Annotated in this window: 56 protein-coding genes and 1 pseudogene (1 of these 57 only partly in view); 51 read left to right on the forward strand and 6 right to left on the reverse strand. The window is 38.1% G+C overall.

Going from position 1 to position 57671, the window contains the following annotated elements; all coding sequences use genetic code 11:
* The first annotated feature begins 247 nt into the window (after positions 1 to 247).
* The 47 genes from EW028_RS10110 (at position 248) to EW028_RS10340 (ending at position 44900) form a co-directional block, all read left to right on the forward strand.
* Positions 248 to 1102, forward strand: coding sequence for a class II fructose-bisphosphate aldolase (locus tag EW028_RS10110; protein WP_004269446.1), 855 nt, complete (start codon positions 248 to 250; stop codon positions 1100 to 1102).
* Between the two features lie 149 nt (positions 1103 to 1251).
* Positions 1252 to 1902 (forward strand): fructose-6-phosphate aldolase, encoded by a 651-nt coding sequence (fsa, locus tag EW028_RS10115; RefSeq protein WP_004269447.1) that lies wholly within the window; start codon positions 1252 to 1254, stop codon positions 1900 to 1902.
* 62 nt (positions 1903 to 1964) lie between these two features.
* Complete coding sequence (locus EW028_RS10120; RefSeq protein ID WP_131520783.1) at positions 1965 to 3251, forward strand: UDP-N-acetylglucosamine 1-carboxyvinyltransferase; 1287 nt, start codon at positions 1965 to 1967, stop codon at positions 3249 to 3251.
* A gap of 94 nt (positions 3252 to 3345) precedes the next feature.
* Positions 3346 to 4302 (forward strand): class II fructose-bisphosphatase, encoded by a 957-nt coding sequence (gene glpX / locus EW028_RS10125; RefSeq protein WP_004269449.1) that lies wholly within the window; start codon positions 3346 to 3348, stop codon positions 4300 to 4302.
* 223 nt (positions 4303 to 4525) lie between these two features.
* Positions 4526 to 5809 carry a transcription termination factor Rho gene (rho, locus tag EW028_RS10130; RefSeq protein WP_016992739.1) on the forward strand — a complete coding sequence of 428 codons (1284 nt, stop codon included), beginning with the start codon at positions 4526 to 4528 and terminating at the stop codon, positions 5807 to 5809.
* A gap of 131 nt (positions 5810 to 5940) precedes the next feature.
* Positions 5941 to 7839 (forward strand): AraC family transcriptional regulator, encoded by a 1899-nt coding sequence (locus EW028_RS10135; protein ID WP_131520784.1) that lies wholly within the window; start codon positions 5941 to 5943, stop codon positions 7837 to 7839.
* Positions 7840 to 7915: 76 nt separating this feature from the next.
* On the forward strand, positions 7916 to 9640 hold the full coding sequence (locus EW028_RS10140) for an ABC transporter ATP-binding protein (protein ID WP_131520785.1): 1725 nt from the start codon (positions 7916 to 7918) through the stop codon (positions 9638 to 9640).
* A 37-nt stretch (positions 9641 to 9677) separates the two neighbouring features.
* Entirely contained in the window at positions 9678 to 10472 is a 795-nt protein-coding gene (locus tag EW028_RS10145; RefSeq protein WP_048395606.1) for an ABC transporter ATP-binding protein, read from the forward strand.
* Positions 10473 to 10504: 32 nt separating this feature from the next.
* On the forward strand, positions 10505 to 11557 hold the full coding sequence (locus EW028_RS10150; RefSeq protein WP_131520786.1) for a FecCD family ABC transporter permease: 1053 nt from the start codon (positions 10505 to 10507) through the stop codon (positions 11555 to 11557).
* On the forward strand, positions 11554 to 12588 hold the full coding sequence (locus tag EW028_RS10155) for a FecCD family ABC transporter permease (protein ID WP_009371943.1): 1035 nt from the start codon (positions 11554 to 11556) through the stop codon (positions 12586 to 12588). The genes EW028_RS10150 and EW028_RS10155 overlap by 4 nt, the downstream gene beginning before the upstream one ends.
* Positions 12589 to 12711: 123 nt before the next feature.
* Positions 12712 to 13761: an NAD(P)/FAD-dependent oxidoreductase gene (locus EW028_RS10160; protein WP_131520787.1), complete on the forward strand. Its 1050-nt coding sequence runs from the start codon at positions 12712 to 12714 to the stop codon at positions 13759 to 13761.
* A gap of 203 nt (positions 13762 to 13964) precedes the next feature.
* Positions 13965 to 14168, forward strand: a complete 204-nt coding sequence (rpmE, locus tag EW028_RS10165; RefSeq protein ID WP_004269457.1) for a 50S ribosomal protein L31 — start codon at positions 13965 to 13967, stop codon at positions 14166 to 14168.
* A gap of 116 nt (positions 14169 to 14284) precedes the next feature.
* Entirely contained in the window at positions 14285 to 14857 is a 573-nt protein-coding gene (locus EW028_RS10170; protein WP_048395608.1) for a thymidine kinase, read from the forward strand.
* 173 nt (positions 14858 to 15030) lie between these two features.
* A complete protein-coding gene (gene prfA, locus EW028_RS10175) occupies positions 15031 to 16107 on the forward strand; it encodes a peptide chain release factor 1 (RefSeq protein ID WP_004269459.1) in 1077 nt (358 codons plus the stop codon).
* Positions 16094 to 16954: a peptide chain release factor N(5)-glutamine methyltransferase gene (gene prmC / locus EW028_RS10180; protein ID WP_131520788.1), complete on the forward strand. Its 861-nt coding sequence runs from the start codon at positions 16094 to 16096 to the stop codon at positions 16952 to 16954. The genes prfA and prmC overlap by 14 nt, the downstream gene beginning before the upstream one ends.
* Positions 16955 to 16998: 44 nt before the next feature.
* Complete coding sequence (locus EW028_RS10185) at positions 16999 to 17586, forward strand: stage II sporulation protein R (RefSeq protein WP_131520789.1); 588 nt, start codon at positions 16999 to 17001, stop codon at positions 17584 to 17586.
* A 101-nt stretch (positions 17587 to 17687) separates the two neighbouring features.
* Positions 17688 to 18722, forward strand: coding sequence for an L-threonylcarbamoyladenylate synthase (locus EW028_RS10190; RefSeq protein WP_131520790.1), 1035 nt, complete (start codon positions 17688 to 17690; stop codon positions 18720 to 18722).
* A 163-nt stretch (positions 18723 to 18885) separates the two neighbouring features.
* Positions 18886 to 19383, forward strand: a complete 498-nt coding sequence (locus tag EW028_RS10195; protein WP_131520791.1) for a manganese efflux pump MntP — start codon at positions 18886 to 18888, stop codon at positions 19381 to 19383.
* Positions 19384 to 19405: 22 nt separating this feature from the next.
* A complete protein-coding gene (locus tag EW028_RS10200) occupies positions 19406 to 19846 on the forward strand; it encodes a low molecular weight protein arginine phosphatase (protein ID WP_131520792.1) in 441 nt (146 codons plus the stop codon).
* Positions 19847 to 19854: 8 nt separating this feature from the next.
* Positions 19855 to 21138 carry a methyl-accepting chemotaxis protein gene (locus EW028_RS10205; RefSeq protein WP_004269465.1) on the forward strand — a complete coding sequence of 428 codons (1284 nt, stop codon included), beginning with the start codon at positions 19855 to 19857 and terminating at the stop codon, positions 21136 to 21138.
* Positions 21139 to 21466: 328 nt separating this feature from the next.
* Complete coding sequence (gene rpiB, locus EW028_RS10210) at positions 21467 to 21904, forward strand: ribose 5-phosphate isomerase B (RefSeq protein WP_004269466.1); 438 nt, start codon at positions 21467 to 21469, stop codon at positions 21902 to 21904.
* Positions 21905 to 21990: 86 nt separating this feature from the next.
* Entirely contained in the window at positions 21991 to 22533 is a 543-nt protein-coding gene (locus tag EW028_RS10215; RefSeq protein ID WP_131520793.1) for a TIGR01440 family protein, read from the forward strand.
* A 58-nt stretch (positions 22534 to 22591) separates the two neighbouring features.
* A complete protein-coding gene (gene glyA, locus EW028_RS10220; protein WP_131520794.1) occupies positions 22592 to 23833 on the forward strand; it encodes a serine hydroxymethyltransferase in 1242 nt (413 codons plus the stop codon).
* Between the two features lie 284 nt (positions 23834 to 24117).
* Positions 24118 to 26274, forward strand: coding sequence for an EAL domain-containing protein (locus tag EW028_RS10225; protein ID WP_131520795.1), 2157 nt, complete (start codon positions 24118 to 24120; stop codon positions 26272 to 26274).
* Positions 26275 to 26398: 124 nt separating this feature from the next.
* Positions 26399 to 27028, forward strand: a complete 630-nt coding sequence (gene upp, locus EW028_RS10230; protein WP_004269470.1) for a uracil phosphoribosyltransferase — start codon at positions 26399 to 26401, stop codon at positions 27026 to 27028.
* 157 nt (positions 27029 to 27185) lie between these two features.
* Entirely contained in the window at positions 27186 to 28307 is a 1122-nt protein-coding gene (wecB, locus tag EW028_RS10235) for a non-hydrolyzing UDP-N-acetylglucosamine 2-epimerase (protein WP_131520796.1), read from the forward strand.
* 536 nt (positions 28308 to 28843) lie between these two features.
* Complete coding sequence (locus EW028_RS10240) at positions 28844 to 29215, forward strand: ATP synthase subunit I (RefSeq protein ID WP_004269472.1); 372 nt, start codon at positions 28844 to 28846, stop codon at positions 29213 to 29215.
* A gap of 36 nt (positions 29216 to 29251) precedes the next feature.
* Positions 29252 to 29962, forward strand: coding sequence for a F0F1 ATP synthase subunit A (gene atpB, locus EW028_RS10245; protein WP_004269473.1), 711 nt, complete (start codon positions 29252 to 29254; stop codon positions 29960 to 29962).
* Positions 29963 to 30025: 63 nt separating this feature from the next.
* Positions 30026 to 30250: a F0F1 ATP synthase subunit C gene (gene atpE, locus EW028_RS10250; protein WP_004269474.1), complete on the forward strand. Its 225-nt coding sequence runs from the start codon at positions 30026 to 30028 to the stop codon at positions 30248 to 30250.
* Between the two features lie 172 nt (positions 30251 to 30422).
* Positions 30423 to 30944 (forward strand): F0F1 ATP synthase subunit B, encoded by a 522-nt coding sequence (gene atpF / locus EW028_RS10255; RefSeq protein ID WP_016992759.1) that lies wholly within the window; start codon positions 30423 to 30425, stop codon positions 30942 to 30944.
* Positions 30941 to 31477 (forward strand): F0F1 ATP synthase subunit delta, encoded by a 537-nt coding sequence (locus EW028_RS10260; protein WP_036076089.1) that lies wholly within the window; start codon positions 30941 to 30943, stop codon positions 31475 to 31477. Before atpF ends, EW028_RS10260 begins: the two co-directional genes overlap by 4 nt.
* Positions 31478 to 31505: 28 nt before the next feature.
* On the forward strand, positions 31506 to 33014 hold the full coding sequence (gene atpA / locus EW028_RS10265; protein ID WP_004269477.1) for a F0F1 ATP synthase subunit alpha: 1509 nt from the start codon (positions 31506 to 31508) through the stop codon (positions 33012 to 33014).
* 47 nt (positions 33015 to 33061) lie between these two features.
* Positions 33062 to 33919 (forward strand): ATP synthase F1 subunit gamma, encoded by an 858-nt coding sequence (gene atpG / locus EW028_RS10270; RefSeq protein ID WP_004269478.1) that lies wholly within the window; start codon positions 33062 to 33064, stop codon positions 33917 to 33919.
* Positions 33920 to 33970: 51 nt separating this feature from the next.
* On the forward strand, positions 33971 to 35386 hold the full coding sequence (atpD, locus tag EW028_RS10275) for a F0F1 ATP synthase subunit beta (protein ID WP_004269479.1): 1416 nt from the start codon (positions 33971 to 33973) through the stop codon (positions 35384 to 35386).
* Between the two features lie 24 nt (positions 35387 to 35410).
* Positions 35411 to 35818, forward strand: coding sequence for a F0F1 ATP synthase subunit epsilon (locus EW028_RS10280; RefSeq protein WP_016992762.1), 408 nt, complete (start codon positions 35411 to 35413; stop codon positions 35816 to 35818).
* Positions 35819 to 35899: 81 nt separating this feature from the next.
* Positions 35900 to 36139 carry a DUF1146 family protein gene (locus EW028_RS10285; RefSeq protein ID WP_004269481.1) on the forward strand — a complete coding sequence of 80 codons (240 nt, stop codon included), beginning with the start codon at positions 35900 to 35902 and terminating at the stop codon, positions 36137 to 36139.
* 469 nt (positions 36140 to 36608) lie between these two features.
* On the forward strand, positions 36609 to 37919 hold the full coding sequence (murA, locus tag EW028_RS10290; RefSeq protein ID WP_036076091.1) for a UDP-N-acetylglucosamine 1-carboxyvinyltransferase: 1311 nt from the start codon (positions 36609 to 36611) through the stop codon (positions 37917 to 37919).
* Positions 37920 to 38000: 81 nt separating this feature from the next.
* Positions 38001 to 38939, forward strand: coding sequence for a stage II sporulation protein D (gene spoIID, locus EW028_RS10295; protein WP_131520797.1), 939 nt, complete (start codon positions 38001 to 38003; stop codon positions 38937 to 38939).
* A gap of 37 nt (positions 38940 to 38976) precedes the next feature.
* On the forward strand, positions 38977 to 39654 hold the full coding sequence (locus EW028_RS10300; RefSeq protein ID WP_048395635.1) for a M23 family metallopeptidase: 678 nt from the start codon (positions 38977 to 38979) through the stop codon (positions 39652 to 39654).
* A 156-nt stretch (positions 39655 to 39810) separates the two neighbouring features.
* Positions 39811 to 40071, forward strand: coding sequence for a sporulation transcriptional regulator SpoIIID (locus EW028_RS10305; RefSeq protein WP_004269485.1), 261 nt, complete (start codon positions 39811 to 39813; stop codon positions 40069 to 40071).
* 210 nt (positions 40072 to 40281) lie between these two features.
* Complete coding sequence (mreB, locus tag EW028_RS10310) at positions 40282 to 41277, forward strand: rod shape-determining protein (protein WP_004269486.1); 996 nt, start codon at positions 40282 to 40284, stop codon at positions 41275 to 41277.
* A gap of 21 nt (positions 41278 to 41298) precedes the next feature.
* Complete coding sequence (locus EW028_RS10315) at positions 41299 to 42132, forward strand: flagellar hook-basal body protein (RefSeq protein ID WP_131520798.1); 834 nt, start codon at positions 41299 to 41301, stop codon at positions 42130 to 42132.
* 24 nt (positions 42133 to 42156) lie between these two features.
* Complete coding sequence (locus EW028_RS10320; protein WP_131520799.1) at positions 42157 to 42996, forward strand: flagellar hook-basal body protein; 840 nt, start codon at positions 42157 to 42159, stop codon at positions 42994 to 42996.
* 47 nt (positions 42997 to 43043) lie between these two features.
* A complete protein-coding gene (locus tag EW028_RS10325; protein WP_131520800.1) occupies positions 43044 to 43334 on the forward strand; it encodes a DNA-directed RNA polymerase subunit beta in 291 nt (96 codons plus the stop codon).
* Positions 43335 to 43390: 56 nt separating this feature from the next.
* Positions 43391 to 43834: a 3-hydroxyacyl-ACP dehydratase FabZ gene (gene fabZ / locus EW028_RS10330; protein ID WP_131520801.1), complete on the forward strand. Its 444-nt coding sequence runs from the start codon at positions 43391 to 43393 to the stop codon at positions 43832 to 43834.
* A gap of 147 nt (positions 43835 to 43981) precedes the next feature.
* The gene (locus tag EW028_RS10335) at positions 43982 to 44365 is read left to right on the forward strand and encodes a hypothetical protein (RefSeq protein ID WP_004269491.1); all 384 of its coding nucleotides are present in this window, start codon (positions 43982 to 43984) and stop codon (positions 44363 to 44365) included.
* Positions 44366 to 44474: 109 nt separating this feature from the next.
* The gene (locus EW028_RS10340; protein WP_048395642.1) at positions 44475 to 44900 is read left to right on the forward strand and encodes a hypothetical protein; all 426 of its coding nucleotides are present in this window, start codon (positions 44475 to 44477) and stop codon (positions 44898 to 44900) included.
* A gap of 277 nt (positions 44901 to 45177) precedes the next feature.
* Here the strand turns inward: EW028_RS10340 and EW028_RS10345 are convergent, their stop codons facing one another.
* The gene (locus EW028_RS10345; RefSeq protein ID WP_131520802.1) at positions 45178 to 45603 is read right to left on the reverse strand and encodes a YwpF family protein; all 426 of its coding nucleotides are present in this window, start codon (positions 45601 to 45603) and stop codon (positions 45178 to 45180) included.
* A 297-nt stretch (positions 45604 to 45900) separates the two neighbouring features.
* Here EW028_RS10345 and EW028_RS10350 point away from each other — a divergent pair, with 297 nt between their 5' ends.
* Positions 45901 to 46299, forward strand: coding sequence for a single-stranded DNA-binding protein (locus EW028_RS10350; RefSeq protein WP_131520803.1), 399 nt, complete (start codon positions 45901 to 45903; stop codon positions 46297 to 46299).
* Positions 46300 to 46543: 244 nt separating this feature from the next.
* On the opposite strand, the gene EW028_RS10355 is transcribed toward EW028_RS10350, so the two are convergent.
* Positions 46544 to 49306, reverse strand: a complete 2763-nt coding sequence (locus EW028_RS10355) for a DEAD/DEAH box helicase (protein WP_131520804.1) — start codon at positions 49304 to 49306, stop codon at positions 46544 to 46546.
* Positions 49303 to 50877, reverse strand: coding sequence for a hypothetical protein (locus EW028_RS10360; RefSeq protein ID WP_131520805.1), 1575 nt, complete (start codon positions 50875 to 50877; stop codon positions 49303 to 49305). The genes EW028_RS10355 and EW028_RS10360 overlap by 4 nt, the downstream gene beginning before the upstream one ends.
* Before the next feature lie 204 nt (positions 50878 to 51081).
* On the opposite strand from EW028_RS10360, the gene EW028_RS10365 reads away from it, so the two are divergent.
* The 3 genes and pseudogenes from EW028_RS10365 to EW028_RS10375 all read left to right on the forward strand — a co-directional run bounded on the left by EW028_RS10365 (position 51082) and on the right by EW028_RS10375 (position 53798).
* Positions 51082 to 51558: an IDEAL domain-containing protein gene (locus tag EW028_RS10365; RefSeq protein ID WP_004269498.1), complete on the forward strand. Its 477-nt coding sequence runs from the start codon at positions 51082 to 51084 to the stop codon at positions 51556 to 51558.
* Positions 51559 to 52061: 503 nt separating this feature from the next.
* The gene (locus tag EW028_RS10370) at positions 52062 to 52721 is read left to right on the forward strand and encodes a ribbon-helix-helix domain-containing protein (protein WP_131520806.1); all 660 of its coding nucleotides are present in this window, start codon (positions 52062 to 52064) and stop codon (positions 52719 to 52721) included.
* Between the two features lie 256 nt (positions 52722 to 52977).
* Positions 52978 to 53798, forward strand: a pseudogene (locus tag EW028_RS10375) (flagellin N-terminal helical domain-containing protein).
* Between the two features lie 40 nt (positions 53799 to 53838).
* Here the strand turns inward: EW028_RS10375 and csaB are convergent.
* The 3 genes in view from csaB to EW028_RS10390 are tightly spaced (at most 20 nt apart) and all read right to left on the reverse strand, a layout consistent with a single transcriptional unit that may run on beyond the window.
* Positions 53839 to 54918 carry a polysaccharide pyruvyl transferase CsaB gene (csaB, locus tag EW028_RS10380; RefSeq protein ID WP_131520807.1) on the reverse strand — a complete coding sequence of 360 codons (1080 nt, stop codon included), beginning with the start codon at positions 54916 to 54918 and terminating at the stop codon, positions 53839 to 53841.
* Positions 54918 to 56831 (reverse strand): DUF5693 family protein, encoded by a 1914-nt coding sequence (locus EW028_RS10385; RefSeq protein ID WP_131520808.1) that lies wholly within the window; start codon positions 56829 to 56831, stop codon positions 54918 to 54920. Before EW028_RS10385 ends, csaB begins: the two co-directional genes overlap by 1 nt.
* A gap of 20 nt (positions 56832 to 56851) precedes the next feature.
* Positions 56852 to 57671, reverse strand: the 3' portion of a protein-coding gene (locus EW028_RS10390) for a putative polysaccharide biosynthesis protein (RefSeq protein ID WP_131520809.1). It continues 737 nt past the right edge of the window; only the last 820 of its 1557 coding nucleotides appear in the window; the start codon falls outside the window, past its right edge — the gene reads right to left on this strand; it ends in the stop codon at positions 56852 to 56854.

Here is a 57671-nt window from a genome sequence, read left to right on the forward strand (position 1 = left end):
TCCACTTCACTTCGTCAGCCCCTGCCGCTACGTTCCACTCCGCTTTCGGGTAGAAAATAATAGCCCCTGCTTTTCAGGGGAGAGGACTTCGTTGCGTTCCACTTCACTTCGTCAGCCCCTGCCGCTACGTTCCACTCCGCTTTCGGGTAGAAAATAATAGCCCCTGCTTTTCAGGGGCTATTATTTTTGCTATGATTGAGGAGCATGTTTATGTAGAAAGAATAGTCCTATGAGGAGGATTTTTAGTATGGCATTAGTATCTATGAAAGAGATGTTAATTAAAGCAAAAGCAGAAGGTTATGCTGTTGGTCAATTCAACATTAATAACCTTGAATGGACTCAAGCAATTTTACAAGCAGCTGAAGAAGAAAAGTCTCCAGTGATTCTTGGTGTTTCTGAAGGTGCAGGTAAATATATGGGCGGATTTATTTCTGTTGTTCATATGGTAAAAGGTTTAATGGAATCTTACGGTACGACAGTTCCTGTAGCAATTCACCTTGACCATGGTTCTAGCTTTGCAAAATGTAAAGAAGCAATTGATGCAGGCTTTACTTCCGTGATGATTGATGCATCACATCACCCATTTGAGGAAAATGTGAAAATTACTTCAGAAGTAGTAGAATACGCACATGCTAAAGGCGTTTCTGTGGAAGCAGAATTAGGAACTGTTGGTGGAGATGAAGATGGCGTAATCGGTGGTATTATTTACGCTGATCCAGAAGAGTGTCGCAAAATGGTTGAACTAACTGACATTGACTGCTTAGCGCCAGCACTTGGCTCTGTACACGGTCCTTACAAAGGAGAGCCAAACTTAGGCTTTAAAGAAATGGAGGAAATCTCTAAATTGGCAGACCTTCCACTTGTTTTACATGGTGGTACTGGTATCCCAACAAAAGATATCCAACGTTCTATTTCATTAGGTACGGCTAAAATCAACGTCAATACTGAAAATCAAATTGAAGCAACAAAAGTAATTCGTGAAATTCTGGACAACGATAAAGTTGTTTACGACCCACGTAAATTCCTTGGTCCAGCACGTGAAGCCATCAAAGCTACGGTTATTGGTAAAATTCGTGAATTTGGAAGTGCACAAAAAGCATAATTTTTGCATTTAATATGTTACAAAAGCATAGATAAATACACATAATAAGAGAAGTGTTGATGCTTTCAATCGACCTTCTCTTGTTTTTGACATAAAGAAATTTTGGAAAATATTTAATAATATAAGAAAAATGATCAGGAGGAAATAATATGAAATTTTTCATTGATACAGCAAACTTTGAAGAGATTAAAGAGGCACATGCATGGGGTATTTTATCAGGAGTGACAACAAACCCATCGTTAGTGGCTAAAGAAGAGAATGTTTCTTTCCATGATCGTCTTCGCGAAATCGCTGAGCTTGTTGATGGCTCTGTAAGTGGGGAAGTTATTGCACTTGATGCAGAAGGTATGATTAAAGAAGGTTTGGAATTAGCTGCGATTGCACCAAACATCACCGTAAAGCTTCCTATGACACCAGCTGGATTAGAGGCATGTCGTTTCTTTGCAAACAAAGGTATTAAAACAAACGTGACATTAATTTTTAGTGCTAACCAAGCATTAATGGCTGCGCGTGCAGGTGCTACATACGTATCACCATTTATCGGCCGTTTAGATGACATTGGTCAAAATGGTGTTGAGTTAATTGAAACAATTGCAGATATTTTTACAATCCATAATATCGATACTCAAATTATTGCTGCCTCTGTCCGTCACCCGCAACACGTTACAGCAGCAGCTTTAGCAGGTGCACATATCTCAACTACTCCGTTTAAAGTATTAAAGCAGCTTTTCCACCATCCATTAACTGAAAAAGGAATTGAAGGATTTTTAGCGGATTGGAATAAGAGAAAAGGCGAATAATAAGATTATAAAGTGTGCAAATTGCAAAAATACTACTTTCCAATCATGAGGGAGAACGCAAAATGGATGTTTATAAAATTACTGGCGAAAATCGTCTACAAGGTACAATTAAAGTTAGTGGTGCAAAAAATAGTGCAGTCGCCTTAATTCCTGCATCAATTTTGGCGAACTCTCCAGTGACTATTGGAGGGATACCCGAAATTTCAGATGCTTGGACGTTAAAGGCTCTACTAGAGGAAATTGGTGGGGAAGTTTCATTTGAGAATGGGAAAATGACAATCGATCCAACAGAGATGATTGCATTGCCCTTACCAAACGGCAACGTTAAAAAGTTACGCGCTTCCTATTATTTAATGGGTGCTATGCTTGGACGTTTCAAAAAAGCAGTTATTGGTTTACCTGGAGGCTGTTTTTTAGGACCTCGACCTATTGATCAACATATAAAGGGCTTTGAGGCTTTAGGAGCCAAAATTACTAATGAACATGGAGCCATTTATTTACGTGCAGATGAGTTGATTGGGGCAAAAATTTATTTAGATGTGGCAAGTGTTGGGGCTACTATTAATATCATGCTTGCTGCTGTCCTTGCTAAGGGACGTACTGTCATTGAAAATGCTGCAAAAGAACCTGAGATTATTGATGTGGCGACACTTCTAACAAATATGGGTGCCAATATTAAAGGTGCAGGTACAAGTGTTATTCGTATCGAAGGAGTAGAAGAGCTACATGGTACTGAACATACGATTATACCTGATCGCATTGAGGCTTCCACATTTTTGATTATGGCTGCAGCAGTCGGTGATGGTATAACAATTGATAACGTTATTCCACTGCATTTAGAAGCAGTTATTGCCAAGCTTCGTGAAATGGGTGTGAAAATTGAGATTGGTGAAGAAAGTATTTATGTACCAAAAACAGACCTCTCAACATTACAGGCAGTGGATGTCAAAACATTGGTATACCCTGGATTCCCAACGGATATTCAACAACCACTTGCTGTGTTAATGTCACAAGCATTCGGTTCCTCAAAAGTAACAGATACTATTTACACAGCTCGTTTCAAGCATATTGATGAGCTTCGTCGTATGAATGCAGATGCTCGTGTAGAAGGAAACACAGCAATAATTAAAGGGCCGAGTAGATTACATGGCTCAACTGTAACAGCTACAGATCTTCGTGCTGGAGCAGCTTTAGTGTTAGCTGGACTCTTAGCAGAAGGAGAAACTGAGATTCAGGATATCTATCATATCGAACGTGGCTATAGCTCACTTATTGAGAAATTACGTGATTTAGGCGCTGATATTCGACGTGAAACAATTGTGGCACGTGTAGCTGAGACAAAGGAATAATGAGAGCTAAAAGTTTTCAACCAATTATGTTACAATAGAGGTAATTTGAATGTTTTGGCACGAAAAGGTGCCGATAACGGGAGGCAAAGCAACAATGGAACGTAGTTTATCGATGGAAGTAGTACGAGTAACAGAAGCAGCAGCAATCGCATCCGGGAAATGGATGGGGCGCGGTTTGAAAATTGAGGCAGATGATGCAGCAACAACAGCGATGCGCAAAATGTTCGATACAATTCCAATGCATGCTACAGTAGTAATTGGTGAAGGCGAAATGGATGAAGCACCAATGCTTTATATTGGTGAAGAACTTGGTTTACGAAATGGTGGTCCTAAAGTAGATATTGCAGTGGATCCTTTAGAAGGTACAAATATTGTAGCCAAAGGTACAAATGGTGCTATGACAGTTCTTGCTATTGCAGATAAAGGGAATCTGTTAAATGCACCAGATATGTACATGGAGAAAATTGCTGTAGGACCGGAAGCGGCGGGCAAAGTGGATATCAATGCTTCCGTCACTTATAACTTATTACAAGTAGCAAAAGCTAAAAATAAAGATATTTCTGATGTTGTAGCTACTCTTTTAGATCGACCACGTCACCAAGCGATTGTTGATGAAATTCGTGAGGCTGGTGCACGTATTAAGTTTATCCAAGATGGCGATGTTGGTGCAGCAATCAATACGGCCTTTGATGAAACAGGCATTGATATTATGTTTGGAACAGGCGGTGCACCTGAGGGTGTTATTGCAGCAGTAGCTTTAAAATGCCTTGGTGGTGACTTCCAAGCAAAACTAGTACCAGAAGATGAAGAGCAATTAGAACGCTGCACAAAAATGGGTGTGGATGTTGAAAAAGTTCTTTATTTAGATGACCTAGTAAAAGGTGACGATGCTATTTTTGCAGCGACAGCTGTAACAGATTGTGAGCTTTTAAAGGGTGTTCAATATAAAGGTGCTTATGCCTTAACTCATTCAGTAGTTATGCGTGCTAAATCTGGTACGGTTCGCTTTGTTGAAGGCCGTCACGCTCTTGAGAAAAAACCTAGATATTAATGTTATTTTCTTCTAAAATATACCTAGTACATCTATTGTGCTAGGTACCTTCTTCTTTAAATAACCATCCCATATTTTTAAGGCAATGTTTAGTTATATGGTGGAAGTATTTCAATAGATATTATTAAAGGCAACCATATAAGCGTTAGCAGAGCCAAGCGTAAACTTCAATGATAACCCCTTTAAATTGAATTATATTTTGAAAAAGACTGGAGTTGTGCATATGTCTGCATTGACAATCGCTCAATTAGAAAACATGACGTTAAAAGAGCTTTACGCCCTTGCACGCCAATATAAAATTTCTTATTATAGCAAGCTAACGAAAAAAGAATTGATATTTGCTATTTTGAAAACGCGTTCAGAGCAAGAGGGCTATTTCTTTATGGAAGGCGTACTAGAAATTGTTTCGCAAGAGGGCTTCGGCTTCCTTCGACCAATCAACTACTCACCAAGTAAAGAAGATATTTATATTTCTGCATCCCAAATCCGTCGCTTTGATTTGCGTAACGGGGACAAGGTGTCAGGAAAGGTGCGTCCACCGAAGGAAAATGAGCGCTATTATGGCCTATTACAAGTAGATGCTGTCAATGGCGAAGATCCTGAAGTAGCGAAAGAACGAGTTCATTTCCCAGCACTAACACCTTTATATCCAAATAGACAAATTAAACTAGAAACAACACAACGCAATTTATCTACACGTATAATGGATTTAGTGGCACCAGTAGGCTTTGGACAACGTGGATTAATTGTAGCTCCGCCAAAGGCAGGGAAAACGTCTTTATTAAAAGAGATTGCGAACGCTATTACAACCAATCATCCGCAAGCGGAGTTAATTGTCCTACTGATTGATGAACGACCTGAGGAAGTGACAGATATTGAACGTTCTGTCAATGCAGATGTTGTCAGCTCCACATTTGATGAAGTACCTGAAAACCACGTAAAAGTGGCTGAAATAGTATTAGAACGCGCACGACGTTTAGTTGAACATAAGCGTGATGTAATTATTTTAATGGACTCTATTACACGTTTAGCTCGTGCTTATAACTTAGTAATTCCACCAAGTGGACGTACACTATCAGGTGGTATTGATCCTGCTGCATTCCATAGACCGAAACGTTTCTTTGGTTCGGCTCGTAATATTGAAGAAGGCGGTAGTTTAACAATTTTAGCGACGGCTTTAGTAGATACAGGTTCTCGTATGGATGAAGTTATCTATGAAGAATTTAAGGGAACAGGGAATCTAGAGCTTCATCTTGATCGTCAGTTAGCAGAACGCCGTATATTCCCTGCGCTTGACATTCGACGTTCGGGTACACGTAAAGAAGAGCTTCTTTTGGAGCCAGAACAACTTGAAAAGCTATGGGCAATTCGTAAAACGTTTTCTGATGCACCGGATTTTGCAGAGCGCTTCCTGAAAAAAATACGTACAACAAAATCAAATGAAGAATTTTTTGAAAAGCTAAACGAAGATATGAAAAAAGCAACAAAGGGTAAGGGGCTTTTATAAAGGGCATCACCATTGACAAACAAATTGTCAGTGGTGATTTTTTTTGTATATGTTTATTTTATAAATGTGTATTGAAATTGATAATCATTATCAATATAATGGTAAGTAAATATGTTCTGAAGGAGACGAAGATGAATTATGATGCCTATATGCTTCTTTGGCAAAATGCATTTATCCAGTTGAAGCAAATCGATTACATAAATAAATCAGACATTCATGTGTCAAAGGTTTTAACATATAGCTCGTTACTTATTGTCACAGCAGGCGGTGCACAGATTGTCATTGACGATCAATCTTATCATGTGCAGCGCTTCAGTATTTTTCATATAGGTAAATCTCAATGTCTTCACATTAGGGCACAGCAGAGTGTAAGCTATTTTCTTATTAGCTATAAGGGAGATGTCATATACAAAGACGCCTTTATGCAGCATTTGCACATGCACTATCAACCATTCCAAACACATTTCTCTTGTGTACCCGCAAATCCGATAGTCATTCACAACATCCTTCAAGATATGTTTGGCAAATGGCAATCTGGCTCTATACAAGAGCATTTATCTGTAAGGGCATCCTTCTATGAGCTTATCTATCATGTCTTTCGAGAATTAGCAGAAGGACAAGGGAAACCACATGAAATGGATAAGGCAGAAGCCGCACGATTATTTATAAAGCAACACATTCATCAACCATTATCTATCCAGACATTAGCAGATATGCTTCAGATTAGTACACGACATTTATTACGCATCTTTAAAGCTCGCTATGAAATAGGTCCACAAATATATTTACAACAATTGAGAATAGAGCAGGCTAAGCAGTATTTATTAACCAATCAATATGGCATAAAAGAAATTGCCATATCTCTTGGATTTGAAGATGAATATTATTTTAGTCGTGCTTTTAAAAAAGCAACAAAACTGGCTCCAAGTAGCTTTAGGCTGAAATATGCATCTAATATGTCCGAAATTGCCATTACAAATGAGAATCATTTTCAATACAATAATAATCAGCTCGCGCAAGCAAAACGATTTGAGAATGGAGAAAATGAAATCATGATGAAGAAGAGGATTCACCATATAAAGCTACCTTTTTTATTAAGCCTGTTCGTTTTACTGGCAGCGTGTAATGAAGAGACAAGCCAATCTAAGGTTGATGAACCAACTTCGCCCGAGAAGGCAGAGACTAGAACCGTAACAGATGATAGTGGACGCGAAGTAGAAATTCCAATGCAGGCAGAGAGAGTCGTAACTGATTGGTATCTGGGGCAAATTTTAGCGTTAGATGTTGTACCAGTTGGAGGCGTAACGGCTAACCTTGATTATGCTGCTTTCTTAAAGCAACACTATAAGGATGGTGAAATTACGAATATTGGTACAGATGGTAAGGTGTCATTAGAAAAAGTTTTAGAGTTAAAGCCAGACTTGATTATTACTTGGAATATTGAGGATGTAGCGAAATATGAAAAAATTGCCCCGACAATTGTCTTCGCTGAAGATGCACATCAATCAGCGATTGAGGAGATTAAGGCAATGGGGAATTACTTAGGAAGACAAGAAGAGGCTAAGGCCTTTACAAAAGAATTTGAAGATCGGATCGCAAAAGCTAAAGAAAAAATCATGGATGTGATTCCAGAGGGAGCCACATTTACTATTTATGAAATGTTTGAAAAAAATGCAACGATTGTAGGGCAATCAAGTGTATCGGGCGGTAGAGCGCTCTATCAAATTTTGGGCATGAAACCTCAAGAAAAGGTGCAGGAGATTTTTGATACAAAGGAAGCAAGTAATGGACGCTATGAGATTTCCTATGAGGTAGTAGGTAACTATGTAGGTGACTATAACTTCATGATTAATTTCTTTAACAAAGATGGCCAGTTGCCAGCAACATGGACAAACTTAGATGTCGTTAAAAGTAATCAAGTATTAGTGCTTCCATCTGAATATTATTTTGCTTCTGATCCGCTCTCTGGCTTACACCAAGCTGAAGAACTAGCTGACAAAATAGTTGAATTTACAAAGGCTCATCAATAACTGAGATAACAGGAGAGCTATTGTAGATAGCTCATTTATAGATACGTAAAACGAGTTCACGATAGGAGGCTACACCATGTTATTACGGCGATTTTTTTCATATTATAAGCCCTATAAAGGCTTATTTATTTTAGATTTTAGCTGTGCCATATTAGTGGCACTAATAGAGCTTGCGTTTCCGATTGTTTTAAATAAAGTAATTGATGATATTCTGCCAGATGGGGAATTGAAATGGATTATTATGGCGAGTTTATTGCTGTTTGGATTATACATTTTTAACTCCATTCTTCATTTTATCGTTTCATATTGGGGACATATGCTGGGCATTAATATTGAGACGGATATGAGAAAAGAATCCTTCAGCCATGTACAAAAGCTATCCTTTAGATATTTTGATAACAACAAAACAGGGCATCTTGTTTCTCGTTTAACAAATGATTTGATGGATATTGGTGAACTTGCTCACCATGGTCCAGAGGATATCTTTATTGCAGCGATGACGATTATTGGATCATTTGGTGTTATGTACTATATTGATCCAACCTTTACGATTCTTATTTTCTTGCTTGTACCGATTATCTTATTCTTAACTATTATTTTCGGGAAATTAATGTCCAAGGCATTCCGTCAAATGTTTGGAGATATTGCAGATTTCAATGCACGTGTTGAAAACAATGTAAGTGGTATTCGTGTTGTGCAAGCTTTTACAAATGAAGATCATGAGATTAAACGCTTTAAAGTAAATAATGAAAGATTCCGTATGACAAAGCTGTTTTCCTATAAAGTGATGGCTTGGAATGAAGCTATTTCAGGCATACTCACGAAGGTATTATCACTCTTTACTTTATTTGTTGGGGCTTATTTTGTATTAAATGGGCATTTAACAAATGGCGATTTTATCGCATTTATTTTACTTTCAGGTATTCTCTTAGGCCCAATTAACAAAATCAATATGTTTATAGAAAGCTATCCAAAGGGCATGGCAGGATTTAGGCGCTATATTGAATTCCTCGAAACGGAGCCCGAAATTGCGGACCGTTCAGAAGCGAAAACAATCGATGAAATTGATGGTGAAATTACTTTTTCTAATGTATCGTTTGGCTACGCTGCCAATAATCGTGCCTTACATCAAATTAATTTAAAGGTACGTCCTGGTGAAACGGTTGCCTTAGTAGGCCCTTCTGGTGCAGGGAAATCTACGATCTGTAGCCTATTGCCCCGTTTTTATGAGGTGAATGAGGGTTCCATTAAGATTGATGGTGTTGATATACGAGACTTTAAACTGCAATCTTTACGTTCGCATATCGGGATTGTCCAGCAAGATGTCTTTTTATTCGATGGTACCATTCGTGAAAACATAGCCTATGGTGATTTAAATGCCAGTGAAGAAGATATTTGGTATGCCGCACAACGAGCACAACTGACGGATGTAATCAATGCTTTACCAGAGGGCATGGATACACGCATTGGTGAACGTGGTGTCAAATTATCAGGTGGACAAAAACAAAGATTATCAATTGCACGTATTTTCTTGAAAAATCCAAAAATCTTAATACTAGATGAAGCAACATCTGCATTGGATACAGAAACAGAACAAGCTATCCAGCAAGCCTTAAACGAGCTTTCTATCGGTCGTACTACATTAGTAATTGCCCACCGTTTAGCAACGATTAAGGATGCAGACAGAATTGTTGTGGTATCGAAAAAGGGCATTATTGAAGAAGGCACACATGAGCAATTAATGGAACGCCAAAATGCTTACTATGGCTTGTATACAGCCCAATTTGGTTTACAAATTTAAAAGTAATAGCATTCTCAAAAGTGAAAGGAAGTTAAAGATGTCAGTACTTGAAATAGATCATGTTGCGATTGGTTATTCTTCAGCGCTCATCGTCAATGATTTAAGTGTGGAGATTCCAAAAGGGGAGATCTCCACGATTATCGGTCCAAATGGTTGTGGCAAGTCTACTTTATTAAAGGCTGTAGCACGTGTATTACGCACACAAAATGGAGCTGTCTATTTAGATGGCAAAGCTATACATCAATTGAAAACAAAAGAAGTGGCCAAAAGAATGGCTATTTTACCTCAAACAGCAACAGCACCAGGAGGATTAACGGTTTTTGAACTGGTATCCTATGGTCGTTTTCCTCATCAAGTAGGGTTTGGTACATTGCAAAAGGAAGACTATGAATATATCCATTGGGCTATTGATGTTACGGGGCTAAGAGAATTTAGTGATCGACCAATCGAAGCATTATCAGGTGGGCAGCGTCAGAGAGTATGGATTGCTATGGCATTGGCGCAAGGCACGGATATTTTAGTACTGGATGAACCAACAACTTATTTAGATTTAGCACATCAGCTCGATATTTTATTGTTGCTACAAAAACTAAATAAGGAAGAAGGACGAACAATTATCATGGTTTTACATGATTTAAATCATGCATCACGGTTCTCTCATTTTATGATGGCCATGAGAGACGGCAATTTAATGGTGAATGGCAGTCCAAAAGAAGTGATGACAAAAGAAAATTTACAAAGGGTATTTAATATTGATGCAGAAATGGCTGTATGTCCCTATAGTGAAAATCCAATCTGCCTATCTTATCAGTTGTACGATATGAAAAAATAAAAGCTAGTTGGAAGTTATGAGGAGGAAATAAAATGACTACGTCGACAGGAGTAGGAGAGCTCCACGATTTAGAAGAGCTACAGAAGCGATCTCATCCGATCCGTGGAGTAGTGGCTTTAATCGTAGGAGTAATTGGATTAATAGTTGCCATTGGCTTATCAATTTCTTTTGGTGCAGCAGATATTTCATTGGGTACTGTTTGGACAGCTGTTACCCATTTTTCACCAGAATTAACAACACATCAAATTATCCATGATATTCGCTTACCACGGATACTTGGAGCAGCATTAGTCGGTGCAAGCTTTGCGGTAGCGGGTGCGATTATGCAGGGGATGACACGTAACCCTTTAGCAGACTCAGGGTTATTAGGCTTGAACTCAGGAGCTGCCTTTATGTTAGCCGTATGTTTTGCCTTCTTCCCTGGGTTGCCTTATATGTATTTAATTTTATGGTCCTTTGTAGGTGCAGGTCTTGGTGTGGCCATCGTTTATGGTATTGGCTCGCTTTCTAAAGGTGGCTTAACACCTATGCGACTAGTTTTAGCAGGAGCTGCTGTTAGTGCGTTACTTGGGGCGCTCGGAGAAGGAATTGCTCTTTATTTTCGTATCGGACAAGACCTCGCATTTTGGTATGCGGGAGGGGTTTCAGGCACAAAATGGAGCCATCTACAAATCTTATCTCCATGGATACTTGTTGCGATGATAGGAGCTCTTATCCTATCGCGTTCCATCACCGTACTAAGCTTAGGTGAAGAAATTGCAGTTGGGCTAGGGCAACGTACTGCTGTGGTAAAAGTATGGGGAATGATCATTGTTTTAGTTCTAGCGGGTGCAGCAGTTTCTGTTGTCGGTGCGGTTGGTTTTGTAGGGTTAATTATCCCTCATTTAACCAGATACATAGTTGGTCATGATTATCGCTGGATCATCGCTTGTTCCTTGGTATATGGAGCATTGCTTGTTGTGTTAGCTGATTTAGTAGCACGTGTTATTAATCCACCTTATGAAACACCCATTGGTGCGCTCATAGCCTTTATTGGAGTACCATTCTTCCTTTATTTAGCGCGAAAAGGAGGGAAAGAACTATGAGTAACAGCTATTTAACACCAAGTCAGCTAAAGGCGAAAAGGAAACATTTTTCCATTCTTGCTACGCTCATTGTGTTAATCGTTATTACCTTTGTCATAAGTATGAATACAGGTGTCATTAAACTGACACCAATGGAGGTTCTTCGGACTCTTTTTGGTCAAGGTGATGCACAACAGCAGCTTATCTTATATGAATTCAGACTTCCAAGAATTGTGATTGCTGTATTAGTAGGTATGGGGTTAGCTATATCAGGCGCTATTTTACAGGGCATTTCTAAAAATGCCTTAGCAGACCCAGGAATCTTAGGGATTAATGCGGGAGCAGGACTAGCGGTTATGCTCTATGTGTCATTTTTTCCAACTACGAAAGCAGCACCTGTTTATTTACTGCCTATACTGGCTTTTGTAGGAGCAGGTTTGACAGCTGTACTGATTTATTCACTTTCTTATCGACGCCATGAGGGGATTACACCAATGCGTTTAATCTTAACTGGGGTAGCTGTGGCAGCAGGGATTAGCTCGGCTATGATTGTGCTAACACTACGTCTATCGCCAGAGAATTATCAATTTGTAGCAACATGGCTAGCAGGTAGCATTTGGGGCTCAAATTGGAGATTTGTTCTGTCGTTATTACCATGGTTAGTTATCTTATTGCCATTCGTCTATTCAAAATCACGTGTATTAAACATATTGAATTTAGGTGAATTAACAGCAGTAGGACTAGGTGCCTCGATAGAAAAAGAGCGACGCTGGTTGTTGGCTGCTGCTGTTGGATTGGCTGGAGCTAGTGTTTCAGTAAGTGGTGGAATTGGTTTCGTTGGCCTTGTTGCGCCACACTTAGCTCGACAGCTTGTTGGGGCTAAACACCAGTTTTTATTGCCAACCGCAGCATTATTAGGAGGTTTTTTAGTGTTAATGGCTGATACAATCGGTCGTTCCATTTTAGAACCTTCAGAAATTCCAGCAGGGATTGTGGTAGCAGTTTTAGGAGCACCTTATTTCTTGTATTTACTAGCACGATTAAAAGAGTAAATGGCACTTTTTCCTTTGTGTGTGAATAGTATTGCCATGAGAGGAAAGAATAGACGGTTATTAGATTAATTCTTGTCAAACAATTTACGTTTGAATAGATTAGAAGGGGATGGAGAAGAGGAAATGTCAGAGGAACTATATGATGTAACAATTGTTGGTGGTGGTCCAGCAGGGCTTTATACTGCCTTTTATAGTGGAATGCGAGATTTAAAAACGAAAATTATCGAGTATAGCTCACAGCTAGGTGGTCGTATGCTAATATATCCTGAAAAAATGATATGGGATGTAGGTGGAGTAACACCTATTTTAGGTGGTCAGCTTATTAAACAACTTGTGGAGCAAGCTGAAACCTTTGATCCAACGATTGTCTTAAATCAAAAAGTGGAAAAATTAGATAAGCAACAGGATGGAACATTTATTTTAACATCCTCTACAGGAGAAAAACATTATTCCAAAACGGTTATTTTAGCAGTAGGCTATGGCGTCCTTTCTATGCAAAAGCTTGAAATTGAAGGAGCGGATCGCTACGAAGTAACGAATTTACATTATACAGTTCAGGAATTAGAAATCTTCCGAGACAAGCATGTGTTGATTTCAGGTGGTGGTAATTCTGCGGTTGATTGGGCAAACGAGCTAGAGGCAATTGCCGCAAGTGTCACGATTGTTCATCGTCGAGATGATTTTGGTGGACATGAAAAAAATGTCTTACGTATGAAAGAATCCTCAGTTCATGTAAAAACACCCTATGAAGTCGTTCAATTGCATGGGGACGGAGATTTAATTCAATATGTATCTATTGTCAATAAAGATACCGATGAAATGGAACGAGTGAAGGTAGATGCTGTCATTGTAAATCATGGTTTAAAATGTGATTACGGTGCGCTTGAAGAATGGGGATTAAACATTCAGAATGGCGTAGCGATTGTTAATGAGAATCGGGAAACGAACGTAGCAGGTATCTATGGAGCTGGTGATTTTATTGATCATCCTAGTAAAGTTAGATTAATAGCTGGTGCATTTACCGATGGAATACTAGCATTAAATAGTGCAAAACTATACTTGGAGCCAGATGCACCGAAAGTAGCCTATGTATCTTCACATAATATTCGCTTTAAAGAGCGAAATGAGAAAATTGGGTTAGTAGACAATGATTATCGTGAAGTTCGCGGTTAGGTATTAGGGATGGTTTACTTTTAATATTTTTTACTTGAAAATGATAAAATATCTATGCTATACTTCAAAAGTATGCAACGTGTACATATGTAGCTGACGTTCCACTTCGACACAAATTTTGTAGTCGACATATTCGGGCTATGTAAGGTACAGTTCGATAATACTCTGTTCCAGATGGTTCAGGGCGAGAGGAGAAAACGAATATGAAACAAGGAATTCATCCAGACTACAAAGAAGCAACAGTAACTTGCTCTTGTGGGAACACTTTCAAAACTGGTTCAGTAAAAGAAAACATCGTTGTCGAGTTCTGCAACGAATGTCACCCATTCTACACTGGCCGTCAAAAATTCGCGTCTGCTGATGGTCGCGTGGATCGTTTCAACAAAAAATACGGTCTTAAAAACTAATGTTAGTTTAATACCTGCCAAGCATGCGCTTGGCAGGTATTTTTTTCAGTAAATAATACACGTTGATGCAAGTCTTTTCAAAATCCAGATTGACACAAAGAAAGGGAGAAGACAAAATGGCACAGCTATATTTTAAACATGGTGCAATGAATAGTGGGAAGTCAATAGAAATTCTAAAAGTTGCCCATAATTATGAAGAACAACAAAAACCTGTAATGATGTTTACTTCAGGTCTAGATACGCGTGATGAGGTGGGCTTTGTTTCCAGTCGAGTAGGTTTACGACAACAAGCCATTCCTGTTTATGAAGATACAAATATTTTTGAAATAGTAAAAACTAATGCTGTCAAACCTTATTGTGTGCTTGTGGATGAAGTTCAATTTTTAAAAAAAGCACATGTTTTACAGCTAGCTAACATTGTGGATAAATTGGACATTCCCGTAATGGGCTTTGGTTTAAAAAATGATTTTCAAAATGAGCTATTTGAAGGTAGCCAGTACATGCTTACATATGCAGATAAAATTGAGGAAATGAAAACAATTTGCTGGTTCTGTCATAAAAAAGCAACCATGAACTTGCGCGTAGATGAAAGTGGAAAGCCAGTTTACACAGGAGATCAAATTCAAATCGGTGGCAATGATTCGTATTATCCTGTTTGCCGAAAATGTCATGCAAATCCACCGCTATAAAGCTAAGTAGCTTTGTTACAGCGCTAAGAAAAAGTAGCATACATGTGAAAATTTCCTTATACTAAGTAGTGGAATAAGAAATGAAAAAACCATTACGCCTTAGCGTAATTTTGATGAAAGCGGCTTCTCTGTAAAAAAGGAGCAATTTAAAAAACTAAATAGAGGTGAAATCCATGTTTGATCGATTACAGGCAGTGGAAGATCGTTATGAAAGGCTTACTGAGCTTTTGAGCGATCCGGATATTGTTAATGATAGTAAGAAATTACGCGAATATTCTAAGGAACAATCAGATATCCAAGAGACAGTAGATACTTATCGTGAATATAAAAGCGTGAAAGAACAGCTAGTAGATACACGAGAAATGTTAGATAGCGAAAAAGACCCTGATATGCACGAAATGGTAAAGGAAGAATTTAACCTTTTAAAAGCACAGCAGGAAGAGCTAGAAGAGCGATTACGTATTTTATTAATTCCAAAAGATCCGAATGATAATAAAAACGTTATTATGGAAATCCGTGGGGCAGCTGGTGGTGACGAGGCTAATATTTTTGCAGGTGACTTGTTCCGTATGTATTCTCGCTATGCAGAAACGCAAGGCTGGAAAATTGATATTATGGAAGCTACACCAAACCCAATGGGCGGCTATAAAGAGGTAATCTTTATGATTAATGGACAAGGAGCCTATTCAAAATTCAAATTTGAAAATGGCGCACACCGTGTACAACGTGTCCCTGCTACAGAATCACAAGGTCGAATTCATACATCAACAGCAACAGTTGCTTGCTTACCTGAGGTTGAGGAAGTAGATGTTGAAATCCATGAAAAAGATATCCGTGTAGATACATTTGCATCATCTGGTGCAGGTGGTCAATCTGTAAATACAACGATGTCTGCTGTTCGTATGACCCATTTACCGACAGGTGTTGTGGTTTCGATGCAGGATGAACGTTCACAAATTAAAAACCGTGAAAAAGCAATGAAAATTCTTCGTGCTCGTGTTGCAGATATGTATATGCAGGAAGCACAAAAGGAGATTGATGCTACGCGTAAATCAGCTGTTGGATCTGGTGATCGCTCTGAGCGAATTCGTACTTACAATTATCCACAAAACCGCGTAACCGACCACCGTATCGGTTTAACGATTCAAAAGCTAGATCAAATCGTTGAAGGCAGACTAGACGAGATTATCGATGCTCTTATTTTAGAAGAACAAGCATCGAAGTTAGAGCGTTTAAATGATGACTTATAAAAATGTGATGGAGGCCCTTGAGTGGGCTTCTTCTTTTTTAGTGGATAATGGTTGTGAACAAACAGCAGCGCGGATTGTTATGCAACATGTGCTTGGTACTAGTTATGGAGAAGTTATGTTGCATTTGCAAGATGAATTAACAGCAGCGCAGCAAATGAAATTTAATGAGCTCATAGAAGAACATGCCAATGGTCGACCTGTCCAATATTGTGTTGGGTATGAGGAGTTTTATGGTCGTTCATTCTTAGTCGATGAATCTGTCTTAATTCCACGACCTGAAACAGAGGAATTGGTGCTTGGAACAATTAATCGACTACCTAAAATATTTACAAAGCAAACATTGAAGCTGGCTGATATCGGTACAGGTAGTGGAGCCATTGCTATTTCAATGAAGCTGGAATGTCCAGCATTAACGGTCATAGCTACCGATTTATCAGAAGCTGCACTAGCAACTGCTCAAAAAAATGCAAAGCAATTAGAGGCAGATATTGATTTTAGATTGGGAGATTTAGCTGCTCCACTTGCAGGAGAAAAATTTGATATTGTTTTATCGAACCCGCCGTATATTGCATTTGATGAGGCACAAGCAATGTCAAGCGTTGTGCTAGAGCATGAGCCGCATAGTGCCCTCTTTGCCGAGGAGGATGGTCTTATTTTATATAGAAAATTAGCCGAACAATTACCAGCTTATATGAATAGGCCAGCGTTGATTGGATTAGAAATCGGTTATACACAGGGAGAGAAAGTAGCTAAATTCTTCCAAGATAGTTTTCCACAGGCAACAGTTTCAGTAGAAAAAGATATTAATGGTAAACCTCGAATGATTTTTTGTGAGCTACATGTATAAAGTTTCTTGATCTTGCCAACAATGTTGAGCAAGGAGGGATTTTTATGTTAAACGAATACAAGATTATTAGATTACCTAAACAAAATATCTTTCTAGCTTTTGCTAGACTAGTATTAATTGCGATTGTTTTACAGTTATGTGTTTTATATATTCCAACATTAGTAGGTTTGGCGAAGGAATCTTCCACTGATGTGCAAGAAAAAGATTTTCGTATACGTGTTATTGCAAACAGTAATACAGCACAAGATCAGCTAGAGAAACAGCAGCTTGTTCAAGATTTGAAGCCATACTTTTTACAAGTTGGTACCGCTGGATTTGCTGGGAATGAGCAAATTCTTTTGTTAAAACAACAAATTGAAGCTGAACTGAGCGAAAATTATCCACAATTGGATACACAGGTTGTTGTTGGGGATAATTTATTCCCACCAAAAAGACAAGATGCTGTACTTTATCCACAAAATGTCTATCAATCAATTGTTGTAAAAATTGGTGATGCACGCGGAGATAACTGGTGGTGCAGTATCTTCCCATCGATCTGTGAACCTGATAAAGAAGAGGTAAAAGAAGAAGTAGAAGAAAAAGAACAAGTTACATTCTTTATATGGGAATGGATTAAAGGACTTTTTGAATGAATTGTGCACAAATTCAGACAACTTATACACATTTTTTAATAAGTTATAAACAATATGTGGATAATTCAGTGAAAACGAATAATTGAAGGTAGGTATTAATCATGAAAACTGTTTGTAAGGTTGTGGACAGTAATGTGAATAGTCAGATTAATTATACACAAGCTGTGGATATCTTAAATGCAGGAGAGGTAGTGGCATTTCCCACAGAGACGGTTTATGGCTTAGGAGCGATTGCCACAAATGATCTGGCTGTTAAAAAGATATTTGAAGCAAAAGGTCGACCTTCAGATAATCCTTTAATTGTCCACGTTGGTACAAAAGAGGAAGTAGCGATCTATATCGACCATATTTCTGACATAGCTAAACAATGCATGGATTTATTTTGGCCAGGACCATTAACACTGGTGATGCCAGCGAAGCCAAATGTATTAGCTAAAAGTGTCACAGCTGGGTTATCAACAGTAGGCATTCGAATGCCTGATCATCCAGTAGCGCTTGCCTTACTACAACAGCTCCAAAAACCGCTTGCTGCACCGAGCGCTAATCGTAGTGGAAAGCCCAGTCCTACAGAAGCCGTTCATGTTTTAGATGATTTAGAAGGGTACATACCTTATATTTTAGATGGAGGTTCTACAGGCATTGGGCTTGAGTCTACTGTACTAGATGTGACACATGAACCTCCAGTAATTTTACGTCCAGGTGGCATTACGAAGGAAATGCTTGAGGCTAAGATTGGCCCCGTGATTCAACCAACTAAAATAGAACAGAAGCTAGACGCAACGCCTAAGGCACCGGGAATGAAATATACGCATTATGCACCAAATGCTCCCGTGTATTTAATAGACTGTGATGTTGAGAAAGTCAACGAAGCTGTTCTACATCTACAAAGACAAGGGCATAGTGTAGCACTACTGGCACCTGAGAACTTTGAGGGAATTAAAGTGGATTTTTACTTCTCTATTGGTGAAGCGGGAAGTAAAGAAGAAATGGGTGCGGCCTTATATAATGCACTTAGAGCATGTGATAAAACTACCGCTACCGTAATATTAGCAACAACTACTTCAATAGAAGGAGTAGGTGCAGCTATTATGAATAGACTTGAAAAAGCCTCTGGAGGTAAATGGTATTCATTATAATAGAATAATTATAGGCAAAAGACATTGAAGAACCACATGTTTTTTGTCTTTTTTTGTCTAATTATTATATGTTAAAAACGAAAAACAAATAGTAAACAGTTATGATAATAATGTATTTTCGAGCATAAAATGATAAAATATTAGGGAGTGAAGGAGTGCGTTCTTGCAGGGAATTCTTGCAGGTATATTAACGTCTGTTGATGTGATTGGTCTATATGTTTTGCTGCCAAATGTTAGATATCGATTATTTTTATCATTATGGACGGCTGCATTACATATGCTTTTTCCTTTATTAGGGTTTGAATTAGGAAGCTATTTAGTTCGATTTCTATTAGAATGGGGACAATGGATTTCAAGTATTTTATTATTTTGTATCGGTATGCATTTATTATTATTTTCTCACAGAGATGAAAAAGTAACGATTTCACCTGTACTTTTAGCAGTGACTGCAAGCCTAGACACCTTTTCAGTTAGTGTTTCTTTTGGTATGCTTAACTTAGAAAAAACGATTTTTATTATGAGTGCAGGCTTAAGTGCATTAATTTGTGCTTATGGGTCATTAGTTATAGCACGTAGGAGCCAAGTCTTTTTTGGCAATAAAATTCAAATCGTTGCCGGCATTATATTTATAATCATGAGTATTCTAGCTATTCAACAATAGATAAAATTGGAGAGTGATAAGTGTGAAAATATTATTTGTTTGTACAGGCAATACTTGTCGCAGTCCGATGGCAGAAGCTATTTTAAAACATAAACAAATAAACAATGTAGAAGTGCGTTCAGCTGGTATTTATGCGATGCCTAATGCACAAATGTCAGCACTTGCACAACAAGTGTTGAATGAAGCCCAAATGTCCCATCAACATTTTGCGACGCAATTATCCCAAGCTGAAATGGCATGGGCAGACTTAATTTTAACAATGACGACTGCTCACAAAGATACCGTCATTTCCAATTATCCAGAAGCTGAGCATAAGGTATTTACCTTGAAAGAGTATACAAATGAGGGCAGTTTAGAAAATGTAGTGGATCCTTATGGTGGTAATAGAGCAATTTATGAAGCAACATTTGCAGAATTAAAAGAACTGGTCAATCAATTAATACAAAAACTCGAAAAGAATTGAGGGGTCCTATGAAAAAACAATTTGGTTTACGCCTAAAGTTGGTGTTATTTGTTAGTGTTCTTGCACTAATCACCTACAGTGTCAGTTTTATATTCATTGAGTTTTTACAACCTACCTTCTTCCCTGACACAAATCGAAAAGTTTTTGAAGTGATTACGTATGCGTTAGGGATAACTTGGTCAGGGATATTAGCTGCCTTTTTAAGTGTAATCCTCATCAAGCCTTTACAGCAGCTTGAGCATTCAGCAACACTTGTGGCGGAAGGAAAAATAGGACAGGATGTACAAATGCCTAATACAAATGATGAGATTCGATCTGTGGCAGAGGCATTCCAACAAATGGTGTTAAATTTACGTCAAATGGTGGAAAGTATTGATCACAACTTCCAACAAACAAATCAATCGATTATCCAGCTTTCAGATGAAGCAGGAGTGGCAACTAGAAAGGCAGAAGGCATTGCGTCTACTGTAAAGCATATTTCTACAGGAGCAGAAGCATCTGCAACAGCTGTACAAGATACTGCTGAAGCGATTGAAGATGTAAGAACGCTTGCAACAGAGGTAAATAGTAGGGCAGAGGCATCAGCATCACAAACTAAAGAGATTCTACATAATTTATCGACAACAACAAAAGCCATTGAAACATTAGTGAATAGTATTCAACAAATTGCGACAGGTAATAATGAGGCATTAAAAAGCATTCATGCGCTAGAAGAGAATGCTGGACAGGTAGAACGAATAATTAGCTTAGTTGGTGACATTGCAGCACAAACCAATCTGTTGGCACTAAACGCCTCTATAGAAGCTGCTCGTGCTGGAGAACATGGAAAGGGCTTTGCAGTAGTAGCTGAAGAAGTTCGTGGTTTGGCTGATGAAAGTGCAAAAGCAGTGCAAGGAATTACTGCTTTAATTCAAACTATGCAGCAAAACGTAGAAGTAGTTGTGAAACAAATGAACGAACAAGTTGCCTTTGCAACAAAGGAGGCCGATCGAGTTTCTGAAACAACGACAGCAGTAGAAAATATGGCTTCTAATGTACATGAAATGGCAACATCAATTGTTGAGATTTCTTCTTTAATCGAACAGCAAATGCATAATATTGAAACGACAGCTCGACAGTCACAGGAAGTTGCTGCCATTGCGGAACAAACGTCAGCAGGTGCACAGGAAGTTCGTAGTGCAGCTGAAGAGCAAGCCTATGCAATTGAACAAGTCGAGCATCTAGCTCAAAGTTTGAAAAAGCAATCGGAAGCATTGCATAAAATGATCCAACAATTTGATAGACAAGCATAGTCCTGAAGGTTATACATAAATCCCATGAAAAATCGGATTTATGTATAACCTTTTTTATTAAAGGACAATTTATGTCCACTGTAAGTAAAAAGCTAAAAAAACTTCAGTAGATGGAATATTACAACAAAAGACCATTATCCGAACTTATTAACATGATATTCACATTATCCACAAAAAAATAAGTTTAAAAGTGAATAATTTTGTGTTAACATACAATTAATGTTCGTCTTTCGGGAAAAATCAACGTAAAAACATAAGAAAAATCGTGTTATTCTTCAGAAAGAAGTGGTACACTAAGGTTGACTATAATTCGAAAAGAGGGAACCCAGTGAGAATAGCAATTTCTTCTGATCACGGAGGCAATAACTTACGTCGTGAGATTATGCAGCTATTAGATGAACTTCAAATTAGCTACGAAGATTTTGGTCCACAATCTGCGGATTCAGTAGACTATCCAGACTATGCAAAACCTGTATCTGAGGGTGTTGCTAACGGAGAATTTGATAAAGGCATTTTAATTTGTGGCACAGGAATTGGTATGTCCATTGCCGCTAATAAGGTCAAGGGCATACGTTGTGCATTAGTACATGATGTATTTAGTGCCAAGGCAACGCGTTGCCATAATGATTCAAATATTTTAGCAATGGGCGAACGTGTAATTGGCCCTGGCCTTGCACGTGAAATCGTACAAGCATGGCTAGAAACCGATTTTGAAGGTGGCCGCCATGTACGCCGTATTGAAAAAATTACTGAACTAGAGCAATAATAGTTTTGTTATTCCATATATGGCATTCGTATAGGATGTCATATATGGCATGATTTTAATGGATATAGATGAAGGAGCTGAGCTTAATGGTTGTAAAACAAATACGAACACATTTGACTCAGTTACTCAGTGAATTTGAAGAGCAGGTATCATTACGACCTCATACAATTTTTGTAGTAGGGTGCTCTACATCTGAAGTGATTGGTCAGAAAATTGGCACAGCGGGAGCATTGGAGATAGCAGAAGCCATTTTTGAGCCGTTACAAGAATTTGCAGCAAAGCATCATTTGCTTTTAGCATTCCAAGGTTGTGAGCATATAAATCGCGCCATTACTATGGAAGCATCAACAGCTGAAAAATTTGGCTATGATCCAGTAGCGGTTGTCCCAGTACGTACGGCAGGCGGCTCAATGTCAGCATATGCCTATACGCAATTTGATAATCCAGTGATTGTTGAAACAATACAGGCACATGCAGGTATTGATATTGGACAAACATTAATCGGTATGCATTTGAAAGCAGTAGCTGTACCTGTTCGAACATCGGTAAAAATGGTAGGAGAAGCTGTTGTGACGATTGCAACAACACGTCCTAAGCTAATTGGCGGAGAACGTGCAGTATATAAATAATTACCACCCTATTTAGTGGTAGAGATGAATAACGATACTTTAGGAGGCTTTTTCAAACATGGCATATGAAAAATTAGCAGTACAAGACAAAGCAGTACTAGATGGAATTCTTGCAGAAAAAACACGTCAGCAAGCAAATATTGAATTGATTGCATCAGAAAACTTTGTATCCGAAGCAGTGATGGAAGCGCAAGGATCAGTACTGACAAATAAATACGCTGAAGGTTATCCTGGTAAACGCTATTATGGTGGCTGTGAGCATGTAGACGTAGTAGAGGATATTGCACGTGATCGTGTAAAAGAACTCTTCGGAGCAGAATATGCAAATGTGCAACCACACTCAGGTGCACAAGCAAACATGGCTGTTTACCATACGATTCTAGAACCAGGTGACACAGTTCTGGGTATGAACCTTTCACATGGTGGTCACTTAACACATGGTTCTCCAGTAAACTTCTCTGGTATTCTATATAATTTTGTAGAGTATGGTGTAACACAAGATACACAAGTGATTGATTATGAAGATGTACGACAAAAGGCTTTAGAGCATAAACCAAAACTGATTGTTGCTGGTGCATCTGCTTATCCACGTGAAATTGACTTCTCTAAATTCCGTGAAATTGCAGACGAAGTCGGAGCCTATTTCATGGTGGATATGGCACACATTGCTGGACTTGTAGCTGCTGGCGAACATCAATCACCAGTGCCATATGCTGATTTTGTTACATCAACTACACATAAAACATTACGTGGACCACGTGGTGGATTAATTCTTGCTTCAAAAGAATGGGAGCAAAAACTAAATAAATCTGTATTCCCAGGCATTCAAGGTGGCCCATTAATGCATGTTATCGCTGCAAAAGCTGTAGCATTTGGAGAAGCTTTACAACCAGAATTTAAAGACTATGCAAAACAAATTAAAGCCAATGCAAAGGCTTTAGCAGAAGTATTAATTGCTGAGGGAGTTGAAATTGTTTCTGGTGGTACAGATAATCATTTATTACTGCTAAATGTTAAATCTCTTGGTTTAACTGGTAAAGTAGCAGAGCACGCACTAGATGAAGTGGGTATTACAACAAATAAAAATACAATCCCTTACGATACTGAATCTCCATTTGTCACTTCTGGAATTCGTATTGGTACTCCAGCGGTCACTTCTCGTGGCTTTAAGGAGGAAGATATGAAAGAAGTAGGAGCAATTATAGCAGCTGTTCTTAAAAACTCTGAAGATGAAACAGTTAAAGCAGATGCAAAAGATCGTGTGAAGGCATTAACTGATAAGCATCCACTATATGTATAATCAATAGAATAATAGCTGTGTTTAAAGTACAAAATTTACTTTAAATACAGCTTTTTATTTTGGAAATCAAGGATTAAACTGTAAAAAACATCTTTTTTCTAACAAAGTAGAATAATCCTCTTATTTTTGAATAAATTTACATAAAAACGGTATAAAGGGATATATTATAGAAGGCAGAGGACAGATAGTGTCCTAGAAAAGAAGTTTTTTTAATAAAAGTGAAAATTTAATTAAATTTTATGTACAATGGAAATGAGATGAAGTGATAGAAAAGGAGGGGTTGGATGGTCACTAAATCGTTAAACACAGATTATGATGTATTATTAAACAGCATTCGCAAATTAGGGAATAATTCGAAAGAAAGCTACGTTATTTTTGATGCAACGAAGCATCATTACATAGTAGAGTGTAATGATTCATTTTGTATGCTTACTAATGCTGCACGTTCACAAATCTTAAATACTGAGTATTTTTCATGGCTATCAATGGACGAAAAAAAGACAACCATTGAAATGATGAAAGAAAAAATACATAACGGCATAATGGTGCAGGCGAAGCTATATCATAATGGCATCGATAAACCTCCCTTTTGGGCAGAAATACAAGCATTACCTTTTTGCAATGAGGCAAATGTAACCCAATTTGTTTTAGTATTTGTGAAGGATGTTACATATTATCATACGGAAGACTTCTTAATGCGTTTAGAAAATGATATGTACAGGGCAATTGAGAAGGAGTTTACTTTTGAGCAAAAGATGAAGCTTATTTGTCAAGGACTCGATGAATTTTTTATGCCAAATATTGCAAGTATGGTGCTCATAAAAACAGAAGTAAACCAATTACAAGTTTTCATAGGAGGTAATCAAACAGAGAGCGTACCAAGATGTTGTGCAAACAATGATTTCTTTAAGAAGGTCATGCAATCAGAAACGTCTACTTTCATAGAGAATTTAGATGAAGTGAATATTCCTAAAGAACATAAGCAATATGCTTCGCTAGCTAAAAAGTCACATGGATGGTTTATCCCTATACGTAATCAACAGCGGCAAGTAATAGGTGTTTTTTCGATATTTAGCCAAAAAACACAAAGTGACCAAATGCTTAAAAATATGTTTCGAAAAATGGGTGCTCTTGTTGCATTGGCTTATTCATATGCAAGGACGCAGAAAAAAATTTGGGATTTAGCCTATACAGACATTACAACAGGTCTGCCTAATCGTCACAGCTTTGTTAATACGATTGAAAGGGAAGTCCAGCAGGGGCAAAGCGGCTTTATTAAAATATTAAAACCTAGTGAATTTCATCAAGTAGTTGAATTGTACGGTCGTGAAATTGGTGATGAACTTTTAAGACAACTTGCCAAACGTCTTGAGCAAGACAAGTCAGAAAGTAATGAGTATGTTGCTAGATTTACTAGCTCTAGTTTGATTATGACTACAATGTCACTTCATGAAGATTTGAATGATTATGAGATGAGAATAAAAGAAACGATTCGCCAGCCTTTTATCATAGGAGGAAAGCAAATCTATATTACATTAAAAACAGGAATTGCTTCATATAATGAAGACATAAATATTAATGATGCGATTCGTTTTGCAGATAATGCGTTATCCTTTGCAATCGATAGGCCAGGCACACATACAGAAATATTTACAACAGAGAAAAACGATGTGCTGGTACAGAAGATGACGATCTTAAATCATTTGTCAGAAGCCATCAAAAATAAAGAAATAACAGTCCACTTACAGCCTAAAGTAGATTTACGCAATGGGGAAATTCAAAGTATTGAAGCACTTGCAAGGTGGATTTCTCCAAAATTGGGCTTTGTTTCACCAGCACTCTTTATTCCAGTAGCAGAGAGTGCTGGTAAGGTGCGAGAAATTGATGTGCTTATTTTAGAGACGGTACTCTCATGGCTTTCAGAACGACAACGCCTGGGAAAGAAATTAGTGAAAATTGCTGTCAATATTTCGCCTGATCATTTTTACTACATGCATTTTGTTCAAGATACACTGAAACTTGTGCGGAAGTATAATATTGACCCTAGCTATATTATCTTAGAGGTGACAGAAAATATTGGTTTAGTAGATTTTCAATCAGCCTATAAGATCATTCAAGAGCTAAAGAGCTATGGCTTTAAAACATCCGTAGATGATTTTGGAACAGGTTTTTCTTCATTAAGCTATTTGCAACAGCTACCGTTTGCTGAACTAAAGATTGATCGAAGCTTCATCAATGCTATTGAAGATCCAGCAACTCTGGCTATTGTTCGCTCTATTATTCAGTTAGCATTAAATTTAGGAATGATTTCAGTGGCAGAGGGCATAGAGACAGAGGAACAGGTTGAGATTCTACGTGCGCTAGGATGCACAGTAGGACAAGGATATTTCTATTTCAAGCCAATGCCAATTGAACAATTAGATATAATTCTTGATCAATAACTTAGTTTTGACAAAAGAATAGATGATAAAGGGAGTTGTCCTAAATTTATTTTTGAGGCAACTCCTTTTTTCTGTTATACTAGTTGAGATAAAAATGAATCCGAACGGTGAGGAGAGAATCCCTTTGAGCAAAGTCTATGTATTTGATCATCCACTAATCCAACACAAATTAACTTATATTCGCGACAAGAATACAGGAACAAAAGAATTTCGTGAGCTAGTAGACGAAGTGGCAACACTTATGGCATTTGAAATTACACGTGATATGCCAGTAGAGGAAATTGAAATTGAAACACCTGTAACAATTGCAAAAACAAAAGTACTTTCTGGTAAAAAACTTGCAATCGTACCGATTTTACGTGCAGGTATCGGTATGGTAGATGGCGTATTAAAGCTTATCCCTGCTGCAAAAGTTGGTCATATTGGTCTTTACCGTGATCCAGAAACATTAAAACCAGTTGAATATTACGCAAAACTTCCTGCAGATGTTGAAGAACGTGATTTCATCATTGTAGATCCAATGCTTGCAACTGGTGGTTCTGCAGTGGAGGCAATTCATTCACTGAAAAAACGTGGAGCTAAAAACATTAAATTCATGTGCTTAATCGCTGCACCAGAGGGTGTGAAAGCTATTCAAGAAGAACATTCGGATGTAGATATTTATATTGCTGCTCTTGATGAAAAATTAAATGACCATGGTTATATTGTACCGGGCTTAGGTGATGCTGGAGACCGTCTATTCGGTACAAAATAAAAATCCATACATGAAATTTCCTCATTTAGGAAACTAATAACTTGTGAAAGCGTCCTTCAAATTGAAGGGCGTTTCATAGTATGTGTAGGTAAGTAATCCTTCATCAACAGGAGATTGGTCTTACCCTACAATAACAAAAAGGACGGTGCAGATCGTTTTGACAAAAAAATGGAAAGTAATGACGATTTTTGGTACAAGACCAGAAGCAATTAAAATGGCTCCTCTTGTTTTGGAGTTACAAAAGTATCCTAAGCAAATAGAATCTATTGTAACTGTAACAGCACAGCATCGCCAAATGCTCGATCAAGTATTAGAAACGTTTAGTATTACACCAAACTATGACTTAAATATAATGAAGGATCGCCAAACATTAATTGATGTAACGACAAACGCATTACAGGGTTTAGATCAAGTAATGAAGGAAGCACAACCAGATATCGTTTTGGTACATGGTGATACAGCAACGACTTTCATTGCAAGTCTCGCTGCGTTCTATAACCAAATCGCTATAGGCCATGTAGAAGCTGGACTTCGAACATGGAACAAATATTCACCATATCCAGAGGAGATGAATCGCCAACTAACAGGTGTGATGGCAGATTTACATTTTGCGCCAACTGAAGTATCTAAAAAGAATCTTTTAGATGAGAATAAAAATCCAGCGACGATTTTTGTTACAGGTAATACAGCAATAGACGCATTAGCAACAACAGTCAGTGAACACTACTCACATCCTGTTTTAGATAAAATCGGGAAAGATCGCATGATTTTATTAACAGCACATCGTCGCGAAAATCTTGGTGAACCAATGCGCCATATGTTTAAAGCGATTACTAGAATACTCGCAGAACATGAGGATGTTCAAGTTGTTTATCCAGTTCATATGAACCCGGCTGTAAGAGAAATTGCTAATGAAATTTTAGGGAATAATAAACGGGTACATTTAATTGAACCGCTTGAAGTATTTGATTTCCATAACTTTGCGGCTAATTCCTATATGATCTTAACGGATTCAGGCGGTGTACAAGAAGAGGCACCTTCATTAGGAAAGCCAGTGCTTGTTCTTAGAGATACGACAGAACGTCCAGAGGGAATTGCAGCAGGAACATTAAAGTTAGCAGGAACAGAAGAGGAAACAATTTACGCCTTAGCAAAGGAATTACTAACAGATAATAATGCCTATGAAGCAATGGCTAAAGCATCAAATCCATATGGGGATGGACATGCATCTAAGCGTATTGTTGAAGCATTGCTAGGATTTTTACAAAAAACTAATTAATATACTATATTTTATATTAAAAATAAGTCTAATGTACCTGTTGAAATGGGTAAGCTAATTTACGAGCATAATCTTGTCGTAAATTAGCTTTTTTAATGCGTGAGAAGGTTGAGAAATTTTGAAACTATGAAATTTCATACACAAATTTGTCAACAATTTGACAAGAGTATAGAGGCTGTGAAGTTTTTCTCCTTTACCAATTGACTTCAAATATCACCTATTGTATGCTTACAAAGGGTAAGAATGATAAGGGTTTCTGTTCATAAATAGGACGTTGAAACACTTGTTATATCAACTTTCTACTAAATTGACAGTTCAAAATAAGACTGTCGATTTGCAACGTTTTGTGCGTTTCGGTTTTTACCGAGTCGGTAAGGGGTGTAAGTTATTTTTTGGGCATTTACACCTGTAATTGAAATGACTCTCCCATTACTATTCCGCTGTGAGTAGTGCTTTTCACTGCTCTTTTCTGATTTCACATAGTGGTCAGCAAACGTTTTCATTACTCGAAAAAATGATTCAGGAGATTACAACCAATGCTAGATTTGCATCACATTTTTGCTGTGCAGAAGAGGGCGTTATTTTTTTTGCTTGCACTCTGCGCATTAGGCTGGGGATTTACCCCCTATCAAACTGTTTTTGCGGGCATCGCAGTCGGTGCATTCTTTGGTACGTATAATTTTTGGATTTTAGTTCGACGTATGGAGAAGTTTGACAGATCCATTAGTGAAGGGAAGAAAATAGGCTCACTTGGTACAGCGCTTCGCTTTGGATCAGGTGTTGCGGCAGTCGCAATAGCCATTTCGTTGCCAAACTATTTTCACTTAATTAGCACGGTTATAGGGCTAATGATTCCGTACGTTTTTCTCTTTGTCGAGAGAATTGTGTCACATGTAAGGAACCGCTAATGTGCTTTAAATTAGAAAGAGAGGTGAAAAATAACAATGAATCATGAAGCTCCGTTACTAGAAGTCGGTTTTTTAACATTTAACTTATCAACAGTTATGATGTTACTAGTTGCAGCAATTATCGTATTTTTAATTGCCTTTATTTCAACTAGAAGCCTAAAGTTAAAACCTACTGGTATGCAAAACTTTATGGAATGGATTATGGATTTCGTTAAGAATATCATTAAAAGCAACATGGATTGGAAAACTGGTGGTCGATTCCACGTTCTAGGCATCACACTAATTATGTTTATCGCAGTATCTAACTTACTAGGTCTTCCTTTCTCAATTGTCTATGGGCATGAGCTATGGTGGAAATCACCAACAGCTGACCCTACAGTAACGATGACATTAGCAGCAATGATATTAGTCTTAACGCATTTCTATGGTGTAAAAATGAAGGGTACAGGTCATTATGTTGGTACATTCTTCAAACCAATGTCATTCATGTTCCCACTTAAAATAGTAGAAGAATTTGCAAACACATTAACATTAGGTTTACGTCTTTACGGTAACATTTATGCGGGTGAGATTTTACTTGGCTTACTTGCAGGTTTAGCATCATCAGGTGCTGTGGGATTCATCGGGGCAATCGTTCCAATGATGGCATGGCAAGGTTTCTCAATTTTCATCGGCTTTATCCAAGCCTTTATCTTCACAATGTTAACAATGGTTTACATGGCTCATAAAGTGAGCGATGACCATTAATATAAAGCATATACCCTATGCTTGAACAACAAAAACAAACAATTCCAAGGAGGAAATTTTCAAATGACAGGTTCATTAGGTTTATTAGCAGCAGCAATCGCAATCGGTTTAGGTGCACTTGGTGCAGGTATTGGTAACGGTCTTATCGTATCAAAAACAGTAGAAGGTATCGCTCGTCAACCAGAAGCTCGTGGCGTTCTTCAAACTACAATGTTCATCGGGGTTGCATTAGTTGAGGCCCTACCGATCATCGCAGTAGTAGTAGCATTCATCGTAATGAACAAATAATTCAGTTGAACACTGAATTTTACTAGTGGCGAAGCAGGATTCTCCAGATGAAACTTCGCCCTTCATTTTGGAACTGATAAAAGCTATGTGTAAATATAGCTTTTTAAAATAGGTAGTTTTTTAGTCACTAAATTATGTTGAAGTTAAAGCTCTTGAAGGGAGTGAAACAATCGTGTTTTTAGATAATCTTGTACTAGGTGCAGGCGGTGCTTCGTTAAATAGTGGAGATATCATCGCAACATTAGTTATTTTCATCGTATTAATGTTACTACTTAAGAAATTCGCTTGGGGTCCACTTATGGGCATTATGCAACAACGTGAAGAATTAGTAGCGAGTGAAATCGAAGCAGCTGAAAAAGCGCGCAAAGAATCGCACCAATTTTTAGAAGAACAAAAGAGCCTTCTTAAGGAAGCTCGTACAGAAGCACAATCGATTGTTGAGGGCGCTAAGAAGCAAGGCGAATTACAAAAAGAAGAAATTCTTACTGTAGCTCGTAATGAAGCAAATCGCTTAAAAGAATCGGCTTTACGTGAAATTGAGTCTGAAAAAGAAAAAGCTATTGCAGCTGTACGTGATGAAGTCGTTTCATTATCTGTACTTGCAGCATCTAAAGTCCTTAGCAAAGAGATTTCTGAGGCAGACAACCGTGCTCTAATTGAAGAGACGATTGCGAAGGCAGGGGAAGCTCGATGAGTAATTCAACTGTAGCAAAACGTTACGCTCAAGCGCTTTTTGAATTGGCGCAACAAAAAAATATTCTTACTGAAGTTGGAGCAGACTTAAGTGAACTAACAAAAGTAGTAAAAGAATCTCCTGATTTTTTAACGCTTTTAAATGCACCTAAGTTCTCCGTTGAACGAAAAAAACAAATGGTAGCTGATATCTTTAACGGTGCAACACCAGAAGTTTTACACACTGTTCAACTTCTAGTTGAGAAAAAACGTGTAAACGAGATGACACAAATTGCTAAGGCATATGCTGAACTTGCTGCGCAAGCACAAGGCACTGCAGATGCAACAGTATTTTCAACACGTGCACTTTCTGCAGAAGAAAGCGCTAATATTTCAGCAGCGTTCGCGAAACTTGTTGGAAAACAATCATTAAATATTACAAACGAAGTTGATCCATCTTTACTTGGTGGTATTCGTGTTCAAATCGGTAACCATATTTATGATAGCTCAGTAGCAAACAAACTAGAGCGTCTAAAACGTGAATTAATCGGTTAATAATTTAGAAATGTGAGAGGTGACATACATGGGCATCAAGGCTGAAGAAATCAGCAGTCTGATTAAACAACAGATTGAGAATTATGAATCTGAACTTAAAGTAAGCGAAGTTGGTACAGTTATCCGTATTGGTGACGGTATTGCTCTTGCTCATGGCCTCGACAACGCCATGGCTGGAGAACTACTAGAGTTCTCTAATGGTGTTATGGGTATGGCTCAAAACCTAGAAGAAGGTAACGTTGGTATCGTAATCTTAGGTCCATACACTGACATCAAAGAAGGCGATGAAGTTCGTCGTACAGGTCGTATCATGGAAGTACCAGTTGGTGAAGAACTAATTGGTCGTGTTGTAAACCCACTTGGACAACCAGTGGATGGACAAGGTCCAATCAACACTACAAAATCTCGTCCAATCGAAAGTCCAGCTTTCGGTGTAATGGCTCGTAAATCAGTACACGAACCACTACAAACTGGTATTAAAGCGATTGACGCATTAGTGCCAATCGGTCGTGGTCAACGTGAGTTAATCATCGGTGACCGTCAAACTGGTAAAACATCTGTAGCTATCGATACAATTCTTAACCAAAATGACCAAAACATGATTTGTATCTACGTAGCAATCGGTCAAAAAGAATCTACTGTACGTGGTGTTGTAGAAACTCTTCGTAAACATGGCGCTTTAGATTACACAATCGTTGTGACAGCTTCTGCTTCTCAACCAGCTCCATTATTATTCTTAGCACCATTTGCAGGTGTATCTATGGCTGAAGAATTCATGTTACAAGGTAAACACGTATTAATCGTGTATGATGATCTTTCTAAACAAGCATCAGCTTACCGTGAACTTTCACTTCTTCTTCGCCGTCCTCCAGGTCGTGAAGCATATCCTGGTGACGTTTTCTACTTACACAGCCGCTTACTTGAACGTGCTGCGAAGTTAAATGAAACATATCAAAATGGTTCAATTACAGCTCTTCCATTCGTTGAGACACAAGCTGGGGATATCTCTGCATACATCCCAACTAACGTAATCTCAATCACTGATGGACAAATCTTCTTACAATCTGACTTATTCAACTCAGGTGTACGTCCAGCGATTAACGCCGGTCTTTCTGTATCACGTGTAGGTGGATCTGCTCAAATTAAAGCGATGAAAAAAGTTGCGGGTACACTACGTCTTGACTTAGCTGCATTCCGTGAGCTTGAATCATTTGCTCAATTTGGTTCAGATTTAGATAAAGTAACACTTGCTAAACTTGAGCGTGGTAAACGTACGGTTGAAGTTCTTAAACAAGACCTTAACAAACCACTAAAAGTTGAAAAACAAGTTGCAATCCTTTACGCATTAACTAAAGGTCACTTAGATGATATTCCAGTACAAGATATCGTTCGCTTCGAATCAGAATTCTTAAGCTGGTTAGATTCAAACCACACAAACGTTTTAGATCATGTTCGTACTACTAAAGAGCTTGCTCCTGATGCGGATTATGAAGCAGCAATCAATGCATTCAAAAAAACTTTCGCTAAATCAGAATAAGTCTTAGCTAGTCACTTGATTAAAAAACAGAAGGTGGTGAAATACCAGTGGTAAACTTACGCGAAATTAAAGGTCGTATTACTTCAACAAAGAGTACGAAGCAAATTACAAAAGCAATGCAGATGGTTTCTTCTTCTAAGTTACGTCGTGCAGAGCAAAATGCTAAAGCTTACGTTCCTTACATGGAAAAAATTCAGGACGTAGTAGGCGCGATCGCTTCAGGGACAAAAGACAGCGGACATCCAATGTTAACTGCTCGTCCTGTTAAGAAAACGGCTTACTTAGTCATTGGTTCTGACCGTGGTCTTGCAGGTGCTTACAATTCAAGTATCCTGCGTCAAGTACAACGTACGATTAACGAGCGTCATAAATCAAAAGACGAATACGTTATCTTAGCAGTAGGTCGTGTAGTTCGTGACTACTTTGTGAAACGTGATCATAATGTCATCAGTAATGTTGTCGGTCTACCTGACCAACCAACTTTTGCTGATATTAAAGAAATCGCTCGTAATGCTGTTGGTATGTTCATTGATGGTACGTATGACGAACTTTATATGTACTATAATCACTTTGTCAGCGCTATTGCTAGCGAAGTGACAGAGAAAAAACTTCTTCCATTAACAGATATTGCCCCTGCAAGCGGTACTGCTTCTTATGAATTCGAGCCATCTGGCGAAGCAATTCTAGAAGTGTTACTTCCACAATATGCGGAAAGCTTAGTTTATGGCGCATTATTAGATGGAAAAGCAAGTGAACATGCTTCTCGTATGACGGCTATGAAAAATGCAACAGATAACGCAACTGATCTTATTTCAGACCTTTCTTTGCAATATAACCGTGCACGTCAAGCGGCGATTACACAAGAAATTACAGAAATCGTTGGTGGAGCTGCAGCCTTAGAATAGGCAAGCAGCTTCCCAATGTCGTATAAGAATACGATAGGAGGGTACACAGTAATGAATAAAGGACATGTTATTCAAGTAATGGGTCCAGTTGTTGACGTTAAATTCGACAATGGCCAATTACCAGCAATCTATAACGCTTTAACAGTTAAGATTGAACGTCCTAATGAAGAACCAACAATTCTTGCATTAGAAGTTGCGCTTCATTTAGGTGATGATTCTGTTCGTACAATTGCGATGTCATCTACTGATGGCTTACAACGTGGAGCAGAAGTAACAGACTTAGGAAAAGCTATCTCAGTACCAGTTGGTGAAGTTACACTAGGTCGTGTATTCAACGTACTTGGAGAAGTAATTGACTTAGGTGAAGAGATTCCAGCAGACGCACGTCGTGATTCAATTCACCGTGAAGCACCAACTTTCGAGAATCTTTCAACTACAGTTGAAATTCTTGAAACAGGTATCAAAGTAGTAGACTTACTTGCACCATATATCAAAGGTGGTAAAATCGGTCTATTCGGTGGTGCCGGTGTAGGTAAAACTGTATTAATCCAAGAATTAATCAACAATATCGCACAAGAGCACTCTGGTATCTCTGTATTCGCTGGTGTAGGTGAGCGTACTCGTGAAGGGAACGACTTATTCTTCGAAATGAGCGATTCAGGCGTTATCAAGCAAACAGCGATGGTATTCGGTCAAATGAACGAGCCACCTGGTGCACGTATGCGTGTTGCTTTAACTGGTCTTACAATGGCGGAATACTTCCGTGATGAGCAAGGTCAAGACGTACTTTTATTCATCGACAATATCTTCCGTTTCACACAAGCAGGTTCTGAGGTTTCTGCCCTATTAGGTCGTATGCCTTCTGCGGTAGGTTACCAACCAACACTTGCAACTGAAATGGGTAAACTACAAGAGCGTATCACATCTACGAACAAAGGATCTGTAACTTCTATTCAAGCGATTTATGTACCAGCCGATGACTATACTGACCCGGCTCCAGCTACAACTTTCGCCCACTTAGATGCAACAACTAACCTTGAGCGTAAATTATCTGAAATGGGTATCTACCCTGCGGTTGACCCATTAGCTTCGACTTCTCGTGCATTATCACCTGAAATCGTAGGCGCTGAGCACTACGCAATTGCTACTGGTGTACAACGTACAATCCAACGTTACCGTGAATTACAAGATATCATTGCAATCTTAGGTATGGATGAATTATCTGATGAAGATAAACAAACAGTAGAACGTGCTCGTCGTATTCAATTCTTCTTATCACAAAACTTCCACGTAGCGGAACAATTCACTGGTCAAAAAGGTTCTTATGTACCTGTAAAAGAAACTGTTCGTTCATTCAAGGAAATCCTTGATGGCAAATGGGATCACCTACCAGAAGATGCTTTCCGTCTAGTTGGTTCAATTGATGAAGTAGTTGAAAAAGCGAAAAGCATGGGCGTAGAGGTTTAATACTAGGGACGAGGAGGAAAAAATATGAAGACAGTTCTAGTCAATATTGTCACTCCCGACGGCCCAGTATACGATTCTGAAGTATCAATGGTAATCGCTAAAACAACTTCAGGAGAAATCGGTGTTCTTGCAGGCCATATTCCAATGGTGGCTCCACTTGCAATTGGTGCAGTGAAGCTTAAAAAAGAAAACGGTTCGACTGATATTGTTGCTGTAAGCGGTGGTTTCATTGAAGTTCGTCCAGAAAAAATCTCAATTTTAGCGCCGTCTGCTGAAATTGCTGAAAACATCGATGTTCAACGTGCTAAAGAAGCCGTTAAACGTGCTGAAGGACGTCTTCAAAGTAAACAAGACAACATTGATTTCAAACGTGCTGACCTAGCATTAAAACGTGCGTTGAATCGTATCAACGTTCATGAGGGTAATATCTAATTCATTTTTAACGGGCAGATATCGCATCTGCCCGTTTTTTAAGGTGAACAAACATATTGAAGGAGAAATGGAGGATGCTATATGGAGATATATGAAGCAATTGGACAAGAAGCTTTATTGGGTATTTTATCCCACCTATTTTTTATTGCTATTACTTTTTATGCTTTACAAGCTTTTATGATCGAAAAACTCTTTAAAAAGAATCGAGTTTTTCAAATTCAACTCATTTATATTTTACTTAGTATTGCGATAGGCTCAGCAGTATCTAATTTCTTTCTTCAAATATCTAGTTGGTCAGGTAAACTTCCTTATTTATTTTAAAAGAATTCGTTTCTTTCTTTCTTTCATAAATTTATAGGTCTACATACTTCAAAGGACTTTATAATACCATTTGTGTGGCCCTTTGAACTATGTAAAAAGACGCTAATACATTAAATTCTTATGAATTTTACGCTATTAGCTATCAAGATACCCATTGATAAATGTACGATAATAGGTACCTTCCACTTCATTTTTTATAGAAAAAAGTGAAAAGTTGTTTTTTATTCATATATCTTTGGGTATGTATTAGAAGCGAACGGGTTATTGGTCATTCACAAAAAAAATTTAGCAGCGTACAATAAATAAATAGCAAAAAATCTAATAATGGCTTAAAATAGTGATTTGGACGCTTGAACGAGCGTTAGAAAAGTTGTACTATAGAGTTGTTTGTTTACTGATTATGACATTATACTTCTTTATTAAAATAAAAATTTGGTAGGTTAATAGATTGAATTCGGAGGGACATAGGGTGGATAAAATAATAGTGACTGGCGGCCAAAAACTACAGGGAAAAGTACGTGTAGAGGGCGCAAAAAATGCAGTGTTACCAATCCTTGCAGCAGCTTTACTTGCTTCAAAAGGAGAAAATGTAATTAAAGAAGTCCCTAATTTAGCAGACGTCTTTACAATAAATGAAGTACTTAAAAGTTTAAACGCAGCAGTTACATATATACCTGAAGATAATGCCGTATATATAGATGCAACAAAAGAACTTTCAAGTGAAGCTCAATTTGAATTTGTTAGTAAAATGCGTGCATCTATTTTAGTAATGGGATCTCTACTTGCTCGTAATGGCTATGCTCGTGTAGCACTTCCTGGAGGCTGTGCAATTGGATCACGTCCGATTGAATTACACTTAAAAGGCTTTGAAGCAATGGGTGCAAAAATTTCATTTGGCCATGGCTATGTTGAGGCGAAGACAGAGGGTCGCTTAAAAGGGGCTAATGTGTATTTGGATTTCCCAAGTGTTGGGGCAACTGAGAATATTATGACAGCGGCATCTTTAGCTGAGGGGACAACTGTAATTGAAAATGCCGCGAAAGAGCCTGAAATCGTGGATCTTGCAAACTTTATTAATAGTATGGGTGGCCGTGTAATCGGTGCGGGTACAAATACGATTCGTATCGAAGGAGTCGATACATTATATGGTGTAGAGCATCATATAATTCCTGACCGTATTGAAGCTGGTACATTTATGGTAGCAGCAGCTATTACGAGAGGAGATGTGGTGATTGAAAACGCAGTTCCTGAGCATATGACTGCTTTAATAGCTAAAATGCGTGAGATGGGCGTAGAAATTACTGAGTTGGATGAAGGAATCCGTGTACGAGTTCCTCAAACACTAAAAGCAGTTGATATCAAAACAATGCCACATCCTGGTTTCCCAACAGATATGCAATCACAAATGATGGCGTTAATGCTTACTGCTGAAGGTACGAGTATTATTACAGAAACGGTATTCGAAAACCGTTTTATGCATGTTGAGGAGTTCCGTCGCATGAATGCTGGTGCTAAAATAGAGGGACGTTCTGTGTTTATCGAGGGGCCTGTGGATCTTCAGGGAGCTGAGGTAATGGCAACGGATTTACGAGCTGCGGCTGCATTAATTTTAGCGGGTCTTGTATCAGAAGGAATGACACGTGTCACAAAACTTCATCATTTAGATCGTGGTTATGTTGATTTCCATGGAAAATTAGCATCTCTTGGTGCTAATATTGAACGTATAACAGAAGAAGTAGTGACAATTGAAGATGTAACAGTTGAATTGCCTACAAACTAAATAGATTGTAAAACCCTTTGCTTTTTGTGCAGAGGGTTTTTGTTTTCTCATAACTACAAGAAATCTAGCATATTATTTCTTATGAAAAAATGGATGATTAGTATAGGTGTCATTTGCTTGATTGGGGCATTATATATGCTTCCTATAGTAGGGTTCAGTGAAAGACAAGAGGCTATCATACCTCAAGCTAGTGATAAGAATGCTTGTGAAATATTTATAGAAGTGGAGGGGCAAGAAGAAAAAATCCCTTTGGAAACGTATATTACAGGGGTAGTTGCTGCAGAAATGCCCGTTTCTTTTAAAAAAGAGGCACTGAAGGCACAAGCTATTGCAGCCCGCACATATGCGTTGAAAACGACAAATTACGGTAAAATTGCGATCGCTCCAACTGTGGCAAAGCAAGTCTTCTATGATGAAGAACAAAGAAAGGCGAATTGGGCTAGCAATTTCCTGGGAAATGAAAAGAAAATTGTCGAAGCTATCAATGAAACAAAAGGACAAGTTATTCTTTATAATAATGAATTGATTACAGCCATGTTTCATTCAACAAGCAATGGTAAAACAGAAAGTGCTTATGGATATGGTGGAAATGATATTCCATATTTGCAAAGTGTTACAAGTATATCTGATCAAACATCTCCTAAGTTTGAGGCTGAGCAAGAATGGACATTATCTCAATGGAATAAGCTCTGGCCTATACAATGGCAACCTAGTGATTTTAACCGTATCCAGTTATTTTATAATGATTCTGGGCGAGTAGAACGTTTACAGCTAGGGAATAACGTCTGGACAGGGAGAGAGGTAAGAACGCTCCTTGGTATTCCATCAACTGATTTCACAATCATCTTTAATGCCAATAAAAGAAAGGTTCAAGTGAAAACCCAAGGCTATGGGCATGGAGTGGGCATGAGTCAGTATGGAGCTGAGGCAATGGCAAATGAAGGGAAAACAGCTGCCGAAATTTTACACTATTATTATCAAGATATTGAAATAAAAAAAATAGATGCATGTTTAAAATAACTTCTAGTTGTTCACACTGCAACTAGAGGTGATGAAAATGAGAGAGGATAAAAATAATAAAGCTTCTCAAAACCAAGATCCAAATCAAAAGGAAAATGGCCAATTACAAAAGAAACCGTGGTTTTGGCCAGTAGTTTACACAGGTGGTGCACTTGTTCTAGCAGGATTGTTATTTGGTTACAATAGTCTCGTATCAAAAGTAGAAGAGGCTCCTTTACCAGATTTAGCTGAAGTAGATCCAGGTCCTGTAGTGGAAACTAATGCACGAACTGAAAACATGAAGTATCCATTCAAAGAAGAGAATTTTAGTAAAGTACAAGTCTTACAAGAATTTTACGAGTTAGAGGCAAATGAAGAGTCTCGTGAAAATGCACTAATGGTATTTAATCAAACATTTACTACATCTTCTGGAATCTCTATTGCTATGAATGGTGAAGAGTTTGAAGTACTAGCTGCTATGAGTGGTAAAGTACTAGAGGTAAAACTAGACGCATTTACAGGCAATAAGATCGTGATCGAGCATCCAAATGGTATGCAGACACATTATAGCTCTGTGAAGGATATCGCTGTTAAAGAAGGCGATGAGGTTACACAAGGTCAAGCATTAGGAAAAGCGACAGACAACGAGTGGAATCAAGCGGCTGGCGTCCACATGCATTTCGAAATTCTTGAAAACGGAAAATATATCAATCCGAAAAAATTACTAGCTTTTTAATGAGAAAAGCTAGTAACGCATAAAAAGTCAGCATTTTATCAAGAAAATGCAAAACGTGTTCTGAATAGCTTTGTCCTCACATAAGGTGAAGAAATGCGCAAATGTGCATCTGATTGCCAAAGCATTTTGTGAAATTGTGTGGAAAGGACGAAGAACGTGCATGAGCACATTCGGAAGCGCTGCATACGCCTCGGTGAATTACTGATTGAGACGCGTGAGACTGTGCGTGTCCTCGCGAAAATGACTGGTTATTCAAAAAGTACGGTGCACAAGGATTTAACAGAGCGATTACCAACAATTCATGAAGGATTAGCTGACCAAGTGAAAGAAATACTCGCCTACCATAAGGCCGTACGTCATATTCGCGGAGGAGAAGCAACGAAAAACAAGTGGAAAGAAAGAGCGAGTCAAGAATGATTCGTTCTTTTTTGTTGTGTTGGACAAGCATAAGTGGTGATTTTCTAAGGAATAGTAATTCTATATTATAGCCGTTCACTGCCTAAAAAGAAAACAGTCTTATTCACTAAATTTAGGTGAAATTACCAATAGAATATGATAAAATATTCTAGATAAAGAGATAAAATGAACGTTATGTAGTTGGAACTGGCGGGAAGGAGAAATTATAAAATGTTTTCGAAAGATATTGGCATTGACTTAGGGACTGCGAACGTATTAATCCACGTTAAAGGAAAAGGGATTGTCCTCAATGAACCATCTGTTGTGGCGATCGATAAAAAGACAAATAAAGTATTAGCGGTAGGGGAAGAAGCCCGCCAAATGGTAGGGAGAACGCCAGGTAATATCACAGCTATTCGTCCACTAAGAGACGGAGTCATTGCAGATTTTGATGTGACAGAGGCGATGTTAAGACATTTCATCAATAAATTAAACGTAAAAGGATTTTTGGCGAAGCCACGCATATTAATTTGTTGTCCAACGAATATTACGAGTGTTGAACAAAAGGCAATTCGTGAAGCTGCTGAAAAATCCGGCGGTAAAAAGGTATATTTAGAGGAAGAGCCAAAAGTAGCAGCAATAGGTGCTGGAATGGATATCTTCCAACCAAGTGGAAATATGGTAGTCGATATCGGGGGCGGAACAACAGATATCGCAGTTTTATCAATGGGTGATATCGTAACAAGTGAATCCATTAAAGTAGCAGGCGATGTGTTTGATAACGATATTTTGCAATATATTAAAAAAGAATATAAATTGCTGATTGGTGAACGTACTGCAGAGGCAATCAAAATGACAATAGGTACAGTTTTCAAAGGTAGTCGCAATGATACAATGGATATTCGTGGCCGTGATATGGTAACAGGTTTACCACGTACAATTACAATTGAGTCTGAAGAAATTGAACGTGCACTACATGAATCAGTAGCCATGATAGTCCAGTCAGCTAAAAATGTCTTAGAAAAAACACCACCTGAACTATCAGCCGATATCATTGATCGTGGAGTGATTATAACTGGTGGCGGGGCATTGTTACATGGAATGGACCAGCTATTAATAGAAGAGTTAAAGGTACCTGTTTTCATTGCAGAGAGACCTATGGATTGTGTAGCCATTGGTACAGGTATCATGCTTGAAAATATTGATCGTGTGCCAGCATCCTTATAAAAATAAAATGAGGTGATTTCTTTGTTTAAAGGATTTTATACAGTTGCAACAGGTATGATCACGCAACAAAGAAGAACAGAATTACTTACCAATAATTTAGCAAATGCAAATACACCAGGATTTAAGGCAGATCAATCTACGATTCGCTCATTTCCAGATATGCTAATGTCTAGCATTGGAAAAACAAATGATCCTGCTCACCAACAAGCTGGCGCTGAATATATGAGTCAAGTAGGAGCTTTAAATACAGGGACATATTTACAAGAAACATTGCCAAATTACATACAAGGCCAAATCTATAACACTGATTTTACAACAGATATGGCATTGATTAATGGAAACTTACCACAAAATGAAGATGGGGTTATGGGTTCAATTTTCTTCCGACTAGAACATCCTGCTGGTGGTGAGGCTTACACACGTAATGGTAATTTCACGTTAGATGGGCAAGGCTATTTAGTTAACGGTCAAGGATTATATGTACTAAATGATGCTGGGCAACGTATCCAGCTACCAAATGATGATTTCCGATTAGATGAAAGTGGCGCTATCTTTGTAAATAATCAGCAAGTGGCTCGTGTTGGTGTATCATTTGCCGCAAACCCGAACATGCTACAAAAACAAGATAATGGTCTTATTCGTACAGAAAATGGTGAGAACTTGCCAACAGCTTATGGAGCGAATGGAGTTTCCTTTACACTACGCCAAAACTTTTTAGAAGGGTCAAACGTAGATTCTAGTCGCACCATGACAGATTTAATGACGGCCTACCGTGCATTTGAAGCAAATCAAAAAGTATTACAAGCTTATGATCGTAGCATGGAAAAGGCTGTGAATGAAATCGGAAAAATTTAATGGGCGAACAGGAGGCTTTTATCAATGCTACGTACAATGATTACAGCTACAAACACAATGGGGCAATTGCAAAACAAACTGGATACAATTAGTAATAACATTGCTAACAGTAATACAACGGGCTATAAAACAAAAGAAGCATCCTTTAATGAATTACTTTATCAGCAATTTAATAATGATAAGCAGGATCGAGCAGAACGTCAAACACCTGTTGGTATTCGCTATGGATCTGGTGCAATGGTTGGGCAAATTAAATCCAATGAAAAGCAAGGTTCATTACAAACAACTAATCGTGATTTAGACTTAGCTTTCACAAAAGCAAAACAATATTTCAATATTTTGATGCCAGATGGTGAAAATGGGACTAAAACAGTGTATACTCGACAAGGTGACTTTTATTTATCTCCATTGAATAATGGAACAGCTATGCTTGTAACAGCAGAGGGTTATCCAGTAGCGAACGCTGCAGGACAAGCTATTACATTACCAGACACGGTTCAAAAGTTTGCTGTTCGAGATGGTGGCGTATTAGAAGCATCTTATCCAAATGGGGATATTATTCGTACGGATTTAGCTGTAACAGAATTCCAAAAAACGCAATTAATGGAACATGTTGCTGGTTCTTATATGGAATTACCAAATAATTTAGCTGAACTTGGCTATACGCAGGCAGAAGTTTTGACAGAGCTTGTGGGAGCCAACCGTCAGCAAATTGGCATGCAAAGTGGTACACTAGAAATGTCCAATGTTAACCTCTCAAAAGAAATGACAGAACTCATTCAAACACAACGTTCTTATCAATTCAACGCAAGAGCGGTGACATTAGCAGATCAAATGCTTGGACTAATTAATGGCATTCGATAGGAAGTTATCCAAAAACGCATAGTAAGGAATGAAGAGGAGTACAATCTATGACAAACGATTCACGTCGACGTTCTGTGCCGACACAAGAAACCGATACGCAACCGCAACCAGAAAAGAAAGAACGCCGCTCTACTGGAGAGCAACGCGAGGTTCGATGGGTGCAAATCCGACTGATTCCGATTTGGTTACGCATTGTAATTGTTCTCATTTTAGTCGTTGTTGCCGCAGCATTAGGCGCAATGTTTGGCTTTAGCGTTATTGGAGAAGGCGATGCTATGGATATTTTTAAACGAGAAACATGGCAGCATATATTTGATATTATGAATGGTAAAGAATAACATTATTCTTTACCTTACTTTGTGTATACATACTTAATTTTTGAGGGGGAAATGACATGTTAACAGCAGAACAAATTCAAGCAATTTTACCACACCGCTATCCTTTTTTATTCGTAGATCGCATCATTGAATTAGAAGACGGGAAACGTGCAGTAGGATTAAAAAACGTTTCAATTAACGAAGATTTTTTTAATGGGCACTTCCCAGGTTATCCAGTTATGCCAGGTGTATTAATTGTGGAAGCTTTAGCTCAAGTAGGTGGAGTGGCTTTATTAAATGCTGAAGAATTTAAGGGTCGTTTAGCGTTTTTAACGGGTGTTGATAATTGTCGTTTCAAGCGTCAAGTTGTACCTGGCGACCAACTTAAATTGGAAGTAGAATTTGTAAAACTTCGTGGTGCAATGGGGAAAGGTCATGGTGTAGCAACTGTAGATGGAGAACTTGTATGTGAAGCCGATATTCTATTTGCAATTGGGCCTGAACAGCCTAAACAAGCTTAATTTGCATTTGTAGACCAAAAGATATAAAATAGATAAAGTCAAGTCAAAAATTGATTAGTAGGTTCTTAAATTGCGATGGTAAATAAGCGATTGTGAATTGAAATAGATGTAATTTTTAGGTTTTACAAACGTAGGAGGATTATTAAGATGTATAAGGAATTGTCTTCAGGTATTAAAATTAGCATTACTCGTTCGATTTCAACATCTTTTGAAACATACTTAGCAAGTATTGGTTGGGATGAAGAGCGCTTTTCCATGGAAGACTTCATTGCAAGCTGGCAGACTTATTTTCAGGAGAATGCCGCATGGATCGAAAAAATCCCTGCTGATACATTGATGAGTGCACAGTTTCATGAAGAAATGGCACAAAAAATCGATGAGGTTATTGCCAAAATTTTAAATGAAGAACCAACAGCACAGCAAGTCGAAACAATCGAGGCATTGCAAAAAGAGCTAGGCACAAACTATAGCTACGACTGTAAAGCAGAGGCAGCATATATTGAACAGTTATTAAAAGAAAAACAAAAATAGTTTGTACAAAAATCGGATAGTTCCCTCCTTTCTCGGGCAATCTATGTAGGATCACAAATACAGTAGATGTATTTGATGACATAGTACCCAAGAAAGGAGGTTTTTTACTATGTGGAAAATGTCATTTTTAACCATCATTCTTGCAACTGCATTCCTTGGAGGTTGTAACTGGGGAAATAATGCAGTAGAAGATCACCCTGTTCGAGAAGTCGAGAATGACGTACGTCGAGGAGTCGACGATGTCGAGGACGCATTAGATCCGAATAATCGTGACGATGCATACGATCGCAATAATGTAAATGGGAATGGTGTAGATCGAGGTACTGTTAACGATAATACAACATTACCTGAAGCAACAACACCTGGTTCAAATGCCGATATCAACAGCACAAACGGCTATGACAACACACCAAATGCAAACGGTGTAAATGGTGTTGAACGTAATGACAACATGAACGGTAACAATAATAATGATGTTGTCGACGATAAAGTAAACAACACTGAAAAATACCGTGATGGTATGAATAACCGATAACATAAAAAGAGTGTTTCCTCTGCGGAAAACACTCTTTTTTATACCCATGGAAGCGGGAAATGCCAGAAGCAGAATACTCATGAAGGGTAACTAATCACTAATCAAGCATGGCCCTGAGAAAATTCCTATACTCCTATAATGACAAAACGAACATCTCCAACAGCCTTAAAGGCCTCCCTCTCATAGCAATAACCAAATGTAACCCAGCATCTTTAATTGTATTGTCCAGTAAACATAACAGTTGTCCAACAAAAAAACGATGCAAAAATTCGCATCGCTAGTCATTTTTTAATTTGGGCCGCTTTTTCATATCTTGTGTAAAGCGATCCAGTAAATCCTCTAAAGAAACACCCTCAGCAAGTAGCTCGGAAAGTAATTGTTCTGCATATTTTGATCGTTTAATTTTAAGCGTACCTTTTAATAGGACTGAAACATGATCACCGATTTCTTCAACCGTATGTACGATTACCTGAAAAGGAGCGGGTTCATTATCTGGAAATGAAATAACTGCACGTACATTGAAGACGGTAGCATTCGCTAAGAGCTCATCAAAGGTTGAGCGATATTGTTTTTCCATAAACAATTCAAGTACCCAAGATTGATGGCTATTTTCCTGATTAATAATGATGCCATCGATTAAAGGGAATGGTTGCACGCCATCTTTCGTGACAAGGTCAAAGGAAAGCATTTTAAAAGTTTTCAATATGTATATTCCTCCTAAGTCTGTCATTCTTTTAGTATAACACATGAGGCAGCAGTTGTTTGTGATGCGCACCTGTGACGGTTTTTCAAAAACTGCGAAATTGCAGATTTCATGAAATAGCATTTGCCATTACAGCCTAAAGCATTCAGCTAAAAAATGAATAAAAAATAGAAAAATAAAAATGCCAATTTACCCAATTTATGCACAAAAACTGAAGGAAATTAACAATACTGATTTTTGCGAATGCTGGAATCATTTTGTAAGATGAGAGCAATCAAAAGCAAAGGAGGTGAATGAATGAATCAAGTCGGATTGGTTGGAAGGTTTACAAAAGATCCGGTGTTACGTTACTTATCTGGAAATCGTGTGCAAACTCATTTCTCACTAGCCATTAATCGTAATTTTAAGAACAATCAAGGAGAAGTAGATACAGATTTTGTTTTCTGTACAGCTTGGGGAAGGCTTGCAGAGAATATCGTTAAATATTGCGGTAAAGGTTCATTAGTCGGTGCCACTGGCCGTATTCAAACAAGGTCATTTGTAAATGAGGAAAGCACTAAGATTTTTATGACAGAGATAGTGGTTGAAGATGTTAGATTTTATCAACTTAAACAAAGAGATAGTGACGAAGCAGTTACGGTACCGCCGCAGCCACCGAATGAACAGGAACACTTAAAGGATTTTGTTTTACCTTAGCAAGTATAGTTTACATACGGGGCAAGAGAACATTCATTGTCTGATCCGCCATTCTCCTTATATTTCTTGCACCGTAACAAACAGAAAGGAGTGATGTGTAACCCTAATAAAAATTGCTGAAGACCGCACAGCAATGAAATTTTCAACACAACTAAATACGAATAATGAAGTAAGTAGGGAAAAGAAGTAGCAAGTTCCACTAAAAGAGCGCCAAGAACTATTTGCTCTTGGCGCATCTCATTTATTATAGATCTAATGTTATTAAATCGCGGAGTTCTTGATCTTCTAACTCGGTCAACCATTGGCTTGATTGAATAAGCTCCTCAGATAATGCAGATTTCTGCACCAGCATCTTATCAATTTTTTCCTCGATCGTGCCAATTGTCACAAACTTATGGACCTGCACAAATTGTGTCTGTCCTATTCGATATGCTCGATCTGTCGCTTGGTTTTCAACAGCAGGATTCCACCAGCGATCTGCATGTAAAACATGATTAGCTGCTGTTAAATTAAGTCCTGTTCCACCAGCTTTCAAAGAAAGGATAAATATAGGAAAATCTCCTGCCTGGAAAGCCTCTACTAAGCGGTCTCGCTGCTGCTTAGGCATGGCACCAGTTAAAAACGGTGCATCTACATTATATATTTCACTAAAGCAATGTTGTAGCAATTGTCCCATTCCAATATATTGTGTAAAGATGAGGCATTGCTCTCCATTGTCCACAATCTCAGCTGCCATTTGTACAATGCGCTCTAGTTTAGTCGAACGCGCAAGCATTGTTTCGGCATCCTCGAAAGGTTCCTTTAAATATAAGGCAGGATGATTACATAGTTGCTTTAATTTACTGAGCATCTTTAAGACGCGACCCTTTTTTTGAAAGCCTGTTAACTGCTCCAGCTGATCAAGCGTCTCTAAAATATAGCCCTCATAGAGTGAAGCTTGCTCTGTTGTTAATGGACAATATTCATTCGATTCTAGCTTATCTGGTAAGTTCAGCTGTAAATGTGGATCTCGCTTTGTACGACGCAATAAGAATGGCTGAATTTTAGCTCGAAGCTTCTGCTTATGCGACTCTGATTCGTCTCGTTCAATAGGCAAAATAAATTCTTCATTAAAGCGACCAAAGCTACCTAGATAGCCCTTATGAATGAAATCAAAAATAGCCCATAACTCAGATAAACGATTTTCTACAGGTGTCCCAGTAAGAGCAATGTGATGGTCACCTAGCAATTTACGAATGGCTTTCGATTGTAAAGTTTGCATATTTTTTATGTTTTGTGCTTCATCAAGTACTACCGTTGCCCATTCGATATCCTGTAAAAATTCAGTATCCTGTGACACAGTACCATAGGTTGATAAAATGACATGTGGCCTTTCTGCAGTCACTAGCTTTTTAAACTCTTCATCCTTTGCTCGATTTGCTTGATAATGTGTATGCACAATCAGGGACGGGGCAAATCGAGCAAGTTCTTTTTGCCAGTTCCCAAGTACTGAAGTGGGACAAATAATGATGGATGGCTTTGTGTAAGTTGATGACTCATAAATATGAAGCAAATAGGTAATCAATTGAACCGTTTTTCCAAGGCCCATATCATCAGCTAGACATGCACCGAAACCTTGTTGGCGCATAAAGACTAACCATTCAAAGCCCTCTAATTGATAAGGGCGTAATTCGGTTTGTAGGGACAATGGAATCGAGACGGCAGGCAAGCCTTTCTTCTCCAAAAGTTGCTCCATGTATGATTTTAATGATTGTTGTATTTCCAATGCAAAGATTGGATCATCTCTCAGTGCATCATCTGCATCTTCTTCCTCAAGAGGGGCAGACAGGTCTTCTGGTAACTCCCTAAATAATAATTCTCGAACAGTCCAACTTTCATCTTCTGCCTGTTGCATCAATTCACGCATTTCTTGCATCCAATTAGCATCTACTCGGAACCATTCAGTGCCAATACGAATAAATTCACGTTTCTCATCCACAAGTTTTTTAAATTGCTCAGCTGAAATCGTTTGTCCGTTCATAGAAAACTGCCATTTAAACGTTAAAATATCATCTAAACCTGCTACCTTCCTTGTAGAAACATTGCTAGTTGTAACGCGTACTCGAATTTTGGATTGTTTTAAATCCTTTAGCCATGCTGGCAGTACAACATCAAAACCAAGTGCCTGCAATCTAGCAAGATCCTCACGTAAAAAAGAGCGAACTTCTAAATCTTCCAGTGTCGCACGAATAAAGATATCACTATTGATTGTATCGGTGGATAGAAGTTCTACAATTTGCTGTTGTTGCTGCGTAATTTCAGTTGCAAACATTCGCCACTTTGTAGGTAGTGCTTCTTCTATAGGTAAGGATTGTTTACGAATAGCAGGTGTCCAGTAGTTTTTTGTTGTAGCAGTGCTTAGGACAGTTTCTAATAACCATACATCGGCATCTTCTTCTGGCTCACTTAACCGTAAAGAAACGGAAACGGCTCCAGCTTGACGAGCTTGATCCAATGGCCAGCCTCCACGTAGGAAAAAGGGAAGTAACTTTGGTAAATCAGCTAGTATTAGCCCAACCTGTGAAAGCTTCTGCTGTACAGCTGTTTCCAATAATGCTGAATCTACATGATCAATAGGGAAAGTTAATGATGAAAAATCATCTGCAATCACAGCATGTGACCAAAGTGATGGCTCTTGCCAGTATGCTTGTAATGCGTAAACTTTTTTTAACCATTCTATACTTTCTTCATTTGCACCACTCCAATTGATGAAAGGGTGCTGGAAGCTTGTTGAAAAAATATCGAGTAACTCAGCTGTAGAAACTTCAATTGTAAAATCAGCTCGATTTGTTAATAATCCATAAACATTTGCCTCATAAGTAAAGAATAGCGAAGAAATTAATGTATCAACATCGATTGTTGTACCATTTGCAGTAAAACCCTGCAACGTAAAATATCCTTCCCGAGCTACTTCAATACGGAGCTGTTGTGTTTTGGAAAAAGGGGAAGGAGCATTTATTGTCATCATACTAAGTTTCCTTTCTCAATTTCTTCTTGTAACGCACGCAGTCGTTTATATTCTGCACGAATGGTTTGCATATATGTTTCAAAATAAGCTGCTTTACCAGCTCGCTTTGCAGCACTACGCATACTTTTCCAAATACGCACAGCCTGTTTATAATTTAAGCGTGATTTTTGCGCAATTTCAGCCATTGCATAGACATGATATAAAGGTAAAACAGTTGCAGGTTCAACCTGTAATACATCCTTTAATCCACACATTTCTAAGTAGGAGAGGGATGATGGGTTTAGTTGATGTAGAGCTGCCCATTCCCGATAGCGACCTTTTTTAATTAAAAAACTTGAGAACGGCTGTAGTCCATACACACCAAAGGCACTATACAGCATTGCTTCCTCTTCCTCCGAAAGCTGAATCTCGTCAAATAAAAGTTGAAATTGCCTTACGTATTGGGCACGCTGAACGACTGGAACGACCTCCTGTAGAAATACTTCAGTCAAAGGTAAGATTGCTCGTAAAATGACTGCTAATGAATAGAACTCTCCGGCACGCTGAGCAAAAGTAGCTAGTTCAAACAAATCCTGCATTTGTGGTAAATCAATCTGTGCCAAACTTTCAAGCAATAAATCCTCTTTCTGTAATAGCACATAAAATAATAATTTTAGTGATTGTAGAGAAATTTCTGCTGAAGAGTGAACAAGATTATTTATAAATGCCAATTCCTGTTCACGTCGAGGCTTCTCATAAAAAAGCACTGCCCATAGTAGCATGTATAGACGAAGGCGATTCGCGAAAAGCCCTTGTCTTTCTAATAAAAATTCTCTTACTAGCTCTTGGATGGCATCATAAAATGGATCTGTCGCAAATAGTCGTGATCGATTAGAAAGCTCTGTAAGAATGCTCTCAAAAGATTGTGTGCTTTGCTCGATAAAATATTTCATATAAGGTGAATCTAACGAATGTCCAGGTGTTTCATTTAAATGCCGCCATATCGAATTAAAAATGGCTAGCTCCATATAGAGCTTATAAAGAGGTTGCCATTCACGCTCAAAGGGCATATGTCGACGAAGACGCTCCAAAGCATCGGTTCTTACAGCGGAAAGCCCATAGCCTTCTAGTATGCGCCCAGGTGGTAATAATCGTTTCATCACCTCATCCACCATCATCGACCAGCTTTGCGGGCTGCGTTCATCTGCTAAAGATTTTAATTGAACTGATTTTTGTGCACGCCAAGCACTCGACCAATTTTGAACCGAGTCAAAATATTGGTAGAGAGCGAGTAAAGCACCTACTTGATGTCGACACCATTTTGCTTGAGGACAGCTACAATGTAGCTCTTCCTTTGAAAAATCAATTTCAACAGAAGCGGGTCTGACATCTTGAACACTTGCATATAATATAGAACTTGCTCCATTAAATCGTTCAAAAACAATGGATTTATTTCTTACTGAAAAGACAGCACGGCGCACTAGTTCCTCATCTTCGGTAGAGGAAGGATGTAACCCTTGTTCAGCTTCTTTTAATTTTGTCAGCACAAATGCTTGATGCTCCTTAGCTAATTGCGATATAGACAATGCCATAACCTCACTCCTTTCATCATGTATGGCTATAGTTAACATTGTTAAATGTAAAAAGGAAAAAAAGACTGTCCTTCCATTATACGATTAAAATGCAGTAATGATAAGCTGAATGATCAGAAAGAAAAAAATGAGGTAAAGATAGTTAACAAGACTTTTAATTTGTGTTAAAATCTGAATAATCAGATAACTAAGGAGGGATGAAGGATGATGCAAGTTCAATACATGAAGCCGTTTTACACAAAAGTTACGGGAGATAAATTACGTCTCGTATTTGCTTATCAATATTTCTCTATTTTAAAAGAGAATGAGATTTTCCATTTCATTCCCATAGAAGGTAAAGAGATGATCATCAACATGAAGACACAGCAGATTGAAAATTTATCTGAGGTTTTTGTTTTCCAAAAAGGAAATCGCTTTATTCGGTTACCACTTTATCAACTATTGCTTATTACCAATGTTCATGAGCATTTAGCACCAATACTTGAAAGCGCTACACCAAAGCAACAAATTCCGATGGTTTCTACTGTGACAGTTGGTGAAATCGATCAGCTTATTGCAGAGCTAGAGGAGAAAAATTTGGATCATTTGATTGATCAGGCATTACTAGAGAATGATAAAGAACTCTTTTTCGAATTGCTACAGCAAAAGAGCCATCAACTTGGGGGTTTCAAAATTGAATAGATGGAATGTCCAGTAAGCACCTACTTATCATAAATGACAAGCAGGTGCTTTTATTTTGTATACGCTGATGTGATTAATCTTACTATAGCTATTAATAGCGAATTGCCAAACAGGACTGGCTAACAGTGTTGAATGCGCCACTTCAGAATGTTTCTTGAGCGAAATGGAAGCAATATATGACGTAATTATCAATGTTCTTGTTAAAACTCAATAATTTTTACTATGGAAATACAATTGTCACAATACAAAAGTTAGTCGCAAAAAAAGATGAAGTATATTGTAAAGCATGTTAACCATTAGGTCTTAACTTTAATAAAAGAAACGAATTAAATTCCCCTTATTATGTTGTCTTACATATTAATACGCTCATTTATTGACTAAGATGTTCCATTTTATAGCGCATAGTAAATTAATATTATAATACATATGTATTATAATATTAATTTACATATGTATTAAAATATGATAGTATGAGAGTATAAAATGATATAGGGGGCTTTAATATGGTTAATTCACTCCAAGAAAGTATAAGAAGGAAATTGAGTGCAGGAAAAGAAGAAGGTGCTAATAAGCAAATTTCTCTTACACTTAATGAACACACACTGCAAAAGGCAGATGCTATTGTGGAACAATTTAAAATATTAACAGACGGTAATGGAGATTTACCTTCTTCTCGTAATCAACTAATTGAAGATGCTATTGAAGAATATGTAAATGCTGCATCAGATGTATTATTAAAAGATTATATGATCAACATAGAGGAAACTATGGATAAAGATGCCGATGATAATGAAGATTCAGCTGTAAGTACAGATTGGGATTTATTCTTTTGCCCAGCAAGAAATGAGGGATTTGAAGAAGTATTTTTAGGAAAAAATCAATGGTATTCGGTTCGTATCGCATCTTGGCGCATTCCTCAAATAAAATATATTGCTTGTTATCGAGGGGCTCCTTATAGTGCAATCACCCACTATGCGAAAGTAAAAGAAATCAAACTATACGATGATGGAAAGTATATTATTTATTTTGATGGAGAAGCAATCCCTTTGGAAAACCATGTTATTCTTGGGAATAGTAATGTTATGACAGTAAGAAAAACACGATATACAAGTTTGGAAAAACTGAGAAGTGCTACAGAAGTATCTGAACTTTGGTTAGACTAATAAAAACGGTTTAATAATTCAATTGACGAAAAGGCTATCAAAAATTAAGTGATAGTCTTTTTTGACTTCTAAGAAATATTTAAGGATTTATATAAAATAATTCATTTCAAATTTCCAATTGCCTTAGATTAAAATTCATTTAGTTATATTTTCACTTTCGATTATACCAATTACTCTTTTTTAGAAAAAAATTACAGTCCATTGATTAGAAGAGTAAAGAATAGAATGATATATAAGTCAAGAAGGTGGTGAAATCATGCTTGGTAAGTGGTCGGCAACAGGGATGGCAATCCTGAATAATATGAATCGTCATTATGGGGCGATGAGTAAAGCTATGCTCCGAATTTCTTCCGGATATCGAATTAATAGTGCCGCGGACGATCCAGCTGGACTGGCGATTTCTGAAAAAATGCGTGCTCAAATTCGTGGCTTGAAAGAATATACAGGATGGTATTTCGCTTGTGCATACGGCAGAGGGGGCACTGAATGAGACACATGCCATGATTCAGCGAATGCGTGAGTTAGCAGTGGAGGCAGCCAAGGATACATTAACAGATGATGATCGTAAAAAATTAGATTTGGAATTTCAGGAATTAAAAAAGGAAATCCAGCGCACATCGACCGATACCGAATTTAATACGAAGACATTACTCGATGGGGATTATGAAACAACTGGTATCAAGATCCAAGCAGACGCCAATGCAGGGCAGAGTATCGAATTATTTATCAACGGGATGGGGTCCGAGGCACTTGGGTTGAAGGATGCTTCCATTACTACTCGTGAGGAAGCGGAAAAAGCCATGTCTTCGATGGATGAAGCCTTAAAACGTGTTTCTAATGAGCGCTCACGTCTTGGGGCCTATCAGAACCGCTTGGAACTATGCCTATAATGCCAATGTGAACACGGCTGAGAATTTACAAGCAGCAGAGTCTCGTATTCGAGATGCAGATATCGCAAAAGAGATGATGAATATGGTGAAGGCGCAAATTTTAATGCAAGCAGGTCAATATGTTTTAGCCATGCATATGCAACAGGCCCAGTCCATTTTAAAATTATTAGAAGTAGGAAAAAAATGATGAATTTCAATTAACATTGAAATTCATCATTTTTTAATATTTATTTTGACAAAGCATCAATTGCTAATTTAGCAGTTGCAGTTGCTTCATCTTGCAATGGGATGACGGCCTGGCGCATTTTTTCTTGAACTGCTGTATAGGATTCAAGAATTGCTACAGCTTGTTCAAACAATGTTACACCATTCCAATCATCAACCTCGACATGACCGATGACAGGCTGATCAACGATATCAGCAAAAGCATCAATTTTCGGATCATACGAAATGGCAATAAACGGTGTTGCATAGATTGCCGAGAAAATTAAGGAATGTAGTCGCATACCTATTAATAGTTGAGATTGACCAATCACTGCGATTTTTTCCTCAATAGATAAATCAGCAGGAGCAATCAAGCTCTTTTCCTTCATAAGTGCTGCTACTTCCTGTGAAGTCACTAAATCATGCTCACCATGCATAGGCAGGAAAACGATTTGCTCACCCTGACGTACTAATTCATCTAGGCTGTGTGCAATTTTTTCCTTGTAGGCAACAGCGGAAGGCCAATCTCGAACGCTTACAGAGATATAGCTATCGGCTGACAAAGATACATTTTCTAGCCAATCACAATGAAAGTCATTACCGTTAAGTCCCATAACAGGATCTGGTACGATCTTGGTTTCTTTTCGTACACCGATCTCTGTTAAAAGAGCTAGAGAGGCTCTATCTCTAACCGTAATTTGCTCGACCTTATTAAAGACTGTACGAACAATGAATTTACTAAGCGGGTGATTGATTGGACCCATGCCTTGGGCGTAAACAAATACTGGCTTCTTCAACCATTTTGCGATTTGAATAACGCCCGCATAGTAAGGAATTGTTTTCATGCCTGTTTGATCCTGCATGAGACTACCACCACCACTAATCAGTCCATCAGCTGTTTTAAGTAATTGACGAATTTCTTTCATTTTCCATCGGTTGATGGCTTTGACACCATATGTTTGCTCAGTAGCTGCTGGGTTATTAGATAGTACCGTGATTTCTATATCACTTTGCCACTTTTTTAAAGATTGGATAATGGACAGTAAAATGGCATCATCTCCGACATTATCAAATCCATAATAGCCAGATAAAACAACGTGCATTATGACCACCTCGCGATTGCCTTAGAAACCCAACGATAACCGATTTTGAAGATTAGGATAAACACAAGTCCTACTACAAGACCTAGAGATACACTGTATAGTGTACGTAATACAGAAACAGCTACTGGGATGTGTAGGTGAGTAAATGTATTCATGATGGATAAGAAACCGATAACACCTGGTACTAGGAGAATACTTCCCCATTTGCGATTAATACCCATTACATATAACGCTAAAATGAAGAATGGGAAACCAATTAAAAATTCCTTTGTTCTTGGTCGAACATACAATGTATTTTCTAGCCATTGTCTAAAGGCTAATTCCATATCACTTACAGAGCCAGAGTTCCCTGTTCGGCTAATGTAAAACAATCCGACACCTGCCAACACAACGAGTAGTAGCACATGCCAATATTTTAACTCTTTATTTAACAATGTTACCGTATTCGATAAAGAGTTCTTAATGTTTTGTTCAGCTAGTCGGTTTACCTCAATCACTGTAAATAGTAAAACACCCATAATTGGAATAAGATAAACAAGCTTAACCCCTTTAAATACAGCAAAGCCTGTCATAAAGGCATTACCATTCAATAAGCCAATGACAATAACAATGCCAATTACACTAATTGCTACTGCCTTTAAGTATTGGACCAATATGTTAGACACCTTCGTAGAACCTTGCGCTGATTTGATAACTGCATAGGTTGGTGCAAGGACTGCAATAATGAGTGCAAATGCTTGTAAGAATAGAGTACTTTTCAGAATAAAGTACGCAATTGCTAGTACAGCCATAAAGCCAGCTGCCGCGATACGAAGAGGCATCCATTTTACTAATTCTGAAATGATAAAGGTAAATAAAATACCTGCTACTAATACGGCTGCTGTGACCCAAGCTGGCACTACTACTTTATCAAATAGCTTTGGTTCACCTGCTTTGAAATGATCTGGCATTGTGTCATGCACACCATTTAAATAATCAATCGTCTCTTCTACATTTTCTTTGGCATTACCTGTTGTTTTAATATGATAGAAGATGGAGCGAATATTACGCTCTTTGACAGCTCTTGTTGTACGATCAATACTTGCATTTAGCTTTAATTTAGTCTCTCTGTTGACATTGATACTATGCAAACGAATCATATTGTAATCCGTCATTTGAGCGATTTTACTTTCACCCTTAAGTGGGTTACTTTCAATTGTGTAGAAGTAATAGCCAGCCTCATTTAATTTTTCAACTAATTGATGGCCGTCTTCTTGTCCAAAACCAATAGCTTCATCACCTTGACCAAGTAAGCGGCCTGCCGAAGCCTCTTTTAAAGCGACTAATTGATTAACTAACTTTCCATTAGCTACTTCATTATCTGCATTTTCCACCTTAAAGATGTGGGCTAGTCCATGCTTACTAATCATGTCAATAGCAGGCTGATCATAGCCAATTGGTGTTTTTAAATCAAAATTGTGGTTAGAAGTAGGGAGGAAATAAAAAGGCTCTTCTCCTATTTGTACTTCCTCTGGTTCAACGCTCTCCATGATCAGCTTTTGGTAGCTTTCATTTTCAGGCACTCGAATATAATAGCCGCTATTAGAGATATCAACAGCATCTTTATAAGGTGTAAACAATAATTGGGCTGCTAACTCACTTTCTTTATAAACAGTAATTAAGTTTTGCTTTTCCATTTCCTTTAATGTTAAGGGCTCTAGACTCACAGTATTCAGCCCAGCATCCTTTAAGGAGGAAAGAATTTCATCCATTGTTAGGTCGCTATTTTTTTCTGCGGTTTGTATTTCATCATAGGGAATAACAATCTCATAAGCATCATTCGATTGCTCCGCATTCCACCTCTTCATGATACCTGTAGAGGAAACGACGAGTAAAAGAACAATGATTCCCCAAAGCCATTTCTGTTTTGACATAAGTGTCCTACCTCTCTTATTTATGAAAATCTTTTTCCGATAACAGGGATTTTCTTTAAATCTTGTTTATGAATAGCTTTCATCAGCCATAGTAGAAGGAAGTAAAGAGCTCCACCAACTACGATTGCGACAGTAAGATAGCCCATTGCCGACATTCTTGACCAATGTGTAAAGTCAAGCCAAAGTGTTGGTAATCCAACTGCTGCTCCCATTACAATGGAAGACACAATCATTTTCACCGTATCTTTTCCAAGGACAGTAAAGCGAATCATACGATAAATGAAGACAGAATTCACAATAAATAACACAAAATACACTAGTAAGGTTGCATAGGCAGCACCATCTAAACCAAATGCCTGAATGAGGAAGATGTTAGAAAACACCTTAAGGACAACACCGCTCAAAATAATGAGAGCTCCTGTTTTGGCAGCATTCATACCCTGTAGAATACCTGTTCCAAGCAAGGTCAGTGATGTAAAGACAGAGCTTAGATTGATGATGGCTAACATTAAGCTTCCCTCTAAGTCTTTAAAAAGAGCTAGATTTAAAGGCAAGGTTAAGGCTAGTAGCCCAATCGCAGCTGGCCATGAAATAAGGTGTGTCATACGATGAGTTTGCTCAATAATAGTGCGTGTTTCATCCAATTTACGCTCAGCTAGCTTCGTTGTAATCAACGGCACAAGCGGCAAGATAATTGAAGAAGCAAAAACAGTCGTAATTTGAACTAATGTTAGTCCTCGACCATAAATACCATAAAGGTAGCTAATTTCACTCGCATCTGCACCAGCACTTCTTAAGCCATATGTAACCGTAAAGGAATCAACAAAGTTAAAGAGTGCC

The organism is Lysinibacillus sp. OL1 (genome assembly GCF_004332175.1).
Classification (GTDB): Bacteria; Bacillota; Bacilli; order Bacillales_A; family Planococcaceae; genus Lysinibacillus; species Lysinibacillus capsici.

What these genes read in the sequence shown, in the direction of transcription:
- EW028_RS10135 (WP_131520784.1), top strand. Translation starts at nt 5,941, where the DNA reads ATGAATTATGATGCCTATATGCTTCTTTGGCAAAATGCATTTATCCAG.
- prfA (WP_004269459.1), top strand. Translation starts at nt 15,031, where the DNA reads ATGTTTGATCGATTACAGGCAGTGGAAGATCGTTATGAAAGGCTTACT.
- EW028_RS10120 (WP_131520783.1), top strand. Translation starts at nt 1,965, where the DNA reads ATGGATGTTTATAAAATTACTGGCGAAAATCGTCTACAAGGTACAATT.
- EW028_RS10355 (WP_131520804.1), bottom strand. Translation starts at nt 49,306, where the DNA reads ATGATGACAATAAATGCTCCTTCCCCTTTTTCCAAAACACAACAGCTC.
- glpX (WP_004269449.1), top strand. Translation starts at nt 3,346, where the DNA reads ATGGAACGTAGTTTATCGATGGAAGTAGTACGAGTAACAGAAGCAGCA.
- EW028_RS10155 (WP_009371943.1), top strand. Translation starts at nt 11,554, where the DNA reads ATGAGTAACAGCTATTTAACACCAAGTCAGCTAAAGGCGAAAAGGAAA.
- EW028_RS10280 (WP_016992762.1), top strand. Translation starts at nt 35,411, where the DNA reads ATGAAGACAGTTCTAGTCAATATTGTCACTCCCGACGGCCCAGTATAC.
- EW028_RS10225 (WP_131520795.1), top strand. Translation starts at nt 24,118, where the DNA reads ATGGTCACTAAATCGTTAAACACAGATTATGATGTATTATTAAACAGC.
- EW028_RS10190 (WP_131520790.1), top strand. Translation starts at nt 17,688, where the DNA reads ATGAAAACTGTTTGTAAGGTTGTGGACAGTAATGTGAATAGTCAGATT.
- csaB (WP_131520807.1), bottom strand. Translation starts at nt 54,918, where the DNA reads ATGCACGTTGTTTTATCTGGCTATTATGGATTTGATAATGTCGGAGAT.
- EW028_RS10360 (WP_131520805.1), bottom strand. Translation starts at nt 50,877, where the DNA reads ATGGCATTGTCTATATCGCAATTAGCTAAGGAGCATCAAGCATTTGTG.
- EW028_RS10350 (WP_131520803.1), top strand. Translation starts at nt 45,901, where the DNA reads ATGAATCAAGTCGGATTGGTTGGAAGGTTTACAAAAGATCCGGTGTTA.
- EW028_RS10285 (WP_004269481.1), top strand. Translation starts at nt 35,900, where the DNA reads ATGGAGATATATGAAGCAATTGGACAAGAAGCTTTATTGGGTATTTTA.
- EW028_RS10150 (WP_131520786.1), top strand. Translation starts at nt 10,505, where the DNA reads ATGACTACGTCGACAGGAGTAGGAGAGCTCCACGATTTAGAAGAGCTA.
- EW028_RS10215 (WP_131520793.1), top strand. Translation starts at nt 21,991, where the DNA reads ATGGTTGTAAAACAAATACGAACACATTTGACTCAGTTACTCAGTGAA.
- EW028_RS10260 (WP_036076089.1), top strand. Translation starts at nt 30,941, where the DNA reads ATGAGTAATTCAACTGTAGCAAAACGTTACGCTCAAGCGCTTTTTGAA.
- atpD (WP_004269479.1), top strand. Translation starts at nt 33,971, where the DNA reads ATGAATAAAGGACATGTTATTCAAGTAATGGGTCCAGTTGTTGACGTT.
- fabZ (WP_131520801.1), top strand. Translation starts at nt 43,391, where the DNA reads ATGTTAACAGCAGAACAAATTCAAGCAATTTTACCACACCGCTATCCT.
- EW028_RS10370 (WP_131520806.1), top strand. Translation starts at nt 52,062, where the DNA reads ATGGTTAATTCACTCCAAGAAAGTATAAGAAGGAAATTGAGTGCAGGA.
- EW028_RS10185 (WP_131520789.1), top strand. Translation starts at nt 16,999, where the DNA reads ATGTTAAACGAATACAAGATTATTAGATTACCTAAACAAAATATCTTT.
- mreB (WP_004269486.1), top strand. Translation starts at nt 40,282, where the DNA reads ATGTTTTCGAAAGATATTGGCATTGACTTAGGGACTGCGAACGTATTA.
- atpA (WP_004269477.1), top strand. Translation starts at nt 31,506, where the DNA reads ATGGGCATCAAGGCTGAAGAAATCAGCAGTCTGATTAAACAACAGATT.
- EW028_RS10335 (WP_004269491.1), top strand. Translation starts at nt 43,982, where the DNA reads ATGTATAAGGAATTGTCTTCAGGTATTAAAATTAGCATTACTCGTTCG.
- EW028_RS10240 (WP_004269472.1), top strand. Translation starts at nt 28,844, where the DNA reads ATGCTAGATTTGCATCACATTTTTGCTGTGCAGAAGAGGGCGTTATTT.
- EW028_RS10110 (WP_004269446.1), top strand. Translation starts at nt 248, where the DNA reads ATGGCATTAGTATCTATGAAAGAGATGTTAATTAAAGCAAAAGCAGAA.
- EW028_RS10145 (WP_048395606.1), top strand. Translation starts at nt 9,678, where the DNA reads ATGTCAGTACTTGAAATAGATCATGTTGCGATTGGTTATTCTTCAGCG.
- atpE (WP_004269474.1), top strand. Translation starts at nt 30,026, where the DNA reads ATGACAGGTTCATTAGGTTTATTAGCAGCAGCAATCGCAATCGGTTTA.
- EW028_RS10160 (WP_131520787.1), top strand. Translation starts at nt 12,712, where the DNA reads ATGTCAGAGGAACTATATGATGTAACAATTGTTGGTGGTGGTCCAGCA.
- atpB (WP_004269473.1), top strand. Translation starts at nt 29,252, where the DNA reads ATGAATCATGAAGCTCCGTTACTAGAAGTCGGTTTTTTAACATTTAAC.
- fsa (WP_004269447.1), top strand. Translation starts at nt 1,252, where the DNA reads ATGAAATTTTTCATTGATACAGCAAACTTTGAAGAGATTAAAGAGGCA.
- EW028_RS10320 (WP_131520799.1), top strand. Translation starts at nt 42,157, where the DNA reads ATGCTACGTACAATGATTACAGCTACAAACACAATGGGGCAATTGCAA.
- EW028_RS10325 (WP_131520800.1), top strand. Translation starts at nt 43,044, where the DNA reads ATGACAAACGATTCACGTCGACGTTCTGTGCCGACACAAGAAACCGAT.
- EW028_RS10340 (WP_048395642.1), top strand. Translation starts at nt 44,475, where the DNA reads ATGTGGAAAATGTCATTTTTAACCATCATTCTTGCAACTGCATTCCTT.
- EW028_RS10140 (WP_131520785.1), top strand. Translation starts at nt 7,916, where the DNA reads ATGTTATTACGGCGATTTTTTTCATATTATAAGCCCTATAAAGGCTTA.
- EW028_RS10385 (WP_131520808.1), bottom strand. Translation starts at nt 56,831, where the DNA reads ATGTCAAAACAGAAATGGCTTTGGGGAATCATTGTTCTTTTACTCGTC.
- prmC (WP_131520788.1), top strand. Translation starts at nt 16,094, where the DNA reads ATGATGACTTATAAAAATGTGATGGAGGCCCTTGAGTGGGCTTCTTCT.
- EW028_RS10365 (WP_004269498.1), top strand. Translation starts at nt 51,082, where the DNA reads ATGATGCAAGTTCAATACATGAAGCCGTTTTACACAAAAGTTACGGGA.
- EW028_RS10170 (WP_048395608.1), top strand. Translation starts at nt 14,285, where the DNA reads ATGGCACAGCTATATTTTAAACATGGTGCAATGAATAGTGGGAAGTCA.
- glyA (WP_131520794.1), top strand. Translation starts at nt 22,592, where the DNA reads ATGGCATATGAAAAATTAGCAGTACAAGACAAAGCAGTACTAGATGGA.
- rpmE (WP_004269457.1), top strand. Translation starts at nt 13,965, where the DNA reads ATGAAACAAGGAATTCATCCAGACTACAAAGAAGCAACAGTAACTTGC.
- rho (WP_016992739.1), top strand. Translation starts at nt 4,526, where the DNA reads ATGTCTGCATTGACAATCGCTCAATTAGAAAACATGACGTTAAAAGAG.
- EW028_RS10205 (WP_004269465.1), top strand. Translation starts at nt 19,855, where the DNA reads ATGAAAAAACAATTTGGTTTACGCCTAAAGTTGGTGTTATTTGTTAGT.
- EW028_RS10300 (WP_048395635.1), top strand. Translation starts at nt 38,977, where the DNA reads ATGAGAGAGGATAAAAATAATAAAGCTTCTCAAAACCAAGATCCAAAT.
- spoIID (WP_131520797.1), top strand. Translation starts at nt 38,001, where the DNA reads ATGAAAAAATGGATGATTAGTATAGGTGTCATTTGCTTGATTGGGGCA.